Here is a 57,671-nt window from a genome sequence, read left to right on the forward strand (position 1 = left end):
AGACGGAAAAACGTGCAGGCCAGATTGGCCATCAGGGTCGGCAGGCAGATCGGCGAGGTGCCGGGGTTGGCATCGCTGGCCAGGGCCATAGGGATGCCGTACTGGCGCAACAGGGCAATCGGCGGCTGCTGGGTCTCGCGCAGTACATGGAAGGCACCCGGCAGCAGCACCGCAGCGGTGCCGGACTCGGCCATGGCACGTACGCCGGCCTCGTCGAGGTATTCGATATGGTCCACCGACAGGGCGCCATAGCGCGCGGCCAGCGCGCTGCCACCCAGGTTCGACAACTGCTCGGCATGCGCCTTGATCGCCAGGCCATGGGCGATGGCCGCCTGGAATACTCGCTCACATTGCGCCGGGGAAAAGGCGATACCTTCGCAGAACACATCGACGGCATCGGCCAGCCCCTGTTGCGCAGCGGCCGGGATCATCTGCTGGCAGACCAGATCAATGTAGCCGTCACTGTTGCCGGCATATTCGGGCGGCAAGGCATGGGCGCCGAGCAAGGTGGTGACGACCCGGACCGGGCGCAGCGTACCCAGGCGGCGCGCCACACGCAGCATCTTCAGTTCGTCTTCAAGGGTCAGGCCGTAGCCGGACTTGATCTCGACGGTGGTCACACCATCGGCCAGCAAGGCGTCCAGACACGGCAGGCTGGCCGCGATCAGCTCATCTTCCGTGGCAGCGCGGGTGGCACGCACGGTGCTGAGAATCCCGCCACCGGCGCGGGCGATCTGCTCGTAACTGACGCCCTGCAAACGCTGCTCGAACTCCACTGCGCGATCACCGGCATACACCAGGTGGGTATGGCAGTCGACCAGCCCCGGCGTCATCACGCCGCCCCGCCCTGCTTCTTCGGTGCCGACAGCCAGCACAGGATCAAAGTCCTTCTCTGCCCAGAGCGCCGCAACGCGGCCTTGCTCGACCAGCACGGCCATGGGCTCAGGCAGTTGCTGTTGCCCGTCAAACAGGGTGACCTCGCGCCAGAGCAGGCGCCCGGATGCAGTGGAGAGCATTTGTCATGCCTTTTCTTGTTTAATGTATATACATTTAGCGCTCATCCCGCGAAAAGGTCAACCTCCAGACAAAAGAAAGCCCGATAACTGCCACATCAGGCACAGTTAACGGGCTTATTGTATATACATATCGCTAGACATGACGCTCAATCTGCCGCTGGTTGCGCCGTTTCGGCTCAGAGCGCCACCGCCGGATAGGCCTCCAGCGGCGCCACGATCTGCTCTTGCGCCACCACCAGCGGCAAGTCACGCGAGCCTTCGGCGGTGGCCTTGACCAGCCCGAACAGCGTCGCGGTGGCCAATTCCAGCGCACGCGGCAGCGGCTCGCCTCTGAGCAGGCGCGCCAGCAAGGTCGCCGAGAACACGTCGCCCATGCCGTTGGGCAGTGGATGCAGGGCCAGACGCGGGGTGTTGACCAACCAGGCGCCCTCGCCGTTGACCGCCAGCGTACCGAGCTGATCGGCAGGAATATCCGGCGTGGCCAGGCTGGTGATCACCACCACATCCGGCCCACGGCCGCGCAGTTGCCGCGCGGTGCGCACTGCATCTTCAACACTGACAAGCCGGCTGCCGGTGAGCAGCTCGAACTCGAACTGATTGGGCGTGACAATCGTCGCGTGAGGTATGGCCAGGTTGCGCAGAAAATCCGGAATCGCCGGGTTGACGAACACCCCACGCCCCACGTCGCCCATCACCGGGTCACACAGATAACGCACCGCCGGGTTGTCGCGACGAATCTCGTCGACCGCCTCAAGGATCACTGCACCGATCCCCGCATCGCCCAGATAACCCGACAGCACCGCCGAGACCCTGGACAACACGCCCCGGTCACGCAACCCGGCGAGCACCTCGCGAATGTGCTCGGCATCGAACACCTGACCGCGAAACTGACCGTAACCGGTGTGATTGGAAAACTGCACGGTGTGCACCGGCAAGACTTCGAACCCCAGGCGCTGTAACGGAAATACGGCGGCGTCGTTGCCGACATGGCCGAGAGCGACATGGGACTGGATGGACAAGACGTACGGCGGATGACTGTGGGGCATGGCAGCAAGTGGTCCTATTGTTCAGACGTGCGGTGAGCGCAATCAAGCCATCATACCGGCATGCCTGCCACTGACCACATTCCAGGCAGGAATGCACTGGATAAAAACTATGACTTTTTCGTCATTCGAAGAAGCGGCTAAAGTAGAGCCTGACGTCGCTGGTATACCAGCGACCGACCCACCGTGACCTGAAGCCGCCGAGAAGAGGACCGCACCATGCCGTTGCGCGATGAGTTCGATAACCCGCAATTCAAGAAAGGCCTGCAAGTACGCCGCGAAGTGCTCGGCGCTGAATATGTGGATCGCTCGGTCAATGAAGTTGAAGACTTCATGATCCCGATGCAGAAGATCACCACCGAATGGTGTTGGGGCGAGGTCTGGACCCGGCCGGGCCTTGAGCGCAAGACCCGCAGCATGCTCAACCTGGCCATGCTCACCGCCCTGAACCGCCCCAATGAAGTCCGCCTGCATGTGCTGGGCGCGCTGAACAACGGCGTCACCCCGGAGGAAATCCAGGAAATCCTCCTCCAGTCCTGCATCTATTGCGGCGTGCCTGCGGCGCTGGACAGCTTCAAGATCGCCCACGAAGTGGTGAAGAAGTTCCAGGCTGATCAGGCCAGCGAGCCGAAGTAACGGCTATGGCGCCGTTTACGCGCGGCGTCGCTCGCGCAGTGATTCAAGCCTAAGCGTCACACGTTGAAACGCCCCAACAACTGCCCCTGCTGCTGCACCTGCTCGACCATCATCGAGCACTGGCGCACCTGCTCTTCAGTACCGGCCGCCACTTCGTGGCTGAGGTCACGAATGTTGGTGGTGTTGCGGTTGATCTCTTCGGTGGTCGCGCTTTGCTCTTCGGCCGCCGTTGCGATCTGGGTGTTCATGTCGTTGATGCGCACAATCGCCTGACGGATTCGCACCAGCATCTGGTTGGCCGCACCGGCCTGTTCGGCGGTTCTGCTCGCGCTATCGCGGTTTTTTTGCATGCGTGACTCGGCTTGCTGCACGCCAGACTGCAACTGATCGATCATCTGGCGGATTTCCTCGGTCGATTGCTGGGTGCGCGACGCCAGGGTCCGCACCTCATCGGCCACCACGGCAAAACCACGTCCTGACTCACCGGCACGGGCGGCCTCAATCGCCGCGTTGAGCGCCAGCAGGTTGGTCTGCTCGGCGATGCTGGTAATGACCCCCAGAATCGACTCGATGTTGTCGCTGAACCGCGCCAGCTCCAGGATCGCCTGGCCGGTTTCCTCCATTTCGACCGCCAGATGTCGGATCGCCTCGGTTGAACGCTGCACCACGTGTTCGCCGCTTTCCGCTTCCTGGTTTGCCGCCATTGCCGCCTGCGCGGCGGCCTGAGCGTTGTGGGCCACGTCATCGGCGGTCGAGGACATTTCCTGCATCGCAGTGGCCAACTGATCGAGCTCCTGCAACTGACGCTGCAGGCGGCTATCGGCCTGGGTCGCTTCGCGAGAGGTTGCTGCGGTGCTCTCGCGCACTTGGCGCGACGAGCCCAGCACCTGACCGATCAAGCCTTGCAGGGTTTCGAGAAACAGGTTGAATTCCCGAGACACACTCGCCACTTCATCGTTGCCATGGGCAGGCAAGCGGCGGGTCAGGTCGCCCTCGCCGCTATTGACCTCTTTGATCGAACGTTGAAGCAGGTCAAGCGGCTTGAGCAGCTGCTTCATGAAGGTACTCAACAGCAGCAGGCTGATGATGACCCCCAGCACGGTGGCGATGATCGCCCACTTGCTCAGGTTGTCGGCCTCGGCCATGACGATCTTTTCATCAAGCACAACCCCGATGTACCAGTCAGCACTGCGCAGGTTGGCCAACGGGGTGAAGGCCACCAGCAGGTCCTTGCCATCAACCTGAACCTCCTGAAGTTTGCCGGTCAACGTCGGCTGCTGGCCGGCAAACAGTTCACTGTAGTTTTTGGCGTTGAGCTCTGTGTTGGGGTGCGAAATGATATTGCCGTTCTTGCTGAGCAAAAACGCGTAGCCCGCCCCGTTGAAGTCCAGGGTGTTGACCGCATCACTGATCGCCTTCAAACGAATGTCACCGCCCATCACCCCCAGGAACTGGCCTTTATCACGCAGCGGCACCACGGCGGAAATCAGGGTTTCCTGGGTCGTTGAATCCACATAGGGATCGCTCAGCACGGCTTTGTCGGCTGCCTTGCCGGTTGCATACCAGGGCCGTGTGCGACCATCCCAGTCGGCCTTGGGCTTCCAGGACGAAAGGTTGGAAATGGGTTTGCCATCACTTTGCAGCGCGCCGAAGATCATGATGAATTCATCGCTGAGCATCGGGCTGTGGATGACGCGTAATACATGCGCGGGGCTGTAATCGCTGTCGATGTTCTGCGCCACCAGATCGATGAGTTTGAGCTTGGCTCCCAGCCAGTTTTCAATCTGCCGGGCCAGCGCACCACTGGACTCGGCAATGCTGGCAGAGACCTGACGATCCAGCGAACTGCGCACCTGGGTGACCTGAGAAACCGATAACAGACCGGTGGTGAGAAACAATACAGCTGCAGCGGCCATGCTGACTTTATGGACGATTTTCAACGGCACACTCCCTTGACTAGCCGGACAACAAAATCTGTCGCGCAAGGTAATGGCGATTTGAAATCAGCACAATCCACTTACAAACAAACTTAATGCTCACAAACGGTACTTTACACTTTCGTTACATTATGACGCGCAACGAGTAGAGTGCCGTTGAAACGCAGCCAATAGCTGTTGGAACGCTCTGCGTCGCGGGTTACCGCGGCGCATGAGACGTTTGGAGGATGGACGCTGCGCGGCTGAGCCTGACAGTGCCGCGCATTGGCAGGACGAATGATCAGATTTTTGAAACAGGCGCTTGTTGTGACATTTTGTAAAATCCAGGCTGAAAATCTGCTCACCACGCTCAGCGATTCAACCATCCGGACACCTTTGAGTCAGCCGGATTTGGCCTGTTGCTGCTGGAAGCTGATGACCAGAAACTCTGTCGGATGCACGACTGCGACCTTCACGGATACGTTCAGATAGCCGTTGAGTAAATCGTCGGCGGTCATCGTGCTTCCCAAACCTACATCGACTTGAAATGCATCCGCTGGTGAGGCTCCTTGCAACCCGCCCTCCTGCCAGACCTGGGTCAGGAAACTGGTGATCATGGATTTCACTGCAGCCCAGGTGTTGGCATCGTTGGGCTGGAAAACATAGGACCTGACGGCCTGTTTTATCGATTGCTCCAGGAAAATCACCGTGCGCCGTACTGAAATGTAGCGCCAGTCTTGGCTGTTGCCGTCCAGCGTACGCGCGCCCCAGACCAGAATGCCCTGGCCGTTGAAAAAACGGATGGCGTTGATCGACTCGCCAGACACCGCGTCGATATTCAGATTGGCCTGCTGATCGTCCGTTAAGCAGATCGGCAGGTCGATGGCGCCCACGATCCCGACGTTGGCCGGCGCTTGCCACACTCCGTTGTTGTTATCGTTAACGGTGTAGACACCGGCCATCGCACCACTGGGCGGCAGCAGGTTGGCGCACGCCAGTACCTGAGTGACGATCTGGCTGTAGACCGCACTGGCACTGAGCAATGCGGCTTGCAACTGGCTATTGCTCATCGGGTTGGCCGGCGGATTTTGAATCATCTCCAACAGCTTGGCCGCCGCCGGATTGGGTGCCGAAGGCGGGTTGAGCAGCGCAGCCAACCGGCTGACATCACCACCGAACAGGTTGGTGAAGTCGATATCCGCCTGCTGCATGATGGTAGTGCCGATAAACGGATAGTAGGCCACGCCGTAGCTCAAGCCATTGCTGCCCGTATTATCGCGGAAGGTCTGGATGTCTTGTGTGTACAGAACCGGGTCCGGATTGGCACCGCCAATCACGTCGAACACACACACTGCCGTGCCCATCTGCTGAGCCTGCAACAGCATGCCTTGCATCAGCGTGCCGTTGTCGGCAACCGACAGCAGCGTGGCTTCAGGGCAGATGTACAGGGTCGGTTCCGGTTCGTTGCGCAATAAGGCCAGACCGCGTTGCAGATCAGTCAGTTGCACATTGGGATTGACCACCGCAGCGGCCGGGGCTGCCAGCGGCTTGTGGCTGGCAGGACCATAAGTGCCCACTGCCACGATGTAGGCATCGCCGCCACCATTCTGGTAGAACAGCTGCACACTGTTGTACAGGTAATAAAGGGTGTTGGGGTCAGGCAACACCGCATAACACTGGCCGTTGAGGGTCAGGGCGTCTGCGGGCGCGGGTTCCGACGGCTGCGGCACCAGATAGTACTGCGGGCTGTATTGCCGTGCCGGGTCCGCCGGTGGCGGCGGATTATCAAGCATGAACAACGCCTGAAACTCGGCGAACGAGGAAATCTTCTGCGCCTTGTTATAGAACGACTGGCCTTGATAGTCCGCCCGTGGCGTGTAACCGATGAACGCCGGCACCGCCGTGGCTACCGGCACCACAGAATTGGGGAAGGCGTTGACTTCATTGATGTACACGCCGGGTGTTGAATAGCTGCTAGCCATTGCTCGTCCTTGAAAGGTCATGGATGGAGTGGACGTATGGGCGGAGTCGGTACGTGTGACTGCACATCAACTACAGACTTGCACACCCTTAAACACAATTTGAATGCCTTCGCTGTTTTTGATATTACGACAATATCACTCAGGACGCTGCGCATGGATAACACGCAACAACGCTTGGCCAGTGCCTACCACGAAATACTCAAAGGGCTGCCACAGCACTGGCTTGATCGTAGCCGATCCCACGAAGCGCAATACGCCAAGCTTTCTGGCCTGTTCCTGCCGGGCACCTCGCCTGACTACCAATGCGCACCGCAAAAAATTCTGGTGGTCGGGCGTGAAACCCGCCGCTGGGACGTGCTTAAAGGCGAAGAAACATTCGAGAGCCTGGAAACGTATATCTGCAAAGCGATGGCTACCCAGCAAGACCACCTTGCCAGGTTCATAACCCGCCCCAGAGACCGGGGCGAAAGTTTTTTCAATCTGCTGCGCGATCAGGCCGACCAACATGGTTCTGCAGCTATCGCCTGGGCAAATCTGTTCTGCTTCGCCTGGAACAAGAAGTCTCCGGTGCGCTGGGAGCACTTCAAAAAACTGTTGGAAATTTCAGAGCAGTTGCTTAAAGCCCAAGTAAAGATCCTGCAGCCCGATATCATTATTTTCGCGAACGGCGCCAGCAGTGCAAAGTTTCGCCAAGGCTACTTTCCGCATAAGGGCGAATCGAGTGTATGCAGCGAGCTGGGCGATTTCTGCGACCAGGGAATCGCGCTTAATCAACTCTGGCGATTCAAGCTACAGCAGCGTATTCAATGCTATCGAATCCAGCATCCAAGCAGCATCAGCGCGGCTTCTCGCGCTGCGCGTCGTTTTTTGCTGGAGCAGTTACGCATCAGTACAGAAGGCAGATGAACGCTATCGGGCACCTTCAAGAACGTCAGCGAGGCAGTCAGCGCCAGACATCCAGACCAGCCCTGCGTGAATGCAGACATGAAGCGGTGAACGACAGAAACCTGCAAAAACGAAAAAGGGCGACTACCTCTCAGTAGTCGCCCTTCTCTTGGTCTGGCTCCACGACCTGGACTCGAACCAGGGACCCAGTGATTAACAGTCACTTGCTCTACCAACTGAGCTATCGCGGAATGGGTGCAATCATACTCCGCTCGTTTTACAAGTCAACACCCGGCCAGAAAAATTTCAGAAAAATCAGCAACTTCGCATCAAGGCCGTCAGACCTGTCTGCGCCGCTCACGCCCACAACGCGCTGAAACGAAAAAGGGCGATTGCCTCTCAGCAATCGCCCTTTTCTTTTATCTGGCTCCACGACCTGGACTCGAACCAGGGACCCAGTGATTAACAGTCACTTGCTCTACCAACTGAGCTATCGCGGAATGCGGGCTATCCTACTGATTTCAAAACGCAAGTCAACACGTCCCGAGAAAATTCCGGAAAAACTGCCAGCCAGCCCCAATCCGGGCTTCTTCCACTCAGCCAGCTGGCGTAGTGTGGCCTTGGCCCATCCCTTCCCAAACGATCACAGCGAGGTGAATGTCATGCCGCAGGATAGCCGTCTTCAATCCCTGTTCCCCACTGCCGAACAGATTCCGGAGGTCTGGCGTCCGGGCCCGGCCATTGAGCAGCGCGAGTATCTGGTCGATGGCATTCTGGAAACCTGGCCCGGCGTTCTGGCCCCGGTGCGCAGCCCGATTTCGGTGCACCGGGGCAACACGCTGGAGCCGGTGGTTCTCGGCAGCACCCCGCTGATGGATGCCGATACGGCGATGACCGCACTGAATGCCGCGGTGCGTGCCTATGACCGGGGTCAGGGCGCCTGGCCAACCATGCGGGTGGTCGAGCGGATCCAGCATGTAGAGCAGTTTCTCAAGCGCATGCGCGAGCAGCGTGAGCCGGTGGTACGGCTGCTGATGTGGGAAATCGGCAAGAATCTCAAAGACTCCGAGAAGGAGTTCGACCGTACCTGCGACTACATCACTGACACCATCAATGCCCTCAAGGAGCTCGACCGGCGTTCGAGCCGCTTCGAGCTGGAGCAGGACACGCTGGGCCAGATCCGCCGGGTACCGCTGGGCGTGACCCTGTGCATGGGGCCGTACAACTACCCGCTCAACGAAACCTTCACCACCCTGATTCCGGCGTTGATCATGGGCAATACCGTGGTGTTCAAACCGGCCAAGTTCGGTGTGCTGCTGATCCGCCCGTTGCTGGAGGCGTTCCGCGACAGCTTCCCGGCCGGGGTGATCAACGTGATCTACGGCCGTGGCCGGGAAACGGTCAGCGCCTTGATGGCCAGCGGCAAGGTCGATGTGTTTGCCTTTATCGGCACCAACAAAGCCGCCAGCGATTTGAAAAAACTGCACCCGCGCCCGCACCGCCTGCGCGCGGTGCTGGGGCTGGACGCCAAGAACCCCGGGATCGTGCTGCCGGATGTGGATCTGGATAACGCGGTCAACGAGTCGATTACAGGCTCCCTGTCATTCAATGGCCAGCGCTGCACGGCTCTGAAGATCCTGTTCGTGCATGAGGACGTGGTCGAGGCGTTTCTCGACAAGTTCCAGAGCAAACTGGCCCAGCTCAAGCCCGGCATGCCCTGGGAGCCAGGGGTTTCGCTGACGCCGTTGCCGGAGCCAGGCAAGACCGAGTATTTGCAAGGTCTGGTCGCCGATGCCGTGGCCCAGGGTGCGCGGGTCATTAACGAGGGCGGTGGCGAAGTAGTGGAGAATTTCTTCTACCCCGCCCTGCTCTACCCGGTGACCCCGGCCATGCGCGTCTATCACGAGGAGCAGTTCGGCCCGGTCGTGCCGGTGGTGGTCTACCGCGAGCTACAGACAGTGATCGACTACGTGCTGGACTCCGACTACGGCCAGCAGTTGAGCATTTTTGGCAACGACTCGGCGCAGGTCGGGCGGCTGGTGGATGCCTTTGCCAATCAGGTCGGGCGGATCAATATCAACGCCCAGTGCCAGCGCGGCCCTGACCAGTACCCGTTCAACGGGCGCAAGAACTCGGCCGAAGGCACGCTTTCGGTACACGATGCGTTGCGGGTGTTCTCGATCCGTACCTTGGTGGCGACCAAATTCCTGGAAAGTAACAAGGCACTGGTCAGTGACATCATCCGTAACCGCGAGTCGAGCTTTTTGACCACCGATTACATTTTCTGATGGCAGGGGTCGGCATCGGCATTGCAGTGCCTGTGCCGGCCCGCTCACCTGCAAGCAGGCTCTCACGGGCCCGATGAGGCCGGCTAAGAGCAGCGACGACACCCCCATAATTGATAATGATTATCGAAGACGGGTAGGATACGCCGCTCAAGGCAGGACATACCGCCACTTGCCCAGCGATCCGAGCACTCATCTTCGTGGATTCGTCCGCCAGCAAACTTGACCTCTACCTGACCCATCGCGCCGCGCTGGTCGATTACGCCGCGCCCATTGTCGGCTGCCGGGCGCGTGCCGAGGATGTGGTGCAGGAAGCCTGGCTGCGCTTCAATGCCCGGCAAACCGGCGATCTGGAGATCAACCATCCGTTAGGCTATCTGTATCGCATCGTGCGTAATCTGGCGCTGGATCAGACCCGCAGCCTGGCCACCGAACGGCGCCAGCCCGACGGTGATGCGCTGCTGGCCGACTTGCCAGCCAGCACCGCGTCGCCCGAGCAGCAGGTCGCCAGTCAGGATCAATTGCAGCGGCTGGCCAATGCGCTGTTGCAACTGCCTGAACGCACCCGCATCGCGTTCGAGATGCATCGGCTGGGCGGCTACACCTTGCAGCAGGTCGCCGCGGCGATGGGCATTTCAGTGGGCCTGGTCCATCAACTGGTTCATGACGCCTTGAGCCACTGCGCAACCCGTCTGGAACGTGGTCATGACTGAAGGCGCAGAAAAAAATCTGAAAAAAATCGCCGCGCATCCGTCCTTTGCCTGCCAGGGTCACTCTGTGCCACCCTCGCCCACCCCGCCCACCGCTGGAGCCATGCCGGATATGTCCCACGCCGAACCTCGCCAGGCCCGTCTGGATATCGCTCTGGACTGGCTGCTGCGTGTCCGTCAGGCACCCCAAGATGCCCATTTGCGTGCGCAATTTCGCCAGTGGCAGCAGGCCGATGCGCAAAACGCCGAAGCCGCGCGCAAGGCTGAGCAGGTGTGGCAGTTGACCGGGCAGATGCAGGCGAGCACCGCGCATTTGTGGCCAGCAGTGCCGCCTGCTGCCAGTGCTGCGCCCATAACGCCGCTCTCTATTACGCCTGCCGCCCCATTGCCAGCCCGCCCGCGGCGCCGGCGCACGCTCGCCTGGGCCGCCAGCGCGGCATTGGCCGCGTGCCTGACGGTGATGATTGCGCCTGAGCTCGGCACCCGTCTGCAAGCCGATTATCTGACCGCCCAGGGCGAGCGCCGCGAGGTGCAATTGCCTGATGGCAGCCTGGCGGTGCTGGATTCGGGCAGCGCCCTGGCGGTGGACTATTCGGGTGAGCGGCGGAGTATTCACTTGCTCAGCGGCCAGGCGTTTTTTCAGGTCAGGCCCGACCCCGGCAAGCCCTTCACGGTGCACGCCAAAGACCTGGACGTGACTGTGACCGGCACGGCGTTCAATGTCGATGTGGACGGTAAGCACATCGAAGTCGCGGTCCAGCACGGCTCGGTCAAGGTCCAGGAGCCTGGCTCGTCGCGCCTGCTCAGTGCCGGCCTGACCGTAGGCCAGCGGCTGGTGTTCGACCGTGACAAGCATCTGGCCCAACTCGACACCCTGCCCGCCGGCCGGATCGCCAGTTGGCGCAACGGTCAGTTGATTGCCGAAAACGCCCGGCTGGGCGATGTCGTCGAGCAACTGCGCCGCTACCTGCCGGGCAAGGTCTGGTTACGAGACCAAGGCTTGGCTGAACAACGCATCACCGGGGTTTACGACACCCGCAACCCGCACGCGGCGCTACGCGCCATGGCCCAGCCGCATGGTGCGCAATTGAGCCAATGGAGCCCCTGGCTGTTGGTGATCAGCCGCTAGTGCCACGCAGCGCTGGGCCAGCACCGTGGTCGGATCGACCAGCGCCACACTGACGCCGTCAATCAAGAAGTCATCAGCCTGGGGCAAAATCAGCGGCAGCTCAGTGCAACCCAGAATCAGCACCCGCGCGCCCTGCTGCACCAGATGCACGGCGGCCTGTAGCAACTGTTCGCGACACACACCCAGGGTGTAACCGGCCTTGACCCCGGCCGGTCCGTAGATGGCGTTCATCACCAGCGCCTGATGCGCCGGGTCGGGCAGCATCAGCGCCAGCCCCAGACGCTCGGCGGCGTCATGGTAGACGCGGCTCTGGACCGTCCCGGAGGTCGCCAGCAGTCCGACCTTGGCATCCAGCCCACAGGTGCGGCCGATATGCCCGACGGTCTCCTCCAGCATATTGATGATCGGCACCTGCAAGTGTTCCTGGATGCGCTGCACATAAGCATGGGCGGTGTTGCACGGAATCGCGATGGCCTGGGCGCCCTCTTCCTGCAGGCGTTTGCAGGTAGCATACATTGCCACCGTCGGGTCAGTGTCCTGATGCAGCAGGTTGGCGGTGCGGTCCGGAATCTGCGGATTCTGCTCCACGACCAGCTTGATGTGCTCCTGATCCTTGCCGGCCGGAGTATGCCGCACCACCTTGCCGATGAAGTCCACCGTGGCTGCCGGCCCGACGCCGCCGACAACCCCCAGCTTGAATGGCGCCTGGACTGAGACGGGTTCACTGCAAGCGGCAAAGTCGGCATACAACCGGTTGATGTCCAGCAGTTGCAGGCCGCGCTGCTGAAGTGCTTCGCTGAGCAACGACAGCTCGGTCATGCCCGGCAGCAATACCTGTGCGCCCTGCCCGACCAGCTCCAGGCCTGCCTGATACAGCAGTTCCTGGGCGCTACCGTCCAGCTGTCCGGCCTTGATGCCGTTGCGGCCATACACCGCCTCCATCAGCGCCGCCTGGCTCTGCACCGACGGATAGACAAGCACGTATTGCTCGCCCAGGAACCGCTCAAATAGCCCCGCAGCCCGTACGTAATCGGACGCCAATATCCCCAGGTGGCTGCCTGGGCTGAACTGGAGCGCCAGACACTGGCGCAGCGCATCGAACAGATTGATCACCGGAACCTCCAGTTCGGCAGTCAGCTCATCGAGAAAGGTATGGCTGGCGAAACAGGGCACCAATACTGCGTCAGCCCCCTGTTCGGCGAAGCGCTGGCAGGCCTGGAACACATACAGCTTGCGTGAGGTCATGCTGGCCCCGGCATCCAGCGTGCGCTTGAGGTCCTTGAACGGGCGCTGCTCGAACAACAGGTGATAACGGCCCTGATCGGCCAGCAGCGGCTGGCTCTTGAGCAGTTTGAAGAACAGGTCACCACCGGCCAGGGCACCCAGCCCGCCGATGATGCCCAGGGTGCGGTCCTTGCCGGCCGCCAGGTTCGCAGAAGTCATGATTACCCTCGATCAGGCACGGGCCGCGGCGGGTTGGGAGTCCGCTTGCGGTGGCGCTTGCAGGTCGCGGCGCTCTTCGAGTTTGGCGATCACCGCCGTGGCGATGCTATTGCCCACTACGTTGGTGGCGGTACGGCCCATGTCGAGAAACTGGTCGATGGCCAGAATCAACAGCAGGCCGGCTTCAGGCAGGTTGAACATCGGCAAGGTCGCCGCCACCACAACCACCGAAGCCCGCGCCACGCCGGCCATCCCTTTACTGGTGATCATCAGGGTCAGCAGGATCAATAACTGCTGGGTAAAGCTGAGGTCGATGTTGTAGGCCTGGGCGATGAACATGATGGCAAAGGCCTGATACATCATCGAACCATCAAGGTTGAACGAATAACCCAGCGGCAGCACGAAGCTCGATACCTTCTTGGACGCGCCGAATTTCTCCAGGGCATCAATGGTCTTCGGGTAGGCCGACTCGCTGCTCGCCGTCGAGAACGCCAGCAGCACCGGCTCGCGAATCAGCTTGCCGAGAGTCAGCACCGGCTTGCCCAGAAACACATACCCCACCGCGAACAGCGTCGCCCACAGAATCAGGATACCCAGGTAGAACTGGCCGATCAGCTTGCTGTAGTCCAGCAACAGGCCAATACCCTGGGTGGTCACCGCAGCCGCCAGAGCAGCGAACACACCCAGCGGCGCAAACAGCATCACGTAGTCGGTGATGCGGAACATCACCTTGGCCAGTTCATCCACCGCCTGACCAATGAACGAGTGACCCTGATTTTTCAGATAAGCCAGGCCCAGACCGAAGAAAATCGAGAACACCACGATCTGCAGGATTTCGTTGTTGGCCATGGCTTCGGCAATGCTGCGCGGGAACACATGGCTGATAAAGGTCTTGAGGCTGAAGTCACCGGCATTGACCACTGCACCGGCCTGGCTGACCTGCGCGACGGTCATGTTCAGGCCCGCGCCAGGCTGGAAAACGTTGACCAGCAGCATGCCCAGTGCCAGCGAGAACACCGAGGCGCTGACAAACCACAGCATCGAGCGCAGACCGATGCGGCCGACCGAGCCGGAACTGCCCAGGCTGCTGATGCCGCCCACCAGCGTGGCAAAGACCAGCGGTGCAATGATCATCTTGATCATGCGCAGAAAAATGTCAGTGACCAGGCTGAAGTAGCCGGCGATGCGTTTGGCGCTCTGCTCGTCTACCGCATAGCGGTTGCAGATCCAGCCCACGATGATGCCCAGCACAATGGCGACGGCGATGTATTTCGGCAGATTCTTGTTGTTCATAGGCCCCTCGGTCGATGGCGGCGGCCCGTAAGGACCGCCGGATTGGACACAGGCTAAGGGTGCCGGCAAGGCGAGTTGATGAGATCGCACCATAACTTGATGCAAAATCGGAATAGTTGGCCAATGGGCGCGAATCGGAGGCCATAATCGTCCAGCCTGTCGGCATAACGCTGCCTCCCATAAACGCTCCTGTACACAACGAGCCCACCATGCACACCAAATGGATCGACGATCTGCTGGCCGTGGCCGAGACCAAGAACTTCTCGCGGGCCGCCGACCAGCGCTGCATCACTCAATCGGCGTTGTCGCGGCGTATTCGTTCGCTGGAAGAATGGGTCGGCGTGGAACTGGTCGACCGCAGCACCTACCCGGTGCAGCTGACCCGCGCCGGGCGGACGTTCTGCGAGCAGGGCAAAGAAGCCCTGGCGCTGTTCATGGAGCTGCGCTCGGACCTGCGCCGTGGCGACCGCATGCCGGGGCGCTCGCTGCAGGTAGTGGCCGGGCATACCCTGGCGATGACCTTTGTGCCCAAATGGCTGGTCAATCATCGCCAGCAACAACCGGCGCTGAACGCACGGGTGTTGTCGGCCAACGTTCACGATGCGGTGATTGCCCTGGCCGAAGGGCATTGCGACCTGATGCTCGGTTACAGCCACCCGCAGGCACCGATCTTTCTCGACCCGGACAAATTCGTCGGCCTGCGCCTGGGCCATGACGCGCTGGTTCCGATCTGCAGCCCGGACCGCAGCGGCCAGCCGCTGCATGCCCTGCCAGGCTCGGCAGAGGCGCCGCTGCCCTATCTGGCCTACACCGCAACGTCGTTATTGGGCAGGGTCACCGATCTGATCCTGCGCAATGCCGCAACCCCGGCGGCGCTTGAGCGCTGCCATGAAGCCGACATGGCCATGCACCTGGCAAAGATGGTGCACGGCGGCTATGGCGTGGCCTGGTTGCCGGAATCGGCGGTGGCGGACGAGTTGGCCAACGGCACGCTGGTGCGCGCCGGCGACCAACGCTGGAGTACCGAACTGGAGATTCATGCGTTTCGCCGTATTGGCAACAGCAACCCGGCACTGCTGGAGTTGTGGCGTTCGCTTGAGCTGCCGCATTCGTAGGCTGAGCCGACTCCCAGCGTGTCTGCGTAGTGCTCAGCTATGTGAGCACGACGCAAATCCGCTGGGAGTGGCCGGCCGGCGCTCCGGTTGCTGACCAAGCTTTTAAGCTGACTACAAAGCGGCTTGCGGACTACGCCCCAGCACGCGGGTGTATTCAGCCCTGGCAGTGTCCTCGGCAAACTCGCCGGACCACTTGGCAACCACCACAGTGGCAACGCTGTTGCCGATGGTGTTGCAGGTGGCAATGGCCATGGACATGAAGCGGTACACACCAAACAGCAGCGCCAGGCCTTCGGCCGGCAACACCCCAATGGCGGTGACGGTGGCGGCGAACACCACGAAGCTGCCACCCGATACCGCCGCCGCGCCCTTGGAGGTCACCAGCATGATGGCGAGAATCCCCAGCTGCTGCTCCCAGCTCAGCGGCACGCCGTAAGCGTTGGCGATGAACAGCACGCACAGCGACATGTAGATCGAGGTGCCATCGAGGTTGAACGCATAGCCGGTGGGCAGCACCAGGCCGACGCTCTGCTTGGAGCAACCGAACTTCTCCAGCTTCTGCAACAGGCGTGGCAGCGCGCTCTCCGAAGACGCCGTGCCCAGCACGATGAACACCTCATCCTTGATGTACTTGAGAAAGCGCCACAGGCTAAAGCCTGACAACCGGCACACCGTGCCCAGCACCACGATAATGAAAAACGCCACACAGACGTAGAACATCAGCACCAGGTTGGCCAGTGACATCAGCACGGCGGTGCCGTTGCTGCCCACCGCATAGGCCACCGAACCGAACGCACCCAGCGGGGCGAACTTCATGATCAGGTTGATGAATTCAAAGAACGCTTCGGAAACCCGGTTCAGGCCATCCTCAATGACTTCCCGACGCTCTTGCTTCAGGGCCAGCAGGGCAAAGCCGAAGAAGATCGAGATCACCAGCACCTGCAGCAATTGCCCGCCGGCGAATGCGCCGACGAAATTGTCCGGGAAGATGCCGTAAATAAAGTCCATGGTCGAGGTCGGCGCATGGCCCTTGGCAACCGCTGCCGCGGAGGCAGCCGCGGCGGCGCTACTCGGATGCGCATCGTGCATGCCCGACCCGATCTGCAGCAGGTTGCCCCAGATCAGACCGATGGCCAGAGCGACGGTCGAGACGATCTCGAAGTAGAGCAGCGCACGCCAGCCGACCTTGCCAACGCGCTTGATGTCGCCGGCCGAAGCGATGCCATGCACCACGGTGAAAAACACCAGCGGGGCAACGGCGGTCTTGATCAGCTTGAGGAAAATGTCGCCAAGGATCTTGAACTTGGCTGCCAGTTCCGGTGCGATAAAGCCAAAGGCGATACCCAGGAACATGGCCGCGACGACCTGAAAGGTCAGGTCCTTGTACAGCGGTTTTTTCGCAGTTGCAGACATGATTGCGTTCTCGTTGTTGTTATAGATCGGCAATAAGTCGGGCCCCGCAGGCAGCAGGGCCCGCAAGGACTTAACGTGGCACGGCGCCGGGACGCGCCAGGGCCAGGTCGACCATTTGTGGCGCCAGGCCCAGGTAGTTGGCCGGGTCGGTCAGGCGCTTGAGCGCTTCGACGTCCAGTTCGGCAGTGGCCTCGCCCTGGGCCAGCAAGGCATCGAGCAGGCTGATGCGCTGATCGTTGGCCAGGCGGCAGGCGGCGTACACCACATCGTGGGCAACCTGACGACCCAGTGCCGGGGCCAGGCCCATCATCACGGCTTCAGCGACGATCAGGCCCTGGGTCATGTCGAGGTTCTCGCGCATCCGCTCGGTGCGCACATCGAGCCCTGCCAGCATGAATCTGGCCTGGCCCAGCGAGGCGGCGCTCAGCGCGAAGGCTTCCGGAATGGCAATCCACTCGGCCTGCCAGGGACCTGTGGAGCGCTCGAAGTCCTGGATCATCGCATCGAGCATCAGCCCGGCCTGCTGGCGCACACCTTTGGCGGCGGCGTACATCAATTCGCAACTGATCGGGTTGCGCTTCTGCGGCATGGTGCTGCTGGCGCCACGGCCCTTGACGAACGGCTCATAGGCTTCGCCCAGCTCGCTGGTCATCATCATCATGATGTCCAGGGCGATCTTGCCCAGCGAGCCGGTAACCAGACCGAGGAAGTTCAGCGTCTCGGCCAGGCCGTCGCGGGCCACGTGCCAGGTCGCCTGCGGCACACCCAGCCCCAGTTCAGCCATCAGCGCCTCTTGCACTTGCAGGCCCTTGTCACCCAATGAGGCCAGGGTGCCGGCGGCACCGGCGAACTGCCCCACTTCAACCCGCGGACGCAGCTCCACCAAACGCTCGGCATGCCGGTCGAACATGCTCAGCCAGACTGCGCACTTGTAGCCGAAGGTGATCGGCAAGGCGTGCTGCAGGTGGGTACGGCCAGCCATCGGCGTGTCGCGATAGCGCTGCGCCAGACCGGCCAGCAGGCCGCGCACCGCCTGGATGTCGCGCTCGACGATCGCCAGCGCGGCGCGGACCTGCAGGACCACGGCGGTGTCCATGATGTCCTGGGTGGTCGCGCCCCAGTGCACGTAGCGGCCTGCCTCACCGCAGAGTTTCGACAGTTGCTCGACCAGCGGCAGGATCGGGTAGCCGACGATCTCGGTCTCGTGCTGCATCAGTGCCAGGTCAAGCGACTCGTAGCGCGACAGCGCGGCGATCTGCTCGGCGGCTTCGGCTGGCACCACGCCGCAGCGCGCCTCGGCGCGGGCCAGGGCCACTTCGACCTCGATGTAACGCTCGATCAACGCCTTGTCGGAGAACACCCCGCGCATCTCGGCAGTACCGAACATGTCGCGAAACAGAGTGGAGTCAAAAACGGTGGTGGACATGGGGCAGTATCCTGAAATGTTGTTATTGGCCGTACATATTTATTATGTCCGTACATAATTGTTGCCAGCACACTGATACACTGTCAACCGGTTGATCTGACGAGGCTGACAAAAGGCATGAACGAAACGCGCTATGCGGTGCTGGCAAGGGACTTGATGGAGGGCATCGGGTCAGGGAAATACCCGGTGGGCAGCCTGTTGCCGACCGAATTCGAGCTGTGTGAGCTCTATGAAGTCAGCCGTCATACAGTGCGGGCCGCGATCAACCAGTTGCAGACCCAGGGTCTGGTGTCACGGCGCAAACGGGTCGGCACCCGGGTCGAAGCCAGCTCGCCACGCGGCGGCTATTCGCACTCACTGGCCACGGTGTCGGACCTTGCCCATTTGGCCGAGACCCAGCAGCGCGATATTCAGGATGTCCGCCACTTTGTCGCTGACATTGCCCAGGCCAAGCGGCTTGGCCTGCAACCGGGCGAGCATTACTTTTGTGTGTCCAGTGTGCGGATCGACCGCGAGCACCCCAATGCGCCGTTGTGCTGGACCGATGTCTACGCCCAGGACGATTACGCCGACGTCATCGAGCAGGCCCGCGAGCAGCCCGGCGTGCTGATCGCCACCCTGATCGAGGCCGGTTTTGGCCGGTACATCGACGTCATCGACCAGCAGGTACGCGCGGTACTGCTTGACGCCGCGCTGGCGAAAAAACTCAACGCCGAACCGGGCTCGCCGGGGCTGAAGATTCTGCGCCAGTATCGCGATGATAGCGGCGAGTTGATTGTCGCTTCGGAGACGATCCACCCCGATGACCGCTTCACTCTGGTGTTGCAGATGAAGCGCGACCGCAGCTGACCCGGCCCGTGGCGGCCAATGTATAAAATGTAAAAACGCTTTACTCTCAAATGAGAAAAACTAGCATCCAGCGCCTGACTGATGCGTCAAGCGCTCTGGATTTGCTGTTTCTCCCTATCCTGTTGCAGCGATGGCGCCGACGTTTCTCTTTGCCTTGAAAGGACGCCCGCCATGCTCAAAACCCTCAGCCTGCTGATGCTTGCCTTTCTGGCTGGCCCGTTGCACGCCGCCGAGCGCATTGTCGACACCGCTTATGGGCCGATCAAACTGCAAGGCACCGCGCAGCGGGTCATCACCCTCGATGAGGACAGCTTCGATACCGCCCTGGCGCTGGGTATCCAGCCGGTCGGCACGGTCTCCACCCGTGGCAGTGACCAGGTCTCCAGCTACCTGAAAGACAAGGCCGGCAATCCAGCTATCGTCGGCACCAGCCGGGCGCCGAATATTGAAGCGATTTTCAAGCTCAAGCCGGACCTGATCCTGACCTCCAGCACCATCAACAAAGAGCTGTACGCCGCCTACAGCCGCATCGCGCCCACCGTGGTGGCCAAGGGCGACAGCAGCGCCGGCTGGCAGGACGGTACGCGGTTCTACGCCAAGGCACTGGACCGTGAAGCGCAAGGCAAGGCCGTGCTGCAGGCCATCGACACGCGCATCGAGGCACTCAAAGCCAACGTCCCGGCCGGGCAAAGCGTCTCGGTGGTGCGCTGGAACCCGCAAGGCCCGATGACCATGTCGAGCAAGATCTTTGCCGGTCAGTTGCTGAGCGCCGCCGGTTTCAAGAGCACTGAGCTGGCCAGCAGCCTGAGCAAGCCGCACAGCGACATCCTGAGCCTGGAGAACCTGAGCAAGATCGACGCCGACTGGCTGTTCGTCGCCAGCCTCAACAGCGATGGCGCCAAGACCCTGGCAACAGCACGTCAGCAACCGGCTTTCGAGCGTCTGGGCGCGGTGCGCAACAAGCAGGTGATCGATGTCGACGGCCAGGTCTGGTCCAGCGGGTCCGGCCCGCTGGCCGCCAATAAAGTGCTGGATGATCTGGAGAAGGTGTTCCTCAAGCCTTGATCTACAAGGCATAAGAAGCTTCGCGTAGGAGCAGCTTTAGCTGCGAAGCCTTTCGCGGCTAAAGCGGATCGCCGCCCGACCGCGCCTACGGGATAAAGACTCCCTCTTCAGACGTAACGATGACTGCAATCAACCCGCCCTACCGCACCACCCTCCTGGCCTGCGCCAGCTTGCTGGCGCTGGTCACCCTCGCCAGCCTGTTGTTCGGCGCGGGCGACACCAACCCGGCATCGGCCTTGCGAACCTTGCTTGGCCAAGGCAGCGCAGAGGACCGTTTCGTGGTCTTCGAACTGCGCTGGCCACGCACCCTGCTCGGCCTGTTGGTCGGCGCAGCGCTGGGCGCGGCCGGGATCGTCTTGCAAGCCACCACCCGCAACCCGCTGGCCGAGCCGGGTCTGCTCGGCGTCAGTGCCGGGGCGTCGCTGGCGGTGGTGCTGGCGGTGGCCTGGGGCGCCAGCTCGGCGACGGTCAATCTGGGCGTGGCGGTCACAGGTGCACTGGTCGGCTGCCTGCTGGTGCTGCTGGTCAGCCGGGTCGCCACGCTGGGCAATGACCCGGTGCGGCTGGTGCTGGCCGGGGCGGCGTTCAGCAGCCTGCTGAGTGCCTTGACCGCGTTGATTCTGCTGCACGACCAACGCAGCGCCGATGAAATCCGTTTCTGGATCATCGGCGCCCTGGCCGGTCGCTCGGCCGATACGCTGCTGTGGAGCGTGCCGGGGGTGATCGCCGGGCTGTTGTTGCTGCTGCCGCTGATCCGCCCGCTGGCCAGCCTGGCACTGGGGGAACGCATGGCCAGCGGGCTCGGCCATCATCCGCAGCGGGTACGCTTCTGGGCGTTGATCGCCGTGGCGCTGTTGGTCGGCACTGCCACCTCGGCGGCCGGGCCGATCGGCTTCATTGGCCTGATTGTACCCTTCGTGGCGCGGCGTCTGGTCGGCCCGGACATCCGTCGCAGCCTGTTGCCTTCGCTATTGCTCGGCCCTTGTGTGCTGATTCTGGCCGACATCCTGTCGCGCCTGAGCGTACGCCCTTACGAACTGCCGATCGGGGTCATTACCGCCTTTATCGGCGCACCGATCCTGATTGCCGTGGTGCGTGGTCAGAGGATTCCCCGCCTATGAACCTGCCACCGCTTGCCGGCTACTGGCTGATCCGCACGGGTCGTTACTCGCTGCTGTTGCCCAAGCGCGCCACCGCCGCCACCTGCGGCCTGACGCTGGCGTTGCTGGTGCTTTGCGCGGTCAGCCTGGCCAGCGGCGCTGCCGGGCTCAGCCCGTGGGGCGCCGGGTTGGCACTGTTCGGCCAGGGCGACGCCCTGAATGTGTTCCTGATCCGCGAGCTGCGCCTGGAGCGCCTGCTCGCCGGGTTGCTGAGTGGCGCAGCACTGGGCGCGGCCGGCTGCCTGCTGCAAACCCTGGCGAGTAACCGCTTGGCCACCCCCGGCGTGATCGGCATCGACGACGGCGCAACCGCCTTCGCCGTGGCATCGATTGTCGCTATCCCTACCAGCCTGGCCCCTTCGGGGTTGGCGCTGATCGGTGCACTGACCGCCGCCGCCCTGGCATTCGGGCTAGGCGGCAGCGGCTCGCGTGGCTATCGCTTTATCGTGGTCGGCATTGGCGTTGGCGCGGTGTTCGGCGCGCTGACCAACCTGATGCTGGCGCGCACCGACATCGACAGCGCCAACCTCGCCTACCCCTGGACCGTCGGCACCCTCAGCGCCCGGCCTTGGCTGGCGGTCCAGAGCCTGGGCATCGGCCTGTTGCTGGCGCTGCCCTGCTGCCTGGCCCTGACCCGTGCGCTGGCGACCCTGCGTTTCAACGACCAGGTGGCACAAGGGCTCGGCATCGCGCTGCGCCGGGTGCGGATCATGATCCTCGCCCTGACCGTGTTGCTCACCGGGCTGGCAGTCGCGGTGGTCGGCCCGGTTGGCCTGATAGCCCTGGCCGCACCGGAACTGGCCCGTTACCTGTCGGGCCATCGCGGCGTGCCGCTAGTCAATGCCGCACTGGCCGGCGCGCTGTTGATGGTCTGTGCCGACTGGAGCGGACGCACCCTGCTGGCACCGCTGGAAATTCCCGTGGGCATCGTCACCGCCATCGTTGGCGGCCCTTATCTGCTGTGGATCCTGACCCGCCAACCCGCACGGAGTACCCCATGAGCCTCAACCCTGCGCTACTGCACAGCGATGCCCCGGTTGCCGACCTGCAAGCCCGGGAGCTGAGCCTGGACTACGCCCGCACGCGGATCATTGAAGGGCTGTCGTTGCGCGTGCCGCAGCAGCAGGTCACCGCGATTGTCGGCCCCAACGGTTGCGGCAAGTCGACCTTGCTGGCCGGGCTCAGCCGTCTGCACAAGCCCAGTGCCGGTGCGGTGCTGCTCGATGGCAAAGCCATCAGCGAGCTGCCGACCCGCACTGTGGCCCGGCGTCTGGCACTGTTGCCCCAGGACGCCAGCGCCCCGGATGGCCTGACCGTCCATGAACTGGTGCGCTTCGGCCGTCAGCCGCATCAAGGTATGCTCAGTCAGTGGTCGGAGCAGGACCGGCTGATCGTCGATGCGGCGATTGCCGCCGCCGACCTGAGCGCGCTGGAGCACCGACCACTGGAGTCGATGTCCGGCGGCCAGCGCCAGCGCGCCTGGATCGCCATGGCTATCGCCCAGGCCACGCCGCTGTTGCTGCTCGACGAACCCACCTCGGCCCTGGACCTCGGCCATCAGATCGAGGTGTTCGAGCTGATTGGCGCTCTGGCCAAAGCAGGCAAGACCATCGTCATGGTGGTTCACGACCTGTCCAGCGCCTGTCGTTATGCCGATTATCTGGTGGCGATGCAGGACGGCCGCATCGTGGCCGAAGGGGCGCCGGCCGAGGTGGTCACCGGCGATCTGGTCGAGCAATTGTACGGGGTCAAATGCGAGTTGCTGCGCGATCCGCATAGCGGTACGCCGATCATTGCTGGCGTGCAGCGCATTAGAACTGTCGGTTAGGTGCAGAGCAGAAAATGTTGCAAGGATGTTACACAGTCGCGTGTTAGGTTTCCTTCACAGTCACTTTTTTCAGGATGAATATGAAACCGACGCTCCTGGCTCTGACCCTCACGACCCTGCTCGCACCGTCTGTTACCCACGCGGCCAACCATCCCGTCACGATCAGCGACCAGCAATACACCGAGGTGCTGGCGGGCGACTGGCGCTCGAAAGACAACAGTGCCAGGGATGTCTATCGTCACCCCAAGGAGACTCTGCAATTCTTCGGCTTGCAGGCCAACCAGACGGTGATCGAGATCAGCCCAGGTGGCGGCTGGTACAGCGAGATCATCTCGCCGCTGGTCAAGGATCACGGGCATTACATCGCTGCGGTGCAGGATCCGGCCTCCGGCGAGTATTACCAGAAGGCGGCAGAGCGGATCAAAGCCCGGTTCAAGGATGACCCAAAGCGATTTGCCAATGCCCAGGTGGTGGCGTTCGATCCCAAGGCGCCGGTATTCGGCCCGGCGGCTTCGGCAGACCGGGTGCTGACGTTCCGCAATGTGCATAACTGGACCGACGCGAACACCGCCGAGGCGACGTTTGCGGCGTTTTTCAAGGTGCTCAAGCCCGGTGGTGTTTTGGGTGTGGAGGATCATCGAGCCAAGGATGGGACGGATCTGGCGAGCAATAAGCAGACCGGTTATCTGCCGACGGATTACGTGGTGAAGCTGGCGCTGGATGCGGGGTTCAAGCTGGCTGACAAGAGTGAGGTCAATGCCAATCCCAAGGACACCAAGGACTACCCGGCCGGGGTCTGGAGCCTGCCGCCGACCTATAAGCTCGGCGAGCAGGACAAGGCGAAATATGCGGCGATTGGGGAGTCGGATCGGTTCACTTTGAAGTTTGTGAAGCCGTAGGAGCGGTTTTAACCGCGAAGGCCTTTCGCTTTATGCAAGGGTCTTTGCCGCGGTTGTCTGGGCTGCGGGTTTCGCCCCGACGGGCGAGTTACTTTGGTTTCGCCCAAAGTAACCAAAGGCATTGCTCCTGGCTTGGGTCCGCCCTGCGGGCGAACTTCCCTCCGTCCGGCATCGATTCGGGGGCCGGCGCGATGGGCATCCCTGCCCAGCGCACCTGAAACTGGCCTCCCTGCCAGTTTCTCCCCCGAATCGCCGCCTACCTTCGGCCAGCGCCCAAGTCGCGATTTGCGTCGTCTGTGCCATCTCGGTACGAAGAGCAAGAACAGAGCAACAGCAACAGCAACAGCAACAGCAACAGCAACAGCAACAGCAACCAGCCAGCCAACCAGCCAACCAGCCAACCAGCCAACCAGCCAACCAGCCAACCAGCCAACAGTGTGGGTCAGGCTGACGCCTTACTGATTAGACCGGCAATCACTCATCGCCTGGTAGCGCACGGCTTTGAGTGTGCCTTGGGTGTCTTCGTAGACCATCAGGCGCGAGACGACATCGCAGGTTTTGCCCAGCGGGCTCTGGAATTTGACCTGGGCAACATCCAGTGGCATGCCGTAGCGATACTCTTCGATCTGCGGTGCAGGCTGGCCGGCTTTGTCGGCGTATTGCTGTACGGTCTCGCGCCAGGCCTGGGCGGTTTTTTCCGAAAAGTTGTGGTTGGGGCTGTAGGCCTGGGCGGCCAGTGGCAGGGTCAGAACGAGGCCGGCGAAAAGCATCTTGAACATACGCATGGTGGTTCTCCGTCAAAAGATGGCCTCAGGTTAACGAGGCGCGGATTAACCGGGCATTACCTGCGCATTACCATTTCGTCATCTGCAACTGCCTGACAGATAAACAAAAAACCCGCCATCTCACTAGGGGCTGTTGACGTTTCATCACAACCGCGCCGAGGTCTGTTTTGTCGGCCTGCATAGGCTTCACTCTGTTGAAGTGTGTGTGACAAAACAGCCACGGCCCTGCGGGTTGCGCCCCAAATCGCGCCATGCTTCGTTGAAGAACTTGAAAAGGGAGCGACCATTTCCTGCGTCCTTCGCCTCGCCTGACACGATTTGGCGCTGCAACGCGGCCTGCGATGAAACGTCAACAGCCCCTAGGGCGGGTTGTGTGATTCAGGGTTGCCGGATCAGTCCTGCTCGCGCCGGTGCGCCCACTGGTACAGCGCTGGCAGCACCAGCAGGGTCAGTGCGGTGGATGACAGGATGCCGCCGATCACCACAGTCGCCAGCGGCCGTTGCACTTCCGCGCCAGTGCCGGTGGCAAGTGCCATGGGGATGAAGCCCAACGACGCTACCAGGGCGGTCATCAATACCGGACGCAAGCGGGTCAAGGCGCCTTCGTTGATCGCATCGGCCAGTGAACGGCCTTCTTCGCGCAGGTTGCGGATGAACGAGATCATCACCAGACCGTTGAGTACCGCCACGCCCGACAAGGCGATAAAGCCCACCCCGGCCGAGATCGACAGCGGGATGTCGCGCAGCCACAGCGCCAGCACGCCGCCGGTCAACGCGAAGGGAATGCCGGTGAACACCAGCAGGCCGTCCTTGAGGTTGTTGAACATCATGAACAACAGGGTCAGCACCAGCAGCAAGGCGATCGGCACCACGATCTGCAAACGCTGCGCCGCCGATTGCAGTTGCTCGAATTGCCCACCCCAGGTGGTCCAGTAACCGGCCGGAATCCGTACCTGCTCTTGCAAGGTCTGCCCCGCCTCAGCAACAAATGAGCCCAGGTCACGCCCACGCACGTTGGCGCTGACCACCACCACCCGCTTGCCGTTTTCCCGGCTGATCTGGTTCGGCCCCAGTTCCAGATCCAGGCTGGCGACCTGGGCCAGGGTGATGAAGCCGATCTGCTGCCCGGCAGCACCCGCTCCAGCGATGCCTGGCACCGGTATCAGCAGACTGGCCAAGGCGTCGAGGTCTGTGCGCAGGTTTTCCGGCAGACGCACCACCATGTCGAAGCGGCGGTCGCCTTCGTACAAGGTGCCGGCCTCACGACCACCGACGGCAATCGCGATCGCGTCCTGCACATCACCGATATTGAGGCCGTAGCGCGCGGTCTTGTTGCGGTCGATGTTAATGGTCAGGATCGGCAGGCCGGTGGTCTGTTCGACTTTCACCTCGGAGGCGCCTGGCACGTTCTGCAGGCTGGCGGCGATTTGTGCAGCGGTCTGGTTCAGCACCTGCATGTCGTCGCCAAACACCTTGACCGCCACATCGCTGCGTACCCCGGAAATCAGCTCGTTGAAGCGCAACTGGATCGGCTGCGACAGTTCATAGTTGCTGCCCGGCACGCCGGCCGCTGCCGCTTGCAGTTCGGCAATCAGGGTTTCACGGGGCTTGTCCGGGTCCGGCCATTCACTGCGGTCTTTGAGCATCACGTAGCTGTCAGAAATGTTCGGCGGCATCGGGTCGGCGGCGATTTCGGCGGTGCCGGTCCGGGCGAAGACCCGCTCGACTTCCGGCATTTTTTCCATCACGGCCTTTTCCAGACGCTGCTGCATGTCGACCGACTGGCTGAGGCTGGTGCCCGGCACCCGCAACGCCTGCAAGGCAAAGTCGCCTTCACTCAGGCTGGGAATGAACTCGCTGCCCATGCGGCTGGCGGTAAAGCCGGACAACACCACCAACAGCACCGCCACGGCAAAGGCAGCCGCGCGATGACCAAGCACCCAGCGCAATACCGGGGCATAGCCCTGACGCGCCTTGCGCATCACCAACCCCTCTTCTTCCTTGACCTTGCCGGTGACGAACATGGCAATGGCCGCTGGCACGAAGGTCACCGACAGGATCATCGCGCCAAGCAGGGCGATCACCACGGTAAAGGCCATCGGGTGGAACATCTTGCCCTCGACCCCGGTGAGGGCAAAGATCGGCAGGTACACCACCATGATGATCAACTGACCAAAAATCAGCGGGCGGCGCGCCTCTTTCGCGGCGGCAAACACTTCATGGAAGCGCTCGCTGCGGGTCAGCAGGCGACCATGTTTGTGTTGCGCATGGGCCAGACGGCGGATCGAGTTCTCGACGATCACTACGGCGCCGTCGACGATGATGCCGAAGTCCAGCGCGCCCAGGCTCATCAGGTTGGCGCTGACCCGGTTGCTGAACATCCCGGTGAAAGTGAACAGCATCGACAACGGAATCACCATGGCGGTGATCAACGCGGCGCGGATATTACCGAGAAACAGAAACAGAATGACGATGACCAGGATCGCCCCTTCGATCAGGTTCTTCTTCACCGTGGCAATGGCCTTTTCGACCAGGTTGGTGCGGTCGTAGACAGTCACCGCCACCACGCCCTCAGGCAGGTTACGGTTGATCTCTGCCAGCTTTGCCGCCACGGCCTGCGAGACCGTGCGGCTATTCTCGCCGATCAGCATGAACACGGTGCCCAGCACCACTTCGCGGCCATTCTCGGTGGCGGCACCAGAGCGCAGCTCTTTGCCGATCATTACCTCAGCCACATCACTGACCCGCACCGGCGTGCCCTGGGCGCTGGTCACCACGACGTTGGCGATGTCTTGCAGGCTGCCCAACTGGCCGGGCGCACGAATCAGCAATTGCTCGCCGCCACGCTCCACATAACCGGCGCCAACGTTAGCATTGTTGCGCTCAAGCGCAGTCAGCAGGTCAGCCAGGGTCAATTTGTAGGCCGCCAGCTTGCGCGGGTCCGGAGCGATCTGGAACTGCCGGGCGAAGCCGCCAATGGTATTGATCTCTGCCACCCCTGGCACATTGCGCAGTTGCGGCTTGATGATCCAGTCCTGGATCACCCGCAGGTCGGTGGGGGTATAGGCGGTGCCGTCTTCCTTGAGCGCACCGGGTTTGCTTTCCACCGTCCACAGGAAGATCTCCCCAAGTCCGGTGGACACCGGGCCCATGATCGCATCGGTCCCGGCCGGCAATTGCTGACGGGCATTCTGCAAGCGCTCGCTGACCCACTGGCGGGCGGCGAACAGGTCAGTGCCCTCTTTGAAAATCACCGTGACTTGCGACAGCCCCGAGCGCGACAGCGAACGGGTCTGCTGCAGGCCGGGCAGACCGGCCATTGCGGTTTCGATGGCAAAGGTGATGCGCTGCTCGGTTTCCAGTGGCGAAAAGCCCGGTGCAGCAGTGTTGATCTGCACCTGGACGTTGGTAATGTCCGGGACCGCGTCGATGGGCAGCTTCTGATAGCTGACGATCCCCAGACCGGTCATGAGCAAGACAGCGAGCATCACCACGATGCGCTGCTCGATAGCGAATTGAATCAGGCGTTCAAACATGCGGATTTACTCATGGCCTGTTAGTGAGAGTGCTCGGCCGAGCCTTTGCCCAGCTCCGACTTCAAGACGAAACTGCCGGCAGCGGCGATCTGCGCACCGGCCTGCAAGCCACCGAGGACCTCCACATGGCCGTTGGCACGGCGCCCGGTCATTACCGGCTGGGCCTTGAAGCCCTCGGCATTGCGCAGGAACACCACGGTATTGTTTTCAACGGTCTGCAAGGCGGCCTCCGGCACGCTCAACGCCGCCTGACCGTCAGCCGTCGCCACCTCGATGTTGACCAGCAGTCCGGGGCGCCAGGCGCCTTGCGGGTTGGCCAGGGTCACCCGCACCTGGGCGGTGCGGCTCAGTTCACCGAGCAGGTTGCCGACATAACCGACCTTGCCCTGCACCTGGGCATTGAGGTCTGGCGCGGTGACCACCACCTCACGACCGATCATGACCTTGTCCAGGTCCTTGGCCGTGACACCAAACGTGGCCCAGACCCGCGACAGGTCCGACAACGTGAAGGCATTGCTGGCCTCGTTGACCACCTCACCGATGCTCAGGTGCTTCTCGACGATCATCGCGTCGAACGGGGCAACCAGTTCATAGCGGTTGCCGCCATCAGGGCTCAGCCCGGCACCGATGACCGAGAGTTTCTGACGGGCATTGGCGACATTGATCTGCGCCTCCTGATAGGCCTGACGGGCCAGTTGGTAGTCCTGTTCGGCAGAGATCTTGTCCTGCCAGAGGGTCTTTTCCCGCTGTAATGTGCTGCCGGCGGTTTCCAGGCGGCGCTGGGCAGCGCTCAGCTCACTGCGTTGGTCTGCGATCTGCGGGCTGGAGATCACTGCCAGCACCTGGCCTTTTTTGACTTGCTGGCCCAATTCGACCATCACTCGCTCTACCACCCCGCTGACCCGCGGCACGATGTGCGCGGTGCGGTCCTCATCAAACCGGATCTCGCCGGGAAAGCTGGCCGACAGGTTCAGCGGCCGGGTTGTGGCGACCGCCAGCTCGATGCCGGCGGCGCGAATCTGCTCGGCGGATAACTCGACCTGCCCTTGCTCTTCTTCGTGGCCGTGCTCATCAGCGCCTTGCTCTGCATTGCCATGTTCATCGGCCCCATGCGCCTGTTCATCCTTGTGCCCGTCATCGTCCTTGTGTTCCTCTTGCCGGGCATGAGCCTGCCCGTCAGGTTTGGGGGCGTCGGCGTTGGCCGGCTCGGGATGGTCATGGTCGTGCGCTTCGTGGCCCGCTGGCGCCGCCTGAGCACTGGCCAGCACTGCACCGCGTTCGTCGTTCAGGGTCAGACTGCCGATGCCGCCCAGGGCGACCAGCGCCACCGCAATGGCCAGGCTGCGTTTGTTGTTCATGAAAGCTCCTGCAAGGTCATGGCCTGCACTGCGCGCGCGGCGCAAGCCGGAATCGGATCAGAGGGGGTTGGCGCCGTAGATGCGCTCGATGGCGGCGCGGGCCTCACTGCCGGCGGCCAGGGCTTGGAGGTAACGGCCACGGGCGTCGATCAGGGTGCGTTGGGCATCGAGCACGTCGATGAAGCCGAACTTGCCCATTTCAAAACCGCGGGTGGCCGTGTCCACGGCTTGCTGCGCGGCAGGCAGGATGATGCGGCTGAACGACTCCACTTCACTGCTGGCGGTGCTCCACTGCTCCAGGGCCGAACGGGTGCGGGTGCGCAGGTCCAGCTCGACGGCGTTGCGCAGATCGCGGGCCTGATCGGCGCGCCGGGATGCGGCCAGTACGTTGCCCTGGTTGCGATCGAACAGCGGCAACGGCATCGACATGCCAACCACATTGACCCGCTCGCGGTCTTCACGGCTGTACTGGCTGCCGACACTGACGGTCAGGTTGGGAACCCGCTGGGCACGCGCCGAACCGAGCATGGCTTCACGCTGCTGGATCTGCGCCTCGGCCAGGCGCAAGGCGGGGGCCTGCTCAAGCCGGTCGAACAATGCTGCCGCTGTCGGCGCCTGGCCGGGTGCCAGATCGGCGCTGTGCAGGCTGTCGAACTCACCCTCCTGCGTCCCGATAACCCTGGCCAGCTGGCGCAGGCTGTCGGCCTGGGCGGTGCGGGCCTTGCGCAGTTGCAGTTCGGTTTCGGCCAGTTGCACCTGGGCGCGGGTTGCCTCGACAGGCGACACTTGGCCGGCCCGTACCCGGCCGTCAGCCACCCGCAAACCACGCTCGGCCAGTTGCAGCGACTGGCCGGCCAGTTCGACGGCGGTGTGCGCCCGCGCCGCGGCATGGAAAGCCAGCAGCACATCGGCGCGCAGCTCCAGGCTGCGCCGCTCCAGTTCCAGGCGCGCCGCGTCCTGGCCGCGTTCGGCTACATCGATGCGCGCACCACGCTTGCCCCCCAGCTCCAGCGCCTGGCTGAGCATCACCGTGGTGGTGCGGGTGTCGCGGCGGGTGTCTTCTGCCTCCCAGGACAGCTCGGGATTGGGCAACAGGCCAGCCTGACGCCGCTCGCCTTCGGCGATACCGATGTCCTGGCGGACTGCGGCAAGCTCCGGATTGCGCGCAAAGGCGGCATCGATTGCGGCCGCCAGGGTCAACGGCGCCGCATGCAGATGACTGGCCGGCAACAGCAGGGCACACAGCACCCCGGCGCGAATCATCAGTCGATATGGTTTACGATCCCCAGACACTTGACACCCCCGACGCAACACAAAAACAGCCCCGAAAGGGGCCGAAAAAGGAATGCGGGGGACTGTAGAAAAGCGGCGTTATCGACAAGATTGCCGGAAAATTACAATTCTGTTATCCGGCCGAAATAGCCAGCGATCTGTATTACAGTGCGGCAGCTTTTTACCCTGCGCTGAGCTTCCCGGCTCAAGCCGGTCCTACGAGGAACCTATTCGATGCGTATCCTGGTTGTCGACGACGAACCCAAAACCGCTGAATACATGCATCAGGGCCTGACCGAAAGCGGTTACGTGGTGGACGTCGCCGGCACCGGCATCGATGGCCTGCATCTGGCGCGTACCCAGGATTACGAGCTGATCATCCTCGACGTCAACCTGCCGCAGCTCGAAGGCTGGGAAGTGCTGGCAGCGATTCGTGCCAGCAGCCATACCCGGGTGATGATGGTCACCGCCCGCGGGCGCCTCGAAGACCGGGTCAAAGGCCTGGACATGGGCGCCGACGATTATCTGGTCAAGCCCTTCGAGTTTCCCGAGCTGCTCGCCCGGGTGCGGACCCTGCTGCGACGCAGCGATCAACCCGGCCTGCCCAGTGTATTGCGCATCGCCGATCTGGAACTGGACCATGGCCGGCACCGGGCATTTCGCGGCAACCGACGCATTGACCTGACCACCAAGGAATTCGCCCTGCTGCACCTGCTGATGCGCCACAGCGGCGAAGTGTTGTCGCGCACGCGGATCATCTCTCAGGTCTGGGACATGAATTTCGACTGCGACACCAACGTCGTGGAAGTCTCGATCCGCCGCCTGCGGGCCAAGATCGACGACCCCTTTGACTGCAAGCTGATCCACACCCTGCGCGGCGTGGGTTATGTGCTGGAAGCCCGGCAATGACCCTGGCACGCCCCACCATGCGGCTTTCCATGCGCCTGGGTCTGACCGTCAGCGCCCTGTGTGCGTTGCTGGTGCTGGGCATGGCGACGTTTTCCTGCCTGACCATTTCCCGGCAACTGGACATTCGTGCGCAGAACGAACTGACCGACAAGCTGCGCCAGATCCGGCACAGCCTGACCGAGAGTTCCTGGTCGGGCAATGACCGATCGCTGAACTCGCACAACCTGCGCGACCAGATTGTCGGCCATGACAATTTCACCCTGACCGTGCTCGACGCCAGCGTACCGCGTCGGCGCCTGCTGGTGATCGGCAAGGATGAAGGTGCGCCGCTACCGGAGTCGTTGTTCAATGACCAGGCGCAGGATTTTCAAGCGTTGCGCAGCGACACCGGCCATGGGCTGCTGGTCGCCGCCAGCCCGATGCAGTTGCGCAGCGGCCAGCAGGTGCTGGCCGTGCTGACACTGGACCGTAAGGATGACGACGAACTGCTGCGCGCCTACGTGCAATCGACCCTGATCGCCTTGCCAGTGATATTTTTGCTGGTCGGCGGGGGTGCCTGGTGGGTGGTGCGCCGCTCGCTGCGCCCGCTCAAGGCCTTTGGCAAAGTCGCTGCCCAGGTCTCGGCACGCGACCTGTCGCAGCGCCTGACCAGCAGCGGCTTACCTGATGAGCTTCAGGGGCTGGCCCGGGCGATCAACGTAATGCTCCAGCGTCTGGATGACGACATCAGCCAGCTGGCGCAGTTTTCCGACGACTTGGCTCACGAACTGCGCTCGCCGATCAATAATCTGATGGGCAAGGCGCAAGTCACGCTGTCTCGCGAACGTCCTGCAGAAGACTACAAACAGGCGCTGGAGTCATGCACCGAAGAACTCGAACGCCTGTCGCGCATGGTCAGCCAGATGCTGTTTCTGGCCAGCATCAACCAACCCGTTGCAGCGCTGGCAACTGACCCGGTCAACCTGCGCGAAGAAGCCGACAAAGTCGTCGAGCTGTTCGAGCTGACCGCCGAAGAACGCGACATCAAGCTGCAGGTCAACGGCACTGCCTGTACTCGGGGCGACCGGCTGATGATCCAGCGGGCAATCTCCAACCTGCTGTCCAACGCTATCCGCCATGCGCCGCCAGGAACCCGGGTAACGTTGCTGTTGTCGGTGCACAGCGAACAGGCCAGCCTCGCCATCAGTAACGCCGGTGAAGGGATTGCCGCCGAACACCTGCCACGCTTGTTCGACCGTTTCTACCGGGTTCACGCCAGCCGCGCCCGCCACCAGGGCGGTACCGGCCTGGGGCTGGCCATCGTGCGCTCGATCATGCAGATCCACGAAGGTGAGGTGACGGTGACCAGTGAACCGGGCGGCCTGACCACCTTCAGCCTGATTTTCCCCCATGGCGCTGCGCGCCTGAATTCAACGACCACCACGGGCAAGACTTATGCAATTGGCGAACCTGACTAAACCGCTGCGCACCCTGCTGCTGACCACCTTCGCCGCCAGCGCGGCCCTGGCTCAGGCTGCACCGACCATCGACGTGCATCGCGACGCCAACTGCGGCTGCTGCAAACAATGGATCAAGCACCTGCAAGACAACGGTTTTAGCGTCAATGATCACGTCGAAACCGATATGGCGGCCGTCAAACAACGCCTCGGGGTCCCCCACGGGCTGGGCTCGTGCCATACTGGTGTGATCGACGGCAAATTCGTCGAAGGCCATGTACCGGCCACACAGATCATCGACCTGAACAAACGCCCGGAACTGCTCGGCATCGCCGTACCGGGCATGCCCATCGGTTCGCCGGGCATGGAACACGGCGACCGCCAGGACGCCTATCAGGTGATCGGGGTTACGGCGTCAGGTGAGCGGCCGGTGGTGGCAGAGTATCCGGGGCGCTGACCCCTTCAACCGAAGTGCAGGCGCAGATCGTTGAGCGCCGCCAGACTCGCCGCTGCCAGCAACAGCCCTGCGAACGCCAGCGTCGCTTTGCCGGCGAGTCTGAACCAGCCATACCTGCCATTTTCCTTCAGGCAGCTACAGTGGCTGCCCCTCATGCCACAACCATTTCTGGGCGGGTCAGCCCGACCGGGCACTACCGCTTTACCGTTGCCACTCGGGGCTACAGTCTGTCCAGCGCCCCGCTTCTACCAACGGACCGCGGAGATGCAGGATGGCCAAGCTGTTCCAGCTCACAGCCGATATCAGACCGAAAACCCTTAAAAGGACCAACCAGAACTTCGTGACTCAACAGGTGTTGACCGAGATCGGCAAGAAGCACGGTGTGCTCAATACCCAGGTCCTGCAACAGAAGCAACTGGGCAAGAGCTTTGCGATGTTCGATGTAAAGTCGATCACCCATGTCGAACTGGGGCTGGTCAGCAAGAATCTCTACGCTCTTGGCCTGATCGACAAGGTCACTGCCAACCTGATGCTGACCGCAGGCACCAGTCTGGACGCGTACGGTAACCAGACCGCACCGGATGTGAAGATCAACGCGCTGGATTACTTCGCGGCGCGGATCGACAGCCTCAAAAAGGCCGGCAAGCAGGGCAATGACTATGCCTTTCATGTGGTGCCCGATTACATCGCCACGGTCCATGCCCTGCTCAATCTCGAAGACTTTGCCCGACAACAGCCGGGTGCAGCCAGTGAACCCCCGAAGAGGAAGTCGTCTTCACGCGGCTGGAACGGCTTCAGCGCAAAGGCGTGAGTCAGTCACCAGCCTGCGACAAGGGCCGCGCCACCTGCTCCAGCGACTTGCGCTCTGCCGCCACCCCCCAGATCGCCTGGACCAGCGCGGCCATGATCATCAGACCGGCGCCGATCAGGTAGCCGACCAGCACATGGCTGCGCTCGCCCGTCTCGATCAGGGCGCCGAACAGGGTCGGGCCGCTGATGCCGCCCAGCCCGGTGCCGAAGGCGTAGAACACGGCAATCGCCAGGGCGCGGATTTCCAGCGGGAAGGTTTCTGCCACGGTGAGGTAGGCCGAACTGGCGGCTGCTGAGGCAAAGAAGAAGATCACCATCCAGGCAATGGTCTGTTCGATCACATCCAGGGCGCCCTGCTCGAACAGGTAACCGCTGACAGCCAGCAAGGCACCGGAAATGAAATAGGTGGCGCTGATCATGATCCGCCGCCCCAGCACGTCGAACAACCGGCCCAGCAGCAGCGGGCCGCAGAAATTGCCCAGTGCAAACGGCAGCACGTACCAGCCGACCTGCGCCGAGGGTACCTGGTAAAAACCGGTGAGCACCAGCGCGTAAGTGAAGAAGATCGCGTTGTAGAAGAACGCCTGGGCGGTAAGCAGACTCATCCCCACTACCGCTCGTACGCGGTGTACCACAAACAGGCTACGGAACACTTCCTTGAGTGGCGTATGGTCACGCGCCCGCAGGCGCAGCGGCTTGCCCTGCGGCGGCGGCAAAGCGATGCCGCGCTCGTGGTAACGGCGTTCAATGGTCTCGACAATGCGCCGCGCGGCTTCGGGCTGATTATGAATCAACAGCCAGCGCGGGCTTTCCGGAATCCACAGGCGCATGAACACAATCAACAGCCCCAGTATCGTGCCGATCCCGAAACACAGCCGCCAGCCAGTTTCGCTGCCGACAAAATCAGGGTCGAGCAACACGATCGAACCTGCCGCGCCCAGTGCTGCGCCAATCCAGAAGGTGCCGTTGATGGTCAGGTCGACCCAGCCGCGAAAGCGCGCCGGCGTGAATTCCTGAATGGTCGAATTGATGGCCGTGTATTCACCGCCGATCCCTGCGCCGGTCAGAAAGCGAAACAACAGAAAGCTCCACAAATTCCAGGCAAATGCCGTGGCTGCGGTGGCGCCGATGTACACAAACAGGGTGATGAAGAACAGCTTGCGCCGACCCAGACGGTCGGTGAGCCAGCCAAAAAACAACGCCCCAAGCACCGCACCGGCAATGTACACCGCACCCGCCAGGCCAATGTCAGCGTTGCTCATTTGCAGCACGGGGCTGTCTTTCAGGGCGCCGGCCACCGAGCCGGCCAGCGTCACCTCCAGCCCATCGAGCAGCCAGGTGATACCCAGCGCCAGCACCAGCAAGCTATGAAAACGGCTCCAGGGCAAACGGTCCAGGCGCGCCGGCAGGTCCGTCTCGTAGATTAGCGCCTGATTGTGTTCAGACACTCCAGCGCTGCCCTGCCCGTTGGTTCCCTGGCTCATCGAGTAACTCCTTGGCGATCGACCTCCACCTGTGATTCACAACCCTTGGCAGGGTTCAGCAAAGGTTCAGCGGCTGCGCTCAAGCATCTGTGCGACGCGGCTCGCCAGCAGGTCGAGGCTGAAGGGTTTGCTCAACAGTTGCATGTGCAGGCCGAGAAAATCGCCCCGATTGATCGCGCTTTCGGCGTAACCGGTGAGAAACAGCACGGGCAATCGGGCATGCAACTGCTGGATGATTTCCGCCAGTTGCCGGCCATTCATGCCCGGCAGGCCAACGTCAGTGATCAGCAGGTCCAGCGCCGTCATGCTGTCGAGCAGGCGCAAGGCCTCCTCAGCATGCTGCGCGGCCACCACCTGATAACCCAGCTCCTGCAAAACTTCCTGATTGATCAGGCGCACCGAGTCGTCGTCTTCGACCAGCAGAATGGTCTGGCCATGGCCAGGCACCGCCACGCTGCTCAGTACCTCGCTTTGCGGTTCATGATTGGGGCATTGCGGCAGACTTATCGTTACCCGGGTGCCCTGGCCCTCGTGACTGTCGATGACCAGCCGACCACGGCTCTGGGTGGCGAAGCCGTAGACCATCGACAGCCCCAGCCCGGTGCCCTGGCCGATGGGTTTGGTGGTGAAAAACGGCTCCAGTACCTTGTCGAGCAAGCGCTTGGGAATGCCCACGCCGGTGTCGCTTATTTCAATGTGCGCCTCACCCTCGGACAGGTGGGTCGCAATGCTCAACAGGCCACCGTGGGGCATCGCATCGCGGGCGTTGATCACCAGGTTGAGCACGGCATTTTCCAGTTGGTTGGCATCGGCCAGCACCCAGGGATCTTCGCTGCACAACTGGAAATCGACCCGTGTCTGCTCGGTCAGCATGCCTTGCAGCAATTGCCGCAGGGCGATGATCAGGGCATTGACCTGCAGGGGTTTGGCATCCAGCGATTGCCGCCTGGAGAACGCCAGCAGCCGCTGGGTCAGGGAGGCTGCACGCTGCGCAGAGTCGTAGGCGGCGTCCATGAAGCGCTCGACGCCGTCAATCCGGCCCTTGCCCAGCCGTAGACGAATCAGGTCCAGGGCGCTGATGACCCCGGTGAGCATGTTGTTGAAGTCGTGGGCGATACCGCCAGTCAACTGGCCGACCGCTTCCATTTTCAGCGACTGGCGCAGTTGCTCTTCGGCCTTGGCGCGCTCGCCGCTCTCGGCCTTGAGTTGCTCGATGGCGTTGTTGAGCGCCACCGTGCGGGCCTGCACCTGGATTTCCAGTTCATCGTTAAAGCGCCGCAGGGCCAGTTCGGCCTGCTTTTGCGCGTTGATATCGACAATCACCGAGGCCGCACCGATGATCTGCCGCGCCTCGCCATACAGCGGAATGGCGCTGACCCGCATCCACGATTCGCTGCCATCTTCCAGGGTGTGACGAAAATCGATGCCGTTGACCGGCACGCCGCGCAGGGCCTGGGCGCCAGGGAACATATGCGGCTCGATACGTCGGCCGGCGGCGTCGAAACCCAGCCAACGCACGGCGTTTTTCGCCGAACGTGACGGGATAACGTCATCAGGTACATAGCGATGATACAACGGGTTGCGGATCAGGCTCTGGCCTTGCGCGTCCATGAAACAGACCCCGACCGGGATGTTCTCCAGCAGCGTATGCAGGCGCCCACGCTCACCGGCCAGCTCTGCCAGGCGATCACGCATCTGGTATTGCCGCTCGCGGCCACGCCAGGCGGCGGCCACTACGCTGCGTAGGGTCATCAGGCTCAGCGGACGCTCGATCACCATCGCATTGGCGATCCAGACCGGCAGATCAAGCGGCGTGGCCGATTTACCGGCCGAGAGCAGGATGACCGGAATTTCCGACCAGTCAGGCTGGCCGGTCAGAGCCGCCGCGAGGGCTGTCACATCACCATGTAGCACCTGTTCGCCGAGCAACAGCAAACCGGTCCCGACACCGATTCGCGCGGCCGTCGCAGCGGCACTGTCGTGCAGCTCCAGCTCATAACGCTCGGCAAACAGCGTGCGCAGGTCGGCTGCCTCGACCGGGTCCGGGGCACAGATCAACAGGCGCGTAGCCTGTCCGGTTTCACAGACCAAGCGAGAGGTCCTCCATGCACTGCACCTCAAAAATCAATGATGCCGCCCTTTCGACTGGCTATTCGATCAGGAAAAAACCGATTGGTTGAACGCGTAATGAAAATATTTTCAGTTTTTTCTGAAAATTCTTTTCGCTGCGCCGTCCTTTGCCTCGCAGTAACGACGAGATCAATTCTCATTCAGAAAAAACAAGGCTCTCCGGAGCCTGTGGGGACATCGGATGAAACCGACTTATCAGCCAGTCCAGCGTCTGGCCCTGGCGATACGCAAGCACTTTAGCACTGGCGCACTGGGGCTGTGCCTGGCCGTGAGCAGCCAGTACCTGGCAGCCGCACCCGGCCAGGCAGCCCGCGAGCCCATGCTGCAGGCCCGGCACAGCTTCGACATCTCGGTGCAGGAGCTGGCCAGCGCGCTGATCAGCTTCGGTCAACAGAGCGGCTTGCAAGTCACGATGGACCCGGCCCTGCTCGGCCAGCGCTACAGCCAGTCGGTAGTCGGTGAGATGAGCGCCGAACAGGCCCTGCAAAGGCTGCTGCGTGGCAGCGGGATTGGCTGGCGCTTTGAGCAGGGTACGCTGGTGTTCAGCCTGGAGCCCAGCGCACGGTTCGATGCGCCCATGGAGCTTAACAGCACCGTGGTACTCGGCACCCCGCAAGACAACGCCTTTCAGGGTGAGACGGTGATCAACCGCAAGGCGATCAAGGCCTTTCCCGGTGCCAACGGCGATATCACCACATTGCTGCGCATGCACCCCAGCGTGCAGTTCAATAATGCCCAGCAAAGCTCCAATGCCCCCGGTGAAATCGACCCGGCCGATATCAGCATCAATGGTGCCAAGTACTACCAGAACAACTTCATGATCGACGGGATCTCGATCAATAACGATCTGGATCCCGGTGAACACAGTTACGGCTCGATCCGCCAGTTCGATTCACCGCCCAGCCGCTCCCATGGCATTGCCCTGGACGCCGACCTGCTTGAAGAGGTGCGGGTTTACGATAGCAACGTCCCCGCCGAATATGGCGGTTTCAACGGCGGGGTTATCGATGCCATTACCCGCAAACCGAGCCGTCAACTACACGGCAAACTCTCGGCCTCGATGACCCGCTCGCAATGGACCCGTTACCATATCAACGAGGCCGACCGGGAAAATTTCGCCTACTCGACCGACGAGCAGTATCAGCCAGATTTCGAAAAAACCACCGTGCGCGGCACGCTGGAAGGACACCTCACCGATGACTTTGGTGCCATCGTGAACTTCTCGCAAAAACGCTCGACCATTGGCCTGAACGCCAATGACAACGGCTACAGCAGCAGTACCGCGATGGCCAATCAGGATCAGACCCGGCGCATCGACAACTACCTGATCAAGACTTACTGGAACGTCAGCGACCGGCTGAGCCTCGATACCTCGCTGACCTACGCCCCACAGGAGAACTATTACTTCTTTGCCAACCGTATCAATGGCGGCTTCGTCAATGAAAGCGGCGGCTGGCAAGGCAGCCTGAAATCGGTCTGGAGCGACGACACCTTCACCTGGACCAACAAGCTGGCGTTGACCAATGTCACCAGCTCGCGCGACTCCGATTCCGATTACTACATCAACTGGTACTACTCGGACGTGAAAAACTGGGGCAACCCCGACAGCAATACCGCCCGCAGTGCCGAAGGCAATTATGGCGATGTCGATCAGACCCAGCGTGGCGCTACCTGGACCTCCAAGGTCGACTGGCAACCGCTGGAGTTCGCCGGGCTGGAGCATCACCTCACGGTGGGCATCGACCTGTCACACCAGACCGCGACCTGGGAGCGTCTCAATGACGCCATGTCCGTCGGCACGCTGATTCGCGATAACGGCACCCGTTGCGACAATAACGATAGCCTGTGCTCGATTGGCCGCCTGATCAACGGAAATACTAGGCAGTACGCCACCCGCAGGGTGGATTACAGCGCTGGTAAGATTGAAATCAGCGAAACCAAGTATGCGCTGTTCATGCAAGACACATTCTCGATCGGTGACCTGACCCTGCGCCCCGGTGTGCGCCTGGAAGGTGACGACTACATGGAGAAGAAGACCATCGCACCGCGCTTTTCCGGCGACTACGACATCTTCGGCGACCGCAGCAGCGTGCTGGTATTTGGCGCCAACCGCTATTACGGCCGCAACCTTTACAAGTATCGCCTGGCTGACGGACGCGGCGCCCTGCAAACCAGCTGGGCACGCAACAGCCAGACCGGCACCTGGACAGGTACTCGGTCACAGAACCTGAGCAAATTCTCGACCCTGGATATTCCCTATGACGATGAACTGACGCTGGGTCTTGAACAACGGTGGCTGAACAGCCAGTTCAGCCTCAAATACGTGTATCGCGAGGGTAACGACAAGATCAACCGGGCCTATGGGCGCGTGCTGGGCGTGCCTGCCGAACCGGGCTATGACACCAACTACTTCAGTTACACCAACGAGGGGTCGAGCAAAAGCGACAACGTGACGCTGACGGTCACGCCCCTTGAAGAGCTCAAATGGCTGGGCAGCAGCACCAGCCTGCAACTGGCCTTGAACTGGCAGCGCACCCGAGATGCCTACGGCAACTACGACGACGCAATTACCGCCGAACTGCTTGACAACGACAAGGTGATGTATGAAGGCCGAGTGATCGACTATATCGATCTGCCGGCCAACAACTTCAACCGGCCGTGGAGTGCGCGCCTGACCGCGATCACCGAAATCCCGCAATTGAACCTGACGTGGAGCAACTTCCTGCGTTACCGGGGGGCCTACGACCAACTGATCGCCACCGGCGACGATGTCACGGTCGACGGGCAAGCGTACCAGCTGTTCGAAACCGCCCGCGTCAAAGCCGCCCCGACCTGGGACATGCGAGTGGACTGGGAGCTGCCTACCGGCAAGGACCAGGCGCTGTTCATGGCGGTGGACATCACCAACGTGACCGACAAGGTCAACCCGATTATCAGCAGCGGGTCGGCCGCCAAGACCACCTATGAAGTCGGCCGCCAATACTGGCTTGAGGTCGGCTACCGCTTCTGATCGCCCGACCCTTTGCCCAAGCAGGGGCGCAAAGCCCCTGCCAAGACTGGAAATAACCTGATGAAAACAACAATCGCGAGCCTGTGCGGCTTGCTGTTGCTGGGCGGCTGCGCCCGGCTTGCGGTAGACGACCAGGCGCAGACCTGGGACCCACGTGTGGTACACGGCCAGTTGCCCAACGGCCTGGAATACCGCCTGGTGCGCGAGACCTCGCAACCGGGGCGTATTGATGTGCGCCTGACCGTGCGCGCCGGCTCTGTGGATGAAAGCGCCCGGCAGGTCGGTGTTGCGCACTTGGTCGAGCATCTGAATTTCTATAACCACGGCAACGCCACTGACGACATTCGCCAGCGCATGAGCCAATGGGGCTGGGTCTCGGGCCGCCATTACAATGCCATCACCAGCTACGACCGCACCCAGTACCTGCTCAGCCCAAGCGGCGGCGCGGCGCAAACCGAACAGGCCCTCCAGGCGCTGGCCACCCTGAGCCTGGCAGCCGATTACAACGCGGCCGATCTGGACCGCGAACGGCCCATCGTCATTGAAGAATGGCGCGGCGGCCTGGGCGTGGCGCAACGCATGAACGATCAGCGCACCGCTGCCCAGCGCATCGGCTCGCGCTACCCGCAGCATCGCACCATCGGCAACGAAGCGGCGATCCGCAGCGCCAGCCTGGAGCAGCTCAAGGCCTTCCAGCAGCGCTGGTATGCGCCCAACAACATGATTCTGACCATCGTCGGTGACATCGACCCGGCCGCCCTGCCCGCACGTATCAAGCACTGGTTCGGCAACGCTGCATCGGTGCCATTGCCTGACCGAACCTGGCGCGAACTGACGCTGGACGAGCAACTGAAGATCGTGCGCCTGCAAGACAGCCAGAGCGGCAGCAATCAGGTGGCCCTGCTGTTTCGCCTGCATGAACCAGGCAGCCGCGCAATAACCCATAGCGGCGCACGCGAGCGGCTGGTCGACCGCCTGACCCTCGCGGTGCTGGTCGACCAGTTGCGCCGCCAGCCACGTGATGCGGGGGTACGCAGCCTCAGCGTGCAGAAGAACCAGATCGGCGAATACTCCAGCGTGCTGGGCATCGCCGCCGGCGTCGAGGCTCAGGGCCATGACAACGCCCTGCGTCAGCTGTTGAGTGAAATCGAGCGCCTGCGCCGTTTCGGCCTGTTTGAGGCGGACATGCAGCGCGAAAAGAGCCGCATCCGCGAAATTGCCCAGGGCATGCTGCGCAACGACCCGCAGCGCAGTTTCGAGCAGTGGGTCAACCACCTCAACGACGCGGCGATCCAGGACCGCCTGGTGATGGACAAGCACCAGATTGCCCGGCAGTACCTGACGATGCTCGACACCGTCAGCCTCGATGACCTCAATCAGCGCTTCAAGCGCTGGACCGACAGCGCCGACCGGGTACTGCAGTTGACCGCACCCGCCGACCAGAACCTGCCGCTGCCAGGCCAGGCCGAGGTGCAGGCGCTGCTGGCGGACGTGCGCAAGAGCACACTCCAGGCACCGCAACCGCTGCCGGCCCAGACCCATGAAGTGCAGGCCGCACTGCCGGCCCTGCCGGCGGTCGGCGCCAGCGGCAAGGTTGTCGAGCAACGCCGTTATGACGCAGAAAACGTCGAGTACTGGCAGCTGAGCAACGGCGACCGGCTGGTCTGGCTCAAACAGGCTGCCGCCGACGGCGGTATGCTCATGCAGGCCATGTCGGACGCCGGGTTTCACACTGGAGAGATTCCGGGCTGGCGCAGTCAGGTGGCGGCCCAACTGGGCCAGCAACAAGCACCGCAGGGCTGGAGCCAGGTGCAGTTCAAGCGCTGGCAGCGTGAACAGGGCATTCAGTTGACTCATGAACAGGCCGCCGATCATTGGCAGGTCAAGGTCTCGACCCTGGAACAAGCCAAAGACCTGCCAGCCGCCGAGCGTTTGCAGGCCATGCTGCACAGTTACCACCTGAGCCAGGCTGCGCTGGTGGTCGATGAACAAGCGTTGCAACAGCCTCGTGAACAACTGATGGACCAGGCGGCGCCCAAACGCGAGAGCGTTCGCGCTCAGCAGCAACAGACCCTCAGTGCTCTGCGCCATGCTGCCGGGCACGATCAAGTGCCCACTGTCAGCGAGCTGGAGCAGCTCAGTGCCGAGCAGCTTGCCAGCGACTGGCAGCGCCTGACCCAGGCGCCGGTCACCCATTACCTGTTGGCCGGTGTCGATGCTGCGGTCTTGCAGCCGCTGGTCGAGCAACACCTGGCCAGTATCCCGCGCGGCGCCGCGCTGCACAGCCAGCCGTTCAGGCAGCGCAGCGGCCGACACGTCAAAACCCTGGACATCGGTATCGAGCCACGCACCCAATGGCAGGCCTACAGCTACCGCGAACAACCCTGGACACCGGAGGACGCCGCACGCATCTCGGCCCTGCAAACCCTGGCCCAGGCAGCGTTGAAGCAGCAGCTGCGCAGTGAAGCAACGGGCGTCTATTCGCTGACCTTCGAAACCAGCCTGGACCCGCGCAGCCAGCGCATCGAAACACGGCTGAACTTCTACACCGACCCGGCACGGGCCGACGAGCTGTGGCAACGGGCGCGCCAGACCCTGGCCCAACTACCCGAAACCCTGGACCCACTGGCAGTGACCAAACTACGCAATGCTCTGCTACGCGACGAACGTGCCCGGCGCAGTGACGCCCAGACCCAGTTGCGCCGGCTGATCCTCAGCGATCAACAGTGGGGCGACCCGCGCTACCTGAGCCAGCAACAGCAACTGCCCGAAGCCCTGACCCACGCCGACCTCAAGCGTCTGGCCGGTCAGCTGTTCGATGAGCGCAATATGGTGCTGCTGCGCCTGAATCCGGCACCTGCCGGGGTGGCCGGGCGATGAAGACCCTGTGCACCTTTTGGACGCTGGCGCGCCCCTACTGGCTGGACCGCCGTCAGTGGCTGTCATGGGTGCTGTTGCTCAGCGTGATAGGCCTGGGCCTGATGGTGGTGCAGATCAACCTGTGGATCAACGCCTGGAGCAAGACCTTCTACGATGCCCTGGGCGAGTTCAACACCGCAGCGCTGTACGGGCTGATGCTGCAATACAGCCTGTACATCGGCCTGTACGTGATTGCAGTGGTCTACATCGAATGGCTGCGCCGCGCCTTGGTGCTGCGCTGGCGCCGGGCGCTGACACACAGCATGCTCGACGCCTGGTTCAAGGACCAGGCCTACTATCGGCTGGGCTTGGGGGGTGAACCGGACAACCCCGACCAGCGGATTGCCGAAGACATCGAGACGCTGACCAACCGCAGTGTCGAACTGGTCGCCTCGCTGGTCATCAACGTGGCTCAGGTCGGGGCCTTTCTGGTGGTGCTATGGAATCTGTCGGGGGTGTTGAAGTTCGAACTGTTCGGCCGCCCCTGGGAGATCCACGGCTATCTGGTATGGGTCGCGGTTGCCTACAGTGTGCTCGGCACCCTGTTTACCCATTACCTGGGCCATCACCTGCACCGGCTCAATTACCAGCAACAGCAGGCCGAAGGCGATTTTCGCGCCAGCCTGCTGCGCAAACGTGAACACGCCGAGCAGATCGCCCTGTACCGTGGCGAGGCGGCCGAAAAACAGCAATTGCATAACAGCTTCGAGGGCATTGCCCGCAACTGGTGGCAATTGATGGAGCGGGTGCGCAAGCTGCAATTTTTCACCGAAGGCTACGACCGGGTCAGCCGCATCGTACCGGTGTTTGCCGCCCTGCCGGCCTTCCTGGCCAAGACCGTGACCCTGGGCGGGCTGATGCAGATTCGCAGCGCCTTCAGCGCCGTGCAGCAATCGCTGAGCTGGTTTGTCGATGTGTATCACCGGCTGATGATGGTCAGTGCGGCGGTCGAACGGCTGGGCCAGTTTCAGCAAGCCATCGACGCGACCCGCTGGCAGGCCTGCGATTGCCCACGCGGCGCAGTGCTGCGGCTGCACAACCTGAGCGTGCAACTGGCCGATGGCCGGTCGCTGCTGAACAACCTCAATCTGGTCGCCGGCCCCGGCCAGTGGCTGCGTCTGGAAGGCCGCAGCGGGCTGGGCAAATCCACCTTGCTGCGCACCCTGCAAGGTTTGTGGCCCTGGTACCGTGGCCGCTGGCAACTGCCTGGCGGCAGCAGCCTGTTACTGCCGCAGCAGCCCTACCTGCCGCCGTTGCCGCTGCGTCAGTTGCTGGCCTACCCGGCCAGCGACTGCCCGGCCGACGAGCGCCTGATCGAGGTATTGCGACTGGTCGGTCTGAATCAGCTGAGCGAGCGCCTCGGTGAACAGGCCGAATGGGGCCGGGAACTGTCAGGCGGTGAACAGCAACGCTTGGGCATCGCCCGCGCCCTGCTCTACGCCCCCCAGACCCTGTACCTTGACGAGGCCACCAGCCAGCTTGACGAGCCAGCGGCCTGCCAGTTGCTGACCACCCTGCGCCAGGCACTGCCCGACACGCTGGTGGTCGGCATCAGCCATCAGCCCGGCGTGGCCCGGTTATTCACCCGCACCGTGACCTTGCACGGTCACGCCAGCGCCCAGCCAGCGCCTGCCTACCACTGATGGCTGTAGCCAACGGTCAGCACCGTGCCCGGTGCTGGCAGGTGGCTGGTGTTGTTGCTGCTGCGCATCAACTGACTGTACAGCGGGTAGTAGTCACGGTTGAACAGGTTCTGGATGCCAACGCTGATTTGATCGTCCGGGCTGAGCTTGTAACGGCTGATCAGGTCGACTGTGGTGTAGCTGTCCACCTCGCGGCGGCCAAAGCTGGCCTGGCCGTTGAGGCGATAGTCTTGGCTGCCGATGTAGGTGGCCTGCAAGCGATTGCTCCACGCCTCGTCTGGCTGGTACTGCACGTAGGCGGTCAGCTTGACCGGCGGCACCCGGTAGCCGGTCATGTCCTGCCAGTCGCCGTTGGCCGGCTGCTCGCGGCCCTTCATCCAGGTAAAGGTGCCGCCCACACCCCAGACCTCATCGCTGGCCAGCCAGTCGGCGCTGGCCTCAACACCATGGATACGCTCTTTGGTGCGGGTCAGGATCAGACCATTGTTGAAGCTCTGCACATCGCCGAGTTTCGAGGTGGTATAGAACAGCGCCAGCGACGCCAGGGTCTGGCTGCCCAGCGCGCCACGCCAGCCCAGTTCATAATTGTTGGTCTTGACCGGCTCCAGATCGGAAGCACTGATATCGAAACCGCGCCGGGCGTTGCGCATCTGCACCCCGATATCCGGCAACTGGAAGCCCTGGCTGAACGCGGCGTAGATTTCCTGGCCGGCGACCGGCGAATAGACCACCCCGAGGTTGCCCAGCAGGTCGTCATAACGAATCTTGCCGCCATCGATGCTGGCCGGGCTGGCATTGCGGATTTCCGAGAGCGGTATGAAATCACTGAACTCGGCGGTGGCGTACTCGTAACGCAAGCCGCCATCGATGGACCATTGGTCATTGAAGCGGTGCTGCAACTGAGCAAACGCGCCGGTACTGATGGTGGTCAGGTCAGGCATGTAGGTCAGCCGGCCGACCTTGTCGAAATGTCGCGCGCCGCTGGCGTCATAGGCGGCCGCGTCAAAGATATCCAGCGGCATGTCGCTGCGCTCATGGTTGAGGTCAGCGCCCCAGACCAGTTCGGTGCTTTCACCCAGCGGGGTGCGCAGGGTCAGGCGGCTGCCGAAGATTTCACTGTTCTGCATCACTTGGTCGACAAACCGCCCACGGGTCGCCACCGCCCGTGCATCGAAGGGGGTGAAGCGGGTGTAGTAGTCGCGGTAATAGACTTGCGCCGCCAGCCTGGAGCCCCACAGGTCATCATGCTCATAGCTGAGGTTGGCCAGGGTGTTGCGGATCTGGTTCTGCTCATCGAGCCGCAGGCCATCGAGCAACCGGGCCGGCACCGAGCCTGGCGGTAATGCCGCCACCGATGGATCGGAACCGTAGTCACTGTCCTGCTCAGCGTGGTAATGGCTGACCGCAAGTTGCAAACGCTGCTGCTCGTCCAGACGCAGGCCCAGTTTGCCGCCGATGTTCCAGGCATTGGAGTCAAACAGATCGCCCTGGCTCGGCTCCGGTGCGATCCGCCGGCCGTTGGCATCGAAGGCGCCACCGATATGCCGGGTACCAAAGTCCAGAGCGTAATCGACCACGCCCTGGGAACCGGCGACATGGTGCTGCAATTCGCCGCCCAGGCTGTCTTTGTCAAGCTGGCTCAGCGAAGCGTTGCCACTCAGGGTGGTCTGCGCACGGGGCTCGCCACCGGCCGGGCGAGTGGTGATATTGACGATCCCGCCAGTGGCACCGGCGCCGTAGATCGCGCTGCTGCCATGAATGACCTCGACCCGCTCGATCAGTGCCGGGTCAAGGCTGGCAAGGTTGCGCGAAGAATCACGGTTGGTATTGAGCGGCACACCATCGACCAGGACCAGCATGGTCCGGCCTCGCAAGGTCTGGCCGTAATCGGTGATGGTCCGGCTGGAGTCGGCCATGCCGGGAATGCTCTTGGCCAGGACACCGGCCAGGTTGTCGCTGCCGTGGCGCAAGGTCTGTAATTGCTCACCCTCAATGACGTTGACCTGCCGGGCCTGAGGCACCAGCTGGCTGGCGGTGCGCGAGGAAGTGACCTCCAGCGGGGCAAGCTCGACCTGGCGGGTGGCCGAGGGTGCGCCAGGCAGCGCGGCAGATGCTTGAGCCGGCACCACGATGTAGGTGTTGTCATCCTGCTGGCGGGCCTCAAGGCCGCTGTCACCGAGCAACTGCTGCAGGGCCTGGGCAGTGGTGTAGCGCCCGCGCAAGGCGGCGGCCTGCCGACCGCTGACCACGTCGCTGGACAACACGATCTGGGCACTGGACTGGCGGGCCAGAGCGTTGAGCGACTGCTCCAGCGAGGCGGCCGGCAGGTCGAAGCTGAGCGGCTCGCCAGCCTGGGCCAACGACGACAAGCCAAGCATCAGGCTGCTGGCCAACAGGGAAAGACGCAGGGTCGGGGTGGTCACAGGGGCTTCTCCAGAAAAGACAGGGTTCCTGAAGACAGCCGCCACAGCAGGCACGCAACCCTACCTGCAACGGATTTATTTTTTCACAGCGCGGCGGTTCAGCACTGGCGAGCCATCGGCGGCGCGGCTCAGCTCGACCGGCAGAACCTTGGGCAGCAGGCTCAGCAGGTAGTCCAGCCGTTGGCTGTCGAAGCTGCCGGTGACCGGCAGTTGCGCCAGGCCCGGGTCGCCAAGCGCAATTGGCAAGCCAGTGTGGCGTTCAATGGCATCGAGCACTTCGCCCAGCGGCGTGCGATCAAACACCAACCGGCCTTCAGTCCAGGCGCCGACTCCCTGGACATCGACTGCGCCGGGTGCAGTGACCCGGCCATGGCTGACCAGCACCTGCTGGCCCGCCACCAGTGCCACGGCGCTGTCTGCGCCTGCCACCCTGACCTTGCCCTGCTCAACGCTGACACGCGCATCATCGCCATGCCGGCTGACGTTGTAACGGGTGCCCAGCACGCTGATCTGCGCGGCACCGGCCTGTGTCTGGAATGGCCGGTAAGTGGCCGGCGCGACCTCGAACAGCGCCTGACCGGCCAGCAGCTGCACACGGCGGCTGCGCAGATGCCAGCCCACCGTGACCTGGCTGGCGCCATCAAGGGTCACGACGCTGCCATCGGCCAGTGCCAGGCGCTGCAACTGGCCACGGGCAGTGGCGTACTGCTCGGTGCGATAGGCCGGGTCCAGCCACCACAGACCGGCGGCCAGACCGAGGATCATCAAGCCGATGCCAAGGGTGGCGGGCGCCGGCCGGCGGTTTTTCTTCACCGGTGAAGGCAGCGGGAAACGCTGTTTGAGTTGCTCGCGGTGGCGTGCGATGGCGTGCTCGGCAGCCGTCGGTTCAACGTGTTGCGAAACGGGTCGGGTCATGAAGAGACGCTCGTCTGGTCCAGCCATTGCAGGCACTTGCGCATGCCCACCTTGAGATGCTTTTCCACCGCCTTGACGGAGATCCCCATCCGCTCGGCCACTTCCTGCTGCGACAGCTCATGGAGTTTGTGCATCACGAACACCTGCTGGCAACGCAGCGGCAAGCGTTCGATGGCCGCGCACAGCTGTTCCAGTTCGACACCTGCCGCATGGTGACGCTCCGGCCCTGGCGCCTGGCTGTGAATGTCGGGCAACTGCGCCTGGTCGTCGACCCACGCCTGGCGCCGGCGCTCGCTGCGATAGTGGCTGACAGCGCGGTCATGGGTGATCTTGCGCAACAACGCCAAGGGCACTTTGACGCCGTCCTTTTCTGGCGCTTCGAGCAGTTGCAGGCACACATCGTGGACCACTTCACGCGCCGCATGCCGGTCACCGAAACGGCGGCGCAGCGAATCCACCAGATCGTCATAGTGATGAACCAGCCAGGCAACCAGAGTCGATGGGGTCGGTGTACGGGACACAATCGCAAGCCACGCAGTGAACGGCTCGCAAATATAAGTGAGAACTCTTTTCAATTGAAGCTTTAGTAGCGATTTGTAATCGCCACCGCAAAACCTTGTGTGGCGCGCTGGCTCTGATGAGCCAAGACACCGCCCGACAGCCTCGCAGGCCGCGCCAGAGCCTTTCACCTTTAAAAGTCATCATACAATCACGAGATCTTTATCCCTTTTTCTCCGCCCAAGCGACGAAAAAAGCATATTCACAGCGAGAAAAAATAGATTATTACAAATGTCATAACACAACACGGGTTGACATATCCCCTTTATGACCCGAATAATCGGCCCACGTTGTATGACAACTTACGTTGCAAGGCCCCCAATAATTACAAGCAGGCCACCATGCCCCTTACCCGCATCTACATCGAGCAATGCATTTTTCGCAGCGTCATGCCTGTAATCGCGATCGCTCCTGCGCGGCCCCGGCTCGTCTCACGTGGACCTGTTTCCTTTTCGAGCAGTCGGGTGCCTCCTCGCACCCGTCACAGCGGATCAGTAGTGGCGACGCTATCCAGGCTGTTTTTGCTCGCTTTACCCACGGCACCTCTAAAAACTACCTGCTGGCTGGACGCCTGCGGCGCTACGCGCGCCATCGCTGCGCTGGCTGCCTCGCCCAGGTTTTTAGAGGCACCCTCGTTTTTAGAGGCACCCTCCAGCACCAGCAGCCTGCCCTGTCCGGCGTGGCGTGCAGCCGTCTAAGGCGCGTACTGCGCCTGAGTCCTGCGCAGCCTCATGCGGCTGTTGTTCAAATGCAGGTACATCGCCGCACGGGCGGCATCGGCATCGCTGTTGGCGATGGCATCAAAGATTTGCCGATGCTCATCGTTGATCCCCTGCAGGTACGCACGCCGGTCGCTTTGCCCGGTGTAGGCGGAGTTCATCCGGGTTCGCGGAATCAGCTTGGTGCCCAGGTGCTTCATGATGTCGATCAGGTAAACATTGCCGCTGGCCTTGGCGATTTTCAGATGGAACTGGAAGTCGGCATTGATGGTGCTGCCGGATTTCTCCGGACCTTCGAGCAAGGCGTCGAAGGCGCGTTTGAGCTCCTGCAGGTCCTCGGGGCTGCGCCGCTCGGCAGCCATGCCGGCGGCTTCGACTTCAAGGCTGAGGCGAAACTCCAGAAGGTTGAGTACGTCAGCCAGGGTGGCGATGGTCGCCGGCCCCACGCTGAAGCCTTCCGGGGCCGGCATGTCCAGGACAAAGGTCCCGACCCCGTGACGGGTTTCGACCAGCCCGGCGGCCTGCAGGCGCGACAGGGCATCACGCACCACCGTGCGACTGACACCTTCGGCCTGCATGATATGGACTTCGGCGGGCAGTTTTTCCCCACGCTGCAGTTCGCCGCTGCGCATCCGCTGGGCGAAGCGGTCTACCAGGCTTTCGGCCAGGCGGCGATGGTTCTTTTGCGAGATCAGGAGGTTGTCGGACATTGCAGCCTCGTTTTTGTCGAATGCGCGAGTATAGGCCGGCATGCTGGCAAACATGTGAAAAGGTCGTCAGACCACCGGTCCTTCATTTAGCTAAAATACCTCATCAGTGCGGTTATAATCCGCTCCCCTACAGGATCCGACCCATAGACATGGACCACTCTTCTTCGCCTCCAGGGCAGCGCAAGAAAAACCTGACCCAGCAACTGGTTGCCGAGTTTTCCCGCAAAATCCGCGAAGGCGAGATCCAGAGCGGCGAAAAGCTGCCTACCGAGCAAGTCCTCACCCGCGAAAACGGGGTCAGCCGCACGGTAGTGCGCGAAGCCATGGCACGCTTGCAGGCCGAAGGGCTGGTAGAAACCCGCCACGGTATTGGCACGTTCGTGGTCGATGCCACTGCCCCGCGCAGCGCGCTGGCCGACGCGCCACCACAGGCCGCCGGCAGCCCTCAGGATGCGACCGCCATTCTTGAACTGCGCCTGAGCCTGGAGCCTGAAGCCGCCGCGCTCGCTGCCCGGCGGCGCAGCACCGAACAGCTGGCGAACATCGAACAGGCGCTCAGCGACCTGCAGAACTGCGCCGCGCGTGGCGCAGACACGGTAAAGGCCGACCATGAGTTTCATCGCAGCATCGCGCTGTGCACCGACAACAGCTTTTTCATTGATGTGATGAACCAGCTGGGCAGCAGTATCCTGCCACGTGTCGGCGTCGGTTTCGGCAATCTGCCGGTCGCGGCTGACAGCGGCGACCCCGGCGCCCAGACCCGCGAGCAAGAGCAGATCTACAGCGCCATTGCCCTGCAAGACCCGGAAGCCGCCAGGGCCGCGATGCGCCTGCATTTGCGCAACGGCCTGCTGCGGGTGTCGGGCAAACATTAGGCTGCCCATTAGCCACTCACTGGCAGATCGTTTACCATGCCAGCCCGCCGGTTCAGCCAAGGCTGACCGGCAGTCGTCTGGCTGCCTGCGCAAAGGCCATGTCCCTGCCCTCCCCCTCTGTGTGTCTGTACGTATGAGCTACCCACACCCTGTCGCCAGCTGCGCTGATTCGTGCCAATGAGGCTGTCGATTCTGGCGCTGCATGTCCTCTGGGTCAGCGCGTTGTTGCTGGCAGCCGTGATTGCCGGTGCCGCGATTGGCGAAACCCGCATCAGCCCCGAGGTGGTCAGTCAGATTCTGGCCAACAAGCTGTGGAATGCCGGTTACCCGGTGGACCCCATCGATGAAGGGATCATCTGGAACTACCGCCTGACCCGTGCGATTGTCGCCGCGGCCTGCGGTGCCGGGCTGGCTATCTCCGGGGTGGTATTGCAGTCGCTGCTGCGCAACCCGCTGGCCGAGCCCTACTTGCTGGGTATTTCCGCTGGTGCCTCGACCGGCGCAGTGCTGGTTGCCCTGCTCGGTATCGGTGCCGGGGCCATTTCACTGTCGGCCGGCGCATTTGTCGGCGCCATGGCCGCCTTCGCCATGGTCGCGTTGCTGGCTCGCGCCTCACAAGGCGCTGCGGCTGCCAGTCATATCATTCTTGCCGGGATCGCCGGCTCTCAGCTTTTCAATGCGCTGACCTCGTTCATGATCACCAAGTCGGCCAGTTCCGAGCAGGCCCGCGGCATCATGTTCTGGCTGCTGGGCAATCTCAGCGGCGTACGCTGGCACTCGGTGGCCCTGGCGGTGCCGGTGGTGCTGGTCGGGTTGCTGGTCTGCGTCTGGCATCGGCGGGCGCTGGATGCGTTCATGTTCGGCAGCGACTCGGCGGCCTCGCTGGGCATTGCGGTACGGCGAGTACAGATCATGCTGATTGGCTGCGCGGCGCTGGTGACCGCGGTGATGGTCTCGATCGTCGGCTCGATTGGCTTCGTCGGCCTGGTGATTCCCCACGCCATACGCATGCTGGTTGGCGTGCGCCACGCCCGGCTGATACCGCTCAGCGCCTTGTGCGGGGCGTTGTTTCTGATTGCCGCCGATGTCCTGTCGCGTACCCTGATCAAGGGCCAGACCCTGCCCATCGGGGTCATTACCGCACTGATCGGCGCACCGGTTTTTGCGCTGATTCTGATTCGCGGCAACCGCTCACGATGAACGCCTTCTCCACACCACTGGACACCCCGGCGCTGAGCTGCACGGCGCTGAGCTATGGCATCAAGGGCCAGCTGCTGTTGCAGGAGGTCAGCCTCAGTGTGATACCGGGAGAGACCCTGGGCCTGGTCGGCCCCAACGGCTCGGGAAAATCGACTCTGCTCAAGCTGTTGTCCGGCATCCAGGCGGCGTCAGCTGGCGACGTGCAGCTGGGCGGCGAGCCGCTGCAGAAGCTGGGACGACGCAACGTTGCCCAGCGCTTGGCGGTGGTCGAGCAACAGGCGCAAACCGCCGACCACATTACGGTGCGCGATGTCGTGGAACTGGGACGAACGCCCTGGCTGTCGGCACTGCAACCCTGGGGGGCTGATGACCAACGAATCGTCCAGCAAGCGATGACCGATGTAGACCTGCTGCATCTGGCCGGCCGCCAGTGGCAGACGCTGTCCGGCGGTGAACGCCAGCGCACGCATATCGCCCGTGCCCTGGCCCAGCAACCGCAAGTGCTGCTACTGGATGAGCCGACCAATCATCTGGACATCCAGCATCAGCTCAATATTCTCGGGCGGGTCAAGCGCTTGTCGCTGACCACCGTGATCGCCCTGCACGACCTGAATCAGGCCCTGGAATGCGACCGCCTGGCCCTGCTCCACGACGGACGGCTGGTGGCGCTGGGCAAACCACTTGACGTGTTGACCCCGGAACGCCTGCGCAGCGCCTTTGGCGTGCAGGGCCACTGGCTGACCGACCCGCTGGACGGCAGCCAGATCCTGCGTTTGCGCCCGCTTTAAGGCAGTTGGCAGCCCTTCTTCTTCAGGCTTTCGATCACCCAGGAACGGTCATTGGTGCCCTCGGCAATCTGCTCCAGCTGTTTTTGCTCGGCACCGTGTTTGGCCGCCGCACGCTCGTAGACCTCAGCGACCTGGTCGTAAGGTACACACAGCAGGCCGTCTTCATCACCAATCACCAGGTCACCGGCCTCGATCACCATGCCGTCGATGGCAATCGGCACGTTGATTTCGCCCGGCCCATCCTTGTAAGGACCGCGGTGCGAGATACCGGCAGCGAACATCGGGAAATCACCGGCACCGATGGCGCCTGCGTCACGAATCGCACCGTTGATCACGATACCCGCCACACCGCGCTTGACCGCGTAGGCCACCATCATTTCACCGATCAATGCGTTGCTCAGATCGCCGCCGGCATCGACAACGATCACGTCGCCTGGCTGGGCGATGTCGATTGCGTAATGCAGCATCAGGTTATCGCCCGGCCGCGCCTTGACGGTCAGCGCAGGACCGGCCAGCACGCCTTCGCGGTGCATGGGGCGCAGTCTGGCGCCACCGGCTGTCATGCGGTTCATCGAATCGCTGACATTGGCAACCGGCACCTCGCGATAGCGCTCAACCCATTCGGCACTGACTTTGCGGGCCTGCTCCAGCACTCTGAATCCAATGCTCATTCTGATGTTCCTCTGTTGGTCTTGTAAGGGAATCTCCGCGGGCAAGCGAAGCTATTTTCAGAATGGCATTTCATTTTTTATATTTCAATAGCGATAAAAACAGAATATCGAGCTTTAAAAATACCAAAACAGGTGATATTGAAACGTCATTCTATTGTGTTAGGGTATTCATCGTCCGACCGTTGCCCACCGGCAGCGTCTGAAGACACCGACAACAACAAGGTGTAACCATGACCCGTACCATTGTGCTGACCGGCCCGGCACTCACTGCCGAAGCCATGAACCACGCTGCCGCCCATGGCGTCAGAGTGATCCCGACCACGCCGTATGCCGCCGACGAACTGCTCGCAGTGATCCGCGCCGAACAGCCGGATGCAATCATTGTTCGCCAGGGCAAACTGACCCGCGAAATGATCGAAGCGTCGAGCAAGCTGTCGATCATTGCCAAGCACGGCGTGGGCTACGACACCATCGATATCCAGGCAGCGGCCGACAACAAGGTGCCGGTCACCATCGCGCTGGGCGCCAATGCGCAATCGGTGGCCGAGCATGCCTTTGCCCTGATGTTCAGCGTGGCGCGCCAGACCGCGCTGCTCGATGCGCGGATGCGCGACGGTCATTGGGACAAAACCACAGCCAACGGCGTGGAGCTGTTCGGCAAGACCCTCGGCCTGGTGGGCCTGGGTTCGATCGGCGGGATCCTGATGGATCTGGTTGCACCGCTGCGCATCAAGGTCAAGGTCTATGACCCCTTCCTCAAACAGTTGCCCGAGCGCGAACATGTCGAACGCGAGGAAGACTTCTATCGCCTGCTGCAAGATTGCGACATCATCAGCCTGCACTGCCCGCTGACTGACCACAATCGCAAGTTGTTCGGTGCCGAGCAGTTCCAGCGCATGCGCCCCGCGAGCCTGTTGATCAACACCGCCCGTGGTGAGCTGATCGATACCGAGGCACTGATCCACGCCCTCAGCGAGCGGCAGATTGGCGGCGCCGGCCTGGACACCTTCCACCCCGAGCCATTACCGGCCGACAGCGCGCTGTTCGGCCTGCCGAATGTCGTGGTCACCCCGCACGTCGGTGCCAATACCACCGAGGCACGTGACCGGGTCGGCCTGCTGGCCCTGCAACAGATTATCGGCCTGTGGAACGGCAGCGCGCCCGAGCCACGTGCGGTGGTCAACCGTCACCTGCTTGACAACTGATTACCCGCAGCGTTAATGCGCTCCTGACGGCCGATGCCAGGGAGCGCCCGTGATACTCCATAAAAACAACAGCGGAGAGTCCCATGACCTCAGCCACTGATTCGCCAAGCGAGCTTGAACGCTCAACCATGCGCCGGGTTGCCTGGCGCATCCTGCCCTTCCTGATCGTTTGCTACCTGATCGCGATCATCGACCGCGGCAACATCGGCATGGCCGCGCTGCAGATGAACGAAGACCTGGCGCTGTCCGCCAAGGTGTTCGGTTTCGCCAGCAGCCTGTTCTTCTTCGCCTACTTCCTGGTTGAAGTGCCCAGCAACCTGGCCATGCAAAAGTTCGGCGCCAGGATCTGGATCGCCCGGATCATGATCACCTGGGGCCTGATCTCGGCCGGTACCGCCTTCGTCCAGGGCGCCAACTCACTGTACGTGATGCGTTTTCTGCTCGGCGCCGCCGAAGCGGGCTTCTTTCCCGGCGTGTTGCTGTACCTCACCTACTGGCTGCCATCGGCGTATCGCGGGCGCATGGTTGCGCTGTTCATGGTGGCGATTCCGGCCGCCAACTTCATCGGCTCACCGCTGTCAGGCCTGTTGCTGAGCCTCGATGGCTGGCTGGGCATGCGCGGCTGGCATTGGCTGTTCATCCTCGAAGGTATTCCGGCCGTGCTGCTGGGCATCGCCTGCCTGTTCGTGCTGACCGATAAACCCGAGCAGGCCAAATGGCTGACTGACGAGCAGCGCAACTGGCTGGTCCAGCGGATCGCGCAAGAGAACGCCGGAAAAAAAGCCATCGGCCACATGTCGCTGTGGAAACTGCTGCGCCACAAGGACATCTGGGTCATGGCGCTGATCTATTCCGGTGCTTCGGCAGCCGGCAGCACCCTTAGCGTATGGGGTCCGCAACTGCTCAAGTCGTTCGGCCTGACGTCCATGGAAGTCGGCCTGGTCAACGCCATTCCTTATGGCCTGGCGTCGGTTCTGATGATCGTCTGGGGCCGCAGTTCGGACCGCTCCGGCGAGCGTCGCTGGCACACCGCGTGTACCCTGCTGCTGATCTCGGTCGGCTTGTTGATGACCCTGTTCACCACCAACCTGGCCTTGACTGTGTTGATGCTGAGCCTGGTACTGATCGGTGCCTACTCGATGAAAGGCCCGTTCTGGGCGTTGGCGTCGGGCTGGTTGTCGTCATCGACAGCGGCAGCGGGCCTGGCGGCCATCGGCGCAATGGCCAACCTGATCGGTGGCGGCATCATGGTCAACGTCTATGGCGCGATCCATGACGCGAGCGGCAGCCACTCGCTGGCACTGATGCCACTGGCGGCGCTGTGCGCGGTGGGTGCATTCCTGGTGGTGGTCATGGGCCGCAAGCGTCAGGCCGAAGCGGCTGCCCAGGACAAGGCAGCCACCAGCCACTAGCCAAGTGCAACAGCGAGCAGCCGCTATCGGCGCTGCTCGCGATCAGCCCTTGCAGCCCAGACTGCGCATCAGGGTCTGAGCCGCTTCATGCAACTGCCCCTGCACCGTGCGTGCATAGTCTTCGGTCAGCCGGCTGGCCGGGCCGGAGACCACCAGGGCGCCGACGATTTCATGTTGAGCGTCGTAGATCGGCAAGGCCATGGAGGCTGCATGCGGGTCGGTCATGCCACAGGAGTAGAATGCCACCTCCAGCGCAGCGCCTTTCTCGAACGGCGTGCGCAGCGCCTGGGCCCCGGCCGCGTTGTCCATCGGCCGCATGTCGCCCGGTTGCAGTTGCATGCGCAGGCGATGCG

At 62.3% G+C, this 57,671-nt stretch carries 46 protein-coding genes, 2 tRNA genes and 1 pseudogene (2 of these 49 cut by a window edge); 24 read left to right on the forward strand and 25 right to left on the reverse strand.

Annotated features, from left to right (window positions below; all coding sequences use genetic code 11):
- Together hutI and pdxY are read right to left on the reverse strand one after the other, a co-directional pair.
- A protein-coding gene (gene hutI / locus PSCI_RS25500; RefSeq protein WP_045492358.1) for an imidazolonepropionase crosses the window boundary here: on the reverse strand, positions 1-1,016 show its 5' portion. Its footprint begins 202 nt before the window's first position; only the first 1,016 of its 1,218 coding nucleotides appear in the window; the start codon lies at positions 1,014-1,016; its stop codon lies beyond the left edge, outside the window.
- 176 nt (positions 1,017-1,192) lie between these two features.
- The gene (pdxY, locus tag PSCI_RS25505) at positions 1,193-2,062 is read right to left on the reverse strand and encodes a pyridoxal kinase PdxY (protein WP_045492361.1); all 870 of its coding nucleotides are present in this window, start codon (positions 2,060-2,062) and stop codon (positions 1,193-1,195) included.
- A 216-nt stretch (positions 2,063-2,278) separates the two neighbouring features.
- Between pdxY and PSCI_RS25510 the strand changes: the two genes are divergently transcribed.
- Positions 2,279-2,695: a carboxymuconolactone decarboxylase family protein gene (locus tag PSCI_RS25510; RefSeq protein ID WP_045492363.1), complete on the forward strand. Its 417-nt coding sequence runs from the start codon at positions 2,279-2,281 to the stop codon at positions 2,693-2,695.
- Positions 2,696-2,751: 56 nt separating this feature from the next.
- Here PSCI_RS25510 and PSCI_RS30330 read toward each other — a convergent pair whose 3' ends face one another.
- The 4 genes and pseudogenes from PSCI_RS30330 to PSCI_RS25520 form a co-directional block, all read right to left on the reverse strand.
- On the reverse strand, positions 2,752-3,465 hold the full coding sequence (locus PSCI_RS30330) for a methyl-accepting chemotaxis protein (protein WP_442965483.1): 714 nt from the start codon (positions 3,463-3,465) through the stop codon (positions 2,752-2,754).
- Between the two features lie 144 nt (positions 3,466-3,609).
- A pseudogene (locus PSCI_RS30335) lies at positions 3,610-4,611 on the reverse strand (cache domain-containing protein); the annotation flags it as partial.
- Positions 4,612-4,745: 134 nt separating this feature from the next.
- Positions 4,746-4,997 (reverse strand): hypothetical protein, encoded by a 252-nt coding sequence (locus PSCI_RS29330; RefSeq protein WP_144403337.1) that lies wholly within the window; start codon positions 4,995-4,997, stop codon positions 4,746-4,748.
- Positions 4,998-5,012: 15 nt separating this feature from the next.
- Positions 5,013-6,593: a phage tail sheath family protein gene (locus PSCI_RS25520; protein ID WP_045492367.1), complete on the reverse strand. Its 1,581-nt coding sequence runs from the start codon at positions 6,591-6,593 to the stop codon at positions 5,013-5,015.
- Positions 6,594-6,746: 153 nt separating this feature from the next.
- Between PSCI_RS25520 and PSCI_RS25525 the strand changes: the two genes are divergently transcribed.
- Entirely contained in the window at positions 6,747-7,499 is a 753-nt protein-coding gene (locus tag PSCI_RS25525) for a hypothetical protein (RefSeq protein ID WP_045492369.1), read from the forward strand.
- 154 nt (positions 7,500-7,653) lie between these two features.
- Here PSCI_RS25525 and PSCI_RS25530 read toward each other — a convergent pair.
- Positions 7,654-7,729 (reverse strand) — tRNA-Asn (locus tag PSCI_RS25530).
- A 173-nt stretch (positions 7,730-7,902) separates the two neighbouring features.
- Positions 7,903-7,978: transfer RNA gene (locus PSCI_RS25535), tRNA-Asn, on the reverse strand.
- A 162-nt stretch (positions 7,979-8,140) separates the two neighbouring features.
- Between PSCI_RS25535 and PSCI_RS25540 the strand changes: the two genes are divergently transcribed.
- From PSCI_RS25540 to PSCI_RS25550, 3 genes are all read left to right on the forward strand, one after another.
- Positions 8,141-9,766 (forward strand): NADP-dependent glyceraldehyde-3-phosphate dehydrogenase, encoded by a 1,626-nt coding sequence (locus PSCI_RS25540; RefSeq protein WP_045494956.1) that lies wholly within the window; start codon positions 8,141-8,143, stop codon positions 9,764-9,766.
- Between the two features lie 197 nt (positions 9,767-9,963).
- Positions 9,964-10,476: a sigma-70 family RNA polymerase sigma factor gene (locus PSCI_RS25545; protein ID WP_045492371.1), complete on the forward strand. Its 513-nt coding sequence runs from the start codon at positions 9,964-9,966 to the stop codon at positions 10,474-10,476.
- Complete coding sequence (locus tag PSCI_RS25550) at positions 10,469-11,602, forward strand: FecR family protein (protein ID WP_052483531.1); 1,134 nt, start codon at positions 10,469-10,471, stop codon at positions 11,600-11,602. The genes PSCI_RS25545 and PSCI_RS25550 overlap by 8 nt, the downstream gene beginning before the upstream one ends.
- Here the strand turns inward: PSCI_RS25550 and PSCI_RS25555 are convergent.
- The gene (locus PSCI_RS25555; protein WP_045492373.1) at positions 11,528-13,045 is read right to left on the reverse strand and encodes an amino acid racemase; all 1,518 of its coding nucleotides are present in this window, start codon (positions 13,043-13,045) and stop codon (positions 11,528-11,530) included. The two genes, PSCI_RS25550 and PSCI_RS25555, sit on opposite strands and share 75 nt — an antisense overlap.
- A 12-nt stretch (positions 13,046-13,057) precedes the next feature.
- Positions 13,058-14,338, reverse strand: a complete 1,281-nt coding sequence (locus PSCI_RS25560) for a dicarboxylate/amino acid:cation symporter (RefSeq protein ID WP_045492375.1) — start codon at positions 14,336-14,338, stop codon at positions 13,058-13,060.
- A 209-nt stretch (positions 14,339-14,547) separates the two neighbouring features.
- Here PSCI_RS25560 and PSCI_RS25565 point away from each other — a divergent pair, with 209 nt between their 5' ends.
- Positions 14,548-15,453, forward strand: a complete 906-nt coding sequence (locus PSCI_RS25565; RefSeq protein ID WP_045492377.1) for a LysR substrate-binding domain-containing protein — start codon at positions 14,548-14,550, stop codon at positions 15,451-15,453.
- Between the two features lie 111 nt (positions 15,454-15,564).
- On the opposite strand, the gene dctA is transcribed toward PSCI_RS25565, so the two are convergent.
- Together dctA and PSCI_RS25575 are read right to left on the reverse strand one after the other, a co-directional pair.
- The gene (gene dctA, locus PSCI_RS25570; protein WP_045494962.1) at positions 15,565-16,866 is read right to left on the reverse strand and encodes a C4-dicarboxylate transporter DctA; all 1,302 of its coding nucleotides are present in this window, start codon (positions 16,864-16,866) and stop codon (positions 15,565-15,567) included.
- 70 nt (positions 16,867-16,936) lie between these two features.
- Positions 16,937-18,292: a class-II fumarase/aspartase family protein gene (locus tag PSCI_RS25575; protein WP_045492379.1), complete on the reverse strand. Its 1,356-nt coding sequence runs from the start codon at positions 18,290-18,292 to the stop codon at positions 16,937-16,939.
- A 117-nt stretch (positions 18,293-18,409) separates the two neighbouring features.
- Between PSCI_RS25575 and PSCI_RS25580 the strand changes: the two genes are divergently transcribed.
- The 6 genes from PSCI_RS25580 to PSCI_RS25605 all read left to right on the forward strand — a co-directional run bounded on the left by PSCI_RS25580 (position 18,410) and on the right by PSCI_RS25605 (position 24,093).
- Entirely contained in the window at positions 18,410-19,141 is a 732-nt protein-coding gene (locus tag PSCI_RS25580) for a GntR family transcriptional regulator (protein WP_045492381.1), read from the forward strand.
- Between the two features lie 171 nt (positions 19,142-19,312).
- Positions 19,313-20,206: an ABC transporter substrate-binding protein gene (locus PSCI_RS25585; protein WP_045492383.1), complete on the forward strand. Its 894-nt coding sequence runs from the start codon at positions 19,313-19,315 to the stop codon at positions 20,204-20,206.
- Between the two features lie 119 nt (positions 20,207-20,325).
- Positions 20,326-21,327, forward strand: coding sequence for a FecCD family ABC transporter permease (locus PSCI_RS25590; protein ID WP_045492385.1), 1,002 nt, complete (start codon positions 20,326-20,328; stop codon positions 21,325-21,327).
- Positions 21,324-22,367 (forward strand): FecCD family ABC transporter permease, encoded by a 1,044-nt coding sequence (locus PSCI_RS25595; RefSeq protein ID WP_045492387.1) that lies wholly within the window; start codon positions 21,324-21,326, stop codon positions 22,365-22,367. The genes PSCI_RS25590 and PSCI_RS25595 overlap by 4 nt, the downstream gene beginning before the upstream one ends.
- Complete coding sequence (locus PSCI_RS25600; protein WP_045492389.1) at positions 22,364-23,194, forward strand: ABC transporter ATP-binding protein; 831 nt, start codon at positions 22,364-22,366, stop codon at positions 23,192-23,194. The genes PSCI_RS25595 and PSCI_RS25600 overlap by 4 nt, the downstream gene beginning before the upstream one ends.
- An 80-nt stretch (positions 23,195-23,274) precedes the next feature.
- A complete protein-coding gene (locus tag PSCI_RS25605) occupies positions 23,275-24,093 on the forward strand; it encodes a class I SAM-dependent methyltransferase (protein WP_045492391.1) in 819 nt (272 codons plus the stop codon).
- A gap of 455 nt (positions 24,094-24,548) precedes the next feature.
- Here the strand turns inward: PSCI_RS25605 and PSCI_RS25615 are convergent, their stop codons facing one another.
- The 4 genes from PSCI_RS25615 to PSCI_RS25630 all read right to left on the reverse strand — a co-directional run bounded on the left by PSCI_RS25615 (position 24,549) and on the right by PSCI_RS25630 (position 31,032).
- Positions 24,549-24,878, reverse strand: coding sequence for a DUF2790 domain-containing protein (locus tag PSCI_RS25615; protein ID WP_045492395.1), 330 nt, complete (start codon positions 24,876-24,878; stop codon positions 24,549-24,551).
- A gap of 392 nt (positions 24,879-25,270) precedes the next feature.
- On the reverse strand, positions 25,271-28,414 hold the full coding sequence (locus PSCI_RS25620) for a CusA/CzcA family heavy metal efflux RND transporter (protein ID WP_045492398.1): 3,144 nt from the start codon (positions 28,412-28,414) through the stop codon (positions 25,271-25,273).
- 20 nt (positions 28,415-28,434) lie between these two features.
- On the reverse strand, positions 28,435-29,772 hold the full coding sequence (locus PSCI_RS25625; RefSeq protein WP_045492400.1) for an efflux RND transporter periplasmic adaptor subunit: 1,338 nt from the start codon (positions 29,770-29,772) through the stop codon (positions 28,435-28,437).
- Positions 29,773-29,829: 57 nt separating this feature from the next.
- Entirely contained in the window at positions 29,830-31,032 is a 1,203-nt protein-coding gene (locus PSCI_RS25630; RefSeq protein WP_045494966.1) for a TolC family protein, read from the reverse strand.
- 246 nt (positions 31,033-31,278) lie between these two features.
- Between PSCI_RS25630 and PSCI_RS25635 the strand changes: the two genes are divergently transcribed.
- Genes PSCI_RS25635 through PSCI_RS25645 form a run of 3 tightly spaced genes read left to right on the forward strand, consistent with a single transcriptional unit; the run spans position 31,279 to position 33,846 of the window.
- Entirely contained in the window at positions 31,279-31,953 is a 675-nt protein-coding gene (locus PSCI_RS25635) for a heavy metal response regulator transcription factor (protein WP_045492402.1), read from the forward strand.
- Positions 31,950-33,410 carry a heavy metal sensor histidine kinase gene (locus PSCI_RS25640; RefSeq protein ID WP_045492404.1) on the forward strand — a complete coding sequence of 487 codons (1,461 nt, stop codon included), beginning with the start codon at positions 31,950-31,952 and terminating at the stop codon, positions 33,408-33,410. Before PSCI_RS25635 ends, PSCI_RS25640 begins: the two co-directional genes overlap by 4 nt.
- A gap of 4 nt (positions 33,411-33,414) precedes the next feature.
- Positions 33,415-33,846, forward strand: a complete 432-nt coding sequence (locus PSCI_RS25645; protein WP_257105403.1) for a DUF411 domain-containing protein — start codon at positions 33,415-33,417, stop codon at positions 33,844-33,846.
- A 5-nt stretch (positions 33,847-33,851) separates the two neighbouring features.
- Here the strand turns inward: PSCI_RS25645 and PSCI_RS29475 are convergent, their stop codons facing one another.
- Entirely contained in the window at positions 33,852-34,001 is a 150-nt protein-coding gene (locus tag PSCI_RS29475) for a hypothetical protein (RefSeq protein ID WP_158497599.1), read from the reverse strand.
- A 116-nt stretch (positions 34,002-34,117) separates the two neighbouring features.
- Between PSCI_RS29475 and PSCI_RS25650 the strand changes: the two genes are divergently transcribed.
- On the forward strand, positions 34,118-34,657 hold the full coding sequence (locus PSCI_RS25650) for a hypothetical protein (protein WP_052483533.1): 540 nt from the start codon (positions 34,118-34,120) through the stop codon (positions 34,655-34,657).
- A gap of 1 nt (position 34,658) precedes the next feature.
- Here the strand turns inward: PSCI_RS25650 and PSCI_RS25655 are convergent, their stop codons facing one another.
- Both PSCI_RS25655 and PSCI_RS25660 read right to left on the reverse strand, forming a co-directional pair.
- On the reverse strand, positions 34,659-36,140 hold the full coding sequence (locus tag PSCI_RS25655; protein ID WP_045492408.1) for an MFS transporter: 1,482 nt from the start codon (positions 36,138-36,140) through the stop codon (positions 34,659-34,661).
- 66 nt (positions 36,141-36,206) lie between these two features.
- The gene (locus PSCI_RS25660; RefSeq protein WP_045492410.1) at positions 36,207-38,231 is read right to left on the reverse strand and encodes an ATP-binding protein; all 2,025 of its coding nucleotides are present in this window, start codon (positions 38,229-38,231) and stop codon (positions 36,207-36,209) included.
- A gap of 220 nt (positions 38,232-38,451) precedes the next feature.
- Here PSCI_RS25660 and PSCI_RS25665 point away from each other — a divergent pair, with 220 nt between their 5' ends.
- The 3 genes from PSCI_RS25665 to PSCI_RS25675 are packed head-to-tail and all read left to right on the forward strand — an operon-like array spanning position 38,452 to position 45,842.
- Positions 38,452-41,280 (forward strand): TonB-dependent receptor, encoded by a 2,829-nt coding sequence (locus PSCI_RS25665; protein WP_052483535.1) that lies wholly within the window; start codon positions 38,452-38,454, stop codon positions 41,278-41,280.
- 60 nt (positions 41,281-41,340) lie between these two features.
- Positions 41,341-44,160, forward strand: a complete 2,820-nt coding sequence (locus PSCI_RS25670; RefSeq protein WP_045492412.1) for a M16 family metallopeptidase — start codon at positions 41,341-41,343, stop codon at positions 44,158-44,160.
- Complete coding sequence (locus PSCI_RS25675) at positions 44,157-45,842, forward strand: ABC transporter ATP-binding protein/permease (RefSeq protein WP_045492414.1); 1,686 nt, start codon at positions 44,157-44,159, stop codon at positions 45,840-45,842. The genes PSCI_RS25670 and PSCI_RS25675 overlap by 4 nt, the downstream gene beginning before the upstream one ends.
- Here PSCI_RS25675 and PSCI_RS25680 read toward each other — a convergent pair.
- From PSCI_RS25680 to PSCI_RS25695, 4 genes are all read right to left on the reverse strand, one after another.
- Positions 45,833-48,220 (reverse strand): TonB-dependent siderophore receptor, encoded by a 2,388-nt coding sequence (locus PSCI_RS25680; protein ID WP_173426724.1) that lies wholly within the window; start codon positions 48,218-48,220, stop codon positions 45,833-45,835. The genes PSCI_RS25675 and PSCI_RS25680 overlap by 10 nt on opposite strands.
- 120 nt (positions 48,221-48,340) lie before the next feature.
- A complete protein-coding gene (locus tag PSCI_RS25685) occupies positions 48,341-49,180 on the reverse strand; it encodes a FecR family protein (RefSeq protein ID WP_045492418.1) in 840 nt (279 codons plus the stop codon).
- Positions 49,177-49,701 (reverse strand): RNA polymerase sigma factor, encoded by a 525-nt coding sequence (locus PSCI_RS25690; RefSeq protein ID WP_045492420.1) that lies wholly within the window; start codon positions 49,699-49,701, stop codon positions 49,177-49,179. The genes PSCI_RS25685 and PSCI_RS25690 overlap by 4 nt, the downstream gene beginning before the upstream one ends.
- A gap of 731 nt (positions 49,702-50,432) precedes the next feature.
- On the reverse strand, positions 50,433-51,167 hold the full coding sequence (locus PSCI_RS25695; protein WP_045494978.1) for a FadR/GntR family transcriptional regulator: 735 nt from the start codon (positions 51,165-51,167) through the stop codon (positions 50,433-50,435).
- A gap of 149 nt (positions 51,168-51,316) precedes the next feature.
- On the opposite strand from PSCI_RS25695, the gene PSCI_RS25700 reads away from it, so the two are divergent.
- From PSCI_RS25700 to PSCI_RS25710, 3 genes are all read left to right on the forward strand, one after another.
- Entirely contained in the window at positions 51,317-52,042 is a 726-nt protein-coding gene (locus tag PSCI_RS25700; protein ID WP_045492423.1) for a FadR/GntR family transcriptional regulator, read from the forward strand.
- A 177-nt stretch (positions 52,043-52,219) separates the two neighbouring features.
- The gene (locus PSCI_RS25705; RefSeq protein ID WP_045492425.1) at positions 52,220-53,242 is read left to right on the forward strand and encodes a FecCD family ABC transporter permease; all 1,023 of its coding nucleotides are present in this window, start codon (positions 52,220-52,222) and stop codon (positions 53,240-53,242) included.
- Positions 53,239-54,030 (forward strand): ABC transporter ATP-binding protein, encoded by a 792-nt coding sequence (locus PSCI_RS25710; RefSeq protein WP_045492427.1) that lies wholly within the window; start codon positions 53,239-53,241, stop codon positions 54,028-54,030. The genes PSCI_RS25705 and PSCI_RS25710 overlap by 4 nt, the downstream gene beginning before the upstream one ends.
- Here the strand turns inward: PSCI_RS25710 and PSCI_RS25715 are convergent.
- Positions 54,027-54,701 carry an RraA family protein gene (locus tag PSCI_RS25715; protein ID WP_045492429.1) on the reverse strand — a complete coding sequence of 225 codons (675 nt, stop codon included), beginning with the start codon at positions 54,699-54,701 and terminating at the stop codon, positions 54,027-54,029. The two genes, PSCI_RS25710 and PSCI_RS25715, sit on opposite strands and share 4 nt — an antisense overlap.
- A 230-nt stretch (positions 54,702-54,931) precedes the next feature.
- Here PSCI_RS25715 and PSCI_RS25720 point away from each other — a divergent pair, with 230 nt between their 5' ends.
- Together PSCI_RS25720 and PSCI_RS25725 are read left to right on the forward strand one after the other, a co-directional pair.
- The gene (locus PSCI_RS25720; RefSeq protein WP_045492431.1) at positions 54,932-55,906 is read left to right on the forward strand and encodes a hydroxyacid dehydrogenase; all 975 of its coding nucleotides are present in this window, start codon (positions 54,932-54,934) and stop codon (positions 55,904-55,906) included.
- An 83-nt stretch (positions 55,907-55,989) separates the two neighbouring features.
- Positions 55,990-57,318 (forward strand): MFS transporter, encoded by a 1,329-nt coding sequence (locus PSCI_RS25725; protein WP_045492433.1) that lies wholly within the window; start codon positions 55,990-55,992, stop codon positions 57,316-57,318.
- Between the two features lie 42 nt (positions 57,319-57,360).
- Here the strand turns inward: PSCI_RS25725 and PSCI_RS25730 are convergent, their stop codons facing one another.
- On the reverse strand, positions 57,361-57,671 hold the end of the coding sequence (locus PSCI_RS25730) for an IclR family transcriptional regulator (protein ID WP_045494983.1). It continues 379 nt past the right edge of the window; the window shows 311 of its 690 coding nt (coding positions 380-690); the start codon falls outside the window, past its right edge — the gene reads right to left on this strand; it ends in the stop codon at positions 57,361-57,363.

This window comes from Pseudomonas sp. StFLB209 (assembly GCF_000829415.1).
Lineage (GTDB): Bacteria > Pseudomonadota > Gammaproteobacteria > Pseudomonadales > Pseudomonadaceae > Aquipseudomonas.

What these genes read in the sequence shown, in the direction of transcription:
- pdxY (WP_045492361.1), bottom strand. Translation starts at nt 2,062, where the DNA reads ATGCCCCACAGTCATCCGCCGTACGTCTTGTCCATCCAGTCCCATGTC.
- PSCI_RS25510 (WP_045492363.1), top strand. Translation starts at nt 2,279, where the DNA reads ATGCCGTTGCGCGATGAGTTCGATAACCCGCAATTCAAGAAAGGCCTG.
- PSCI_RS30330 (WP_442965483.1), bottom strand. Translation starts at nt 3,465, where the DNA reads ATGCAGGAAATGTCCTCGACCGCCGATGACGTGGCCCACAACGCTCAG.
- PSCI_RS29330 (WP_144403337.1), bottom strand. Translation starts at nt 4,997, where the DNA reads ATGGTTGAATCGCTGAGCGTGGTGAGCAGATTTTCAGCCTGGATTTTA.
- PSCI_RS25520 (WP_045492367.1), bottom strand. Translation starts at nt 6,593, where the DNA reads ATGGCTAGCAGCTATTCAACACCCGGCGTGTACATCAATGAAGTCAAC.
- PSCI_RS25525 (WP_045492369.1), top strand. Translation starts at nt 6,747, where the DNA reads ATGGATAACACGCAACAACGCTTGGCCAGTGCCTACCACGAAATACTC.
- PSCI_RS25540 (WP_045494956.1), top strand. Translation starts at nt 8,141, where the DNA reads ATGCCGCAGGATAGCCGTCTTCAATCCCTGTTCCCCACTGCCGAACAG.
- PSCI_RS25550 (WP_052483531.1), top strand. Translation starts at nt 10,469, where the DNA reads ATGACTGAAGGCGCAGAAAAAAATCTGAAAAAAATCGCCGCGCATCCG.
- PSCI_RS25555 (WP_045492373.1), bottom strand. Translation starts at nt 13,045, where the DNA reads ATGACTTCTGCGAACCTGGCGGCCGGCAAGGACCGCACCCTGGGCATC.
- PSCI_RS25560 (WP_045492375.1), bottom strand. Translation starts at nt 14,338, where the DNA reads ATGAACAACAAGAATCTGCCGAAATACATCGCCGTCGCCATTGTGCTG.
- PSCI_RS25565 (WP_045492377.1), top strand. Translation starts at nt 14,548, where the DNA reads ATGCACACCAAATGGATCGACGATCTGCTGGCCGTGGCCGAGACCAAG.
- dctA (WP_045494962.1), bottom strand. Translation starts at nt 16,866, where the DNA reads ATGTCTGCAACTGCGAAAAAACCGCTGTACAAGGACCTGACCTTTCAG.
- PSCI_RS25575 (WP_045492379.1), bottom strand. Translation starts at nt 18,292, where the DNA reads ATGTCCACCACCGTTTTTGACTCCACTCTGTTTCGCGACATGTTCGGT.
- PSCI_RS25580 (WP_045492381.1), top strand. Translation starts at nt 18,410, where the DNA reads ATGAACGAAACGCGCTATGCGGTGCTGGCAAGGGACTTGATGGAGGGC.
- PSCI_RS25585 (WP_045492383.1), top strand. Translation starts at nt 19,313, where the DNA reads ATGCTCAAAACCCTCAGCCTGCTGATGCTTGCCTTTCTGGCTGGCCCG.
- PSCI_RS25590 (WP_045492385.1), top strand. Translation starts at nt 20,326, where the DNA reads ATGACTGCAATCAACCCGCCCTACCGCACCACCCTCCTGGCCTGCGCC.
- PSCI_RS25595 (WP_045492387.1), top strand. Translation starts at nt 21,324, where the DNA reads ATGAACCTGCCACCGCTTGCCGGCTACTGGCTGATCCGCACGGGTCGT.
- PSCI_RS25600 (WP_045492389.1), top strand. Translation starts at nt 22,364, where the DNA reads ATGAGCCTCAACCCTGCGCTACTGCACAGCGATGCCCCGGTTGCCGAC.
- PSCI_RS25605 (WP_045492391.1), top strand. Translation starts at nt 23,275, where the DNA reads ATGAAACCGACGCTCCTGGCTCTGACCCTCACGACCCTGCTCGCACCG.
- PSCI_RS25615 (WP_045492395.1), bottom strand. Translation starts at nt 24,878, where the DNA reads ATGCGTATGTTCAAGATGCTTTTCGCCGGCCTCGTTCTGACCCTGCCA.
- PSCI_RS25620 (WP_045492398.1), bottom strand. Translation starts at nt 28,414, where the DNA reads ATGTTTGAACGCCTGATTCAATTCGCTATCGAGCAGCGCATCGTGGTG.
- PSCI_RS25625 (WP_045492400.1), bottom strand. Translation starts at nt 29,772, where the DNA reads ATGAACAACAAACGCAGCCTGGCCATTGCGGTGGCGCTGGTCGCCCTG.
- PSCI_RS25635 (WP_045492402.1), top strand. Translation starts at nt 31,279, where the DNA reads ATGCGTATCCTGGTTGTCGACGACGAACCCAAAACCGCTGAATACATG.
- PSCI_RS25640 (WP_045492404.1), top strand. Translation starts at nt 31,950, where the DNA reads ATGACCCTGGCACGCCCCACCATGCGGCTTTCCATGCGCCTGGGTCTG.
- PSCI_RS29475 (WP_158497599.1), bottom strand. Translation starts at nt 34,001, where the DNA reads ATGAGGGGCAGCCACTGTAGCTGCCTGAAGGAAAATGGCAGGTATGGC.
- PSCI_RS25650 (WP_052483533.1), top strand. Translation starts at nt 34,118, where the DNA reads ATGGCCAAGCTGTTCCAGCTCACAGCCGATATCAGACCGAAAACCCTT.
- PSCI_RS25655 (WP_045492408.1), bottom strand. Translation starts at nt 36,140, where the DNA reads ATGAGCCAGGGAACCAACGGGCAGGGCAGCGCTGGAGTGTCTGAACAC.
- PSCI_RS25665 (WP_052483535.1), top strand. Translation starts at nt 38,452, where the DNA reads ATGAAACCGACTTATCAGCCAGTCCAGCGTCTGGCCCTGGCGATACGC.
- PSCI_RS25670 (WP_045492412.1), top strand. Translation starts at nt 41,341, where the DNA reads ATGAAAACAACAATCGCGAGCCTGTGCGGCTTGCTGTTGCTGGGCGGC.
- PSCI_RS25675 (WP_045492414.1), top strand. Translation starts at nt 44,157, where the DNA reads ATGAAGACCCTGTGCACCTTTTGGACGCTGGCGCGCCCCTACTGGCTG.
- PSCI_RS25680 (WP_173426724.1), bottom strand. Translation starts at nt 48,220, where the DNA reads ATGCTTGGCTTGTCGTCGTTGGCCCAGGCTGGCGAGCCGCTCAGCTTC.
- PSCI_RS25685 (WP_045492418.1), bottom strand. Translation starts at nt 49,180, where the DNA reads ATGACCCGACCCGTTTCGCAACACGTTGAACCGACGGCTGCCGAGCAC.
- PSCI_RS25695 (WP_045494978.1), bottom strand. Translation starts at nt 51,167, where the DNA reads ATGTCCGACAACCTCCTGATCTCGCAAAAGAACCATCGCCGCCTGGCC.
- PSCI_RS25700 (WP_045492423.1), top strand. Translation starts at nt 51,317, where the DNA reads ATGGACCACTCTTCTTCGCCTCCAGGGCAGCGCAAGAAAAACCTGACC.
- PSCI_RS25705 (WP_045492425.1), top strand. Translation starts at nt 52,220, where the DNA reads ATGAGGCTGTCGATTCTGGCGCTGCATGTCCTCTGGGTCAGCGCGTTG.
- PSCI_RS25710 (WP_045492427.1), top strand. Translation starts at nt 53,239, where the DNA reads ATGAACGCCTTCTCCACACCACTGGACACCCCGGCGCTGAGCTGCACG.
- PSCI_RS25715 (WP_045492429.1), bottom strand. Translation starts at nt 54,701, where the DNA reads ATGAGCATTGGATTCAGAGTGCTGGAGCAGGCCCGCAAAGTCAGTGCC.
- PSCI_RS25720 (WP_045492431.1), top strand. Translation starts at nt 54,932, where the DNA reads ATGACCCGTACCATTGTGCTGACCGGCCCGGCACTCACTGCCGAAGCC.
- PSCI_RS25725 (WP_045492433.1), top strand. Translation starts at nt 55,990, where the DNA reads ATGACCTCAGCCACTGATTCGCCAAGCGAGCTTGAACGCTCAACCATG.